Origin of the sequence: Pantoea sp. RIT-PI-b (genome assembly GCF_001187905.1) — a bacterium.
Lineage (GTDB): Bacteria > Pseudomonadota > Gammaproteobacteria > Enterobacterales > Enterobacteriaceae > Pantoea > Pantoea nemavictus.
Genome location: NZ_LGIS01000033.1, coordinates 230,687 through 288,357, shown reverse-complemented (window position 1 = coordinate 288,357; position 57,671 = coordinate 230,687). Strand labels below are relative to the sequence as shown.

Genomic DNA, 57,671 nt, shown 5'->3' with positions numbered 1-57,671 from the left:
CAGATGTCCGGCAAACTCTCTCACGCCTGTACCTGCGCGGCGGCCAGAAACGCTTCCATGGTCAGCGAACAGCCTTTCGCATCGGCGCCGGTCACACGCCCTAATAAATGGAATCCGCCCGGCACCATCCTGCCGGCATCTTCCGTCAATAGGGCTGAAACCGAGTTGAAATGTGCCAGATCGTGATGCACTAGCACGCCAATTTCACCTGCAGGCAGATCCTCGCCGGTCAGCGGATTGACCACGCGCGTGCGCACCCAGTGCGGCCCGGATTTGACCGGCTGACAGTTTTCATTGCCCTCGTCATAGAACTGCGTGCTGATTTCCGTCATGCCGTACATGTTGATGCAGTGCGAGCGCGGGATTCCGAAGGCGGCGGAGATCGCAGCGTAAAATTCTGCGGGTTCCATTTCGCGCGACTGACCTTTAAAGCCGCCGGTATCGAGAATGCGGCTGCCTGCAGGCAGCGAGAAACAGCGCTGCTGGCGCTGCATCTCATCCAGCAGGTGGACAAAACTGTAGCTGGCGCCCAGCAGCGCATAAGGCTCGCCGCTGGCTTCAGCCTGCTGCAGGGCGGTGAAAATGCGCGCCACGTCGAGCCCGTGCTCATCCACCATCACTTCACTGTCGGGCGTGCCAAACTCCTGCTGCGCCAGGTCAAGATAGGTCGCCAGCGATGAGTTTGGCATCACCACGTTATTCGGGAACAAAATGCCCATGCGAATACGATCCATGCCCGCCATGAAGCGGCGGCGGAAGTTCAGCCGCATCGAGCTCTTCCACACGTCGAGCGTGGGATGATAACTGCGTCCTTTTACCGTGCCGGTGGTGCCGCTGGTCATAAAGATCGCTTCGATATCGTCCGTTGGACGACAGCTGAGCGTCAGATCTTTAAAGGCGGAGATGGGAATAGCGGGAATGTTGCGCCAGTGCTTTACGGTGAACGGCGTATGTCCGCGCTGAGTCGCGAAGCGGCGATAAGGCTGATTATGCTGGAATTGATAAGCGAAGATTTCGAGCGCCAGCTGGTTGAAATCATCGTCTGATGCATCCTCACGCTGAAGGAATGTGAGCAGCGCCTGGATAATTGCCGATTCGGTCATGTTCGTAGCCACCTTTGCGATTGTGCAAAATCTCCCAGGCAAGGCCTGAAGAGTGCGAACTGTCCGCTACAAAGCACAAAGATGGAATCAGGGCGTGCAAGCCCTGTGGTTCCGCATCCCTACGCCGGTATTAGCCGGATCAGGTTCGGAGGGTCACTACGTTCCAGCGCATCAACGCCAGCCGGTAGAATCTCAGCCCGCTAACCGGGCACCCCTTGGAACAAGCCGCAGTCTAGGATGGCGGTGGATGATGTGTCAACTGTGTTAAAAGTGCGGCTGATTTAAGCAGTCACGCCTGCCGGCCCGGCATAAATCCTGGCTTGCCTTATACTTTTGTTAAGTATTTTTACCGGAGGTGACGTATGGCGGGCGGCTGGTCTGAAGATGGTGCGGTGCACAAACAAATTGATGCCACGGTGGATGATGCGGTGGCCCGTGCACGCCAGAATATCGGTCACGGTGAAAGCGCCGAGTTTTGTGATGAGTGCGGCGAGCCTATTCCGGAAGCGCGTCGCGCTGCGTTAGCGGGCGTACGTTACTGCGTGAATTGTCAGAGCAAGATCGATAAAAAACAGGCGGCAATTAGCGGTTATAACCGCCGCGGAAGTAAGGATAGTCAGCTGAGATAGTTATTTAAATTAATCATTCAGATTAACGGCCATTTTTAAATATCATCTACATTCATTACCTATTATTAGAAAAACCGTTAATCTGAAGTAAGACCATTCGCATATAACCAGGCATTTCAACAATAAATACTGCTGCAATATTACTGGAAGCGAAAGTAGCGCCTGAATTAATAATTTTGATGGGTTAACTTTTACCTTGCGCAACTTGAGTTTAGCCAGTAATGCTGATAACTTAGCCCCACAACTCAACCCTGTACGCAGCGATTCAGTTCACTGGCCGTTAGGGTGAAAAAACCGGCTCAAGCCGGTTTTTTCGTATCTAAAGGATGGATAAGAGTGCGTACAGCAGTATTTATCGACGGATACAATGTATTTTATGGACTGCTTGCAGGCACGCCCTATAAATAATGGCTCAACTTGTCATTACTGCTTTCACATATATGTCGGGTACAAGATCCGTCCGTAATAATTGAACGAGTAAACTATTATACCTCCTCGGTTATTCCCCATCTCGCCACACGCGGCATTGAATCACGACACGCTCAGGATACTTATATTCGCGCGCTGAAAACGACCGGAATAAATATATTTACAGGACGTCATCGACTTGAGCACGCTCGGGCTCCGCGTTTCATCAGTAAAAGCGTGCCGGCAACACGTCTGGATAAGGTGGATATCTGGGAACTTGAAGAAAAAGAAACCGACGTGAATATTGCCATCAGCATGTACCGTTTAGTTGCAAAACAGCAGTGGTTACCAACCGAAGAGAGGATTGCCCAGCTGGTGTTAGTTTCGGCTGATACCGACATGACACCAGCACTCAAGGCTATTCGCGAAGATTTTCCTGCAGTTCGTATCGGGATAATTTTGCCGCACCGCCAGGGTAACGTACGTGGTGTTCCAGGTTCACTGCAGAATCATAGCCACTGGATACGCAGAACAATCACCAATGAAGAGCTGGATGCATGTCAGTTTCCTGTTCGGGTAGCGACGCATAAAAAACCTGCGGTTAAGCCCGAATATTGGTGAGCATCAAATCTCATTGGCTTAGCGAGGTGGAGAACTACATCATTCAGATCTTGCTACTTGAGCAGGAATAATCAGCTCATCTGCCCCTGGTTTCTGGCTGTTTTGGGAAAATGTTCTAAGCTATTTAGGTAGTTAAAACTTATTCCACTGAAAGGAACTCATCACGATGAAAAAAACAGTATTGGCAACCGCATTTCTTGGCACCTTTATGGCAATGACGTTAACAGCCTGCTCATCAAACCAGGCGATTAAGACTACCGACGGACGCACTATTGTCACGTCGGGCAAGCCACAAATCGACAGTGACACCGGCCTTGTTTCTTACAAAGATGCGCAAACCGGTAAAACTGAGCAGATCAATCGCGACAAGATTACCAACATGAGCGAACTGGATAATTAATATCCTTTTACTAGCCTGGAGAGACTACTAATGAAAAAAACAATTTTGCTTTCTATTTCTGCAGTGATTGCCCTGTCCGCCCTGACCGGCTGTACTCGTACGTCTTACGCGATTCATACCAATGATGGCCGTACCATTGTGACCGATGGCAAACCGCAGGATGCAGAAACTGGCCTGCTGGGTTACGTTGATGCCAATGGCGTGAAGCAGCAAATGAATAAGAGTGATGTGAAAGAAATCTCTGAGATTCCTAAGAAATAAGTCGCTCGCTCAATTCCGCCCGCTAGTACAAGTTATCTTGCCTGGCGGGCGGATTTTTTTTGGCTTAACCCGCCACATCCTCGATAAATTTTTTACTCTCACTTAGTACCTGAACAATGCGTTCCAGCGCGACCGGCGCGGCGCTGCGTTGCGGCGTGCTGTCCGCCAGCCGATGCATACGCAGCGGGATTTCCAGCGTGCAGGGAATGTCACGCTTAACCAGCTCCTTTAGCAGCGGTTTATAATCCAGCAGCCCCTGGCCAATGGCCGGGAAATGAAACTCACTGCCCTGCTTCACCACATCCTTGATATGACAATGACGCATCTGTGGTAACAGCTGCATCATCTGCTGTATCGCATCCGCCTGCGGTCGCAGCGACACCATATTGCCGGCGTCACCGTTAAACGCCAGCGCCGTACTGCCTACCTCGCGTAACAGCTGTTCTCCCTCTGCCGCCAGGGCAAGCGCATCGTAATTGGCATCACCGCCATTTTCGATCAGCAAACAGCAGCCAGCCTGTTCCAGCTGCGGCGCAATCTGACGCAGATTATTCACCAGCGCAGCGTAATCCTCGCGCTTTGCCGTACAGGCGTTAAGCAGTTTGACGCCGATTGCCTCGGCGAAGCCAATACGCGTTTGCAGGTAGCCAACCGCCTCCGGTCGTGCCAGGTTAAAGGTGCAGCCTAGCGCCAGCGTTTTCAGCTGATGTTTGTCCAGCAGCGAGCGTATGCGTTGCGCATTCTGCTGGCTAAATAGGCTGTCATCCAGATCGCCGACATATCCCTGGTTATAGGCCAACTCAACGTAGTCATAACCAAGCTCACGGATGATGCCGAAAGCGAGGTCCATATCGTGCCCATCGAATATTGAGGTGTTAACGCCAAGTTTAAGCGGATGGGACATAGCGAAGGTTCTCCTTGAGTGGGGTTGCGATCCTCGACAGCGCCGGGCGAGAATCGCGCAGCGCGTTGTCGCAGAACAGCCGCCTTAAGCGGCGCTGGATGCCATACGCACCAGCAGGCGGAAAGCGTTCTCAAACGCCGATGGCGTGGCCAGATTTTGCCCATAAAGGTTGTAGGCGGTGCCGTGGTTGGCGGTGGCAATGGGGATCGGCAGTCCGCCCTGCACGGTAATGCCGCGCTCGAAGCCCAGCATTTTTAGCGCCGTGGCAAACTGGTCGTGGTACATCGAGACCACCGCATCCAGCTGCTGTGTCTCCACCGCTTTGTAGGTGGTATCTGCCGGATAAGGGCCATAAACATCAATGCCTTGCTGTTTAGCTTTAGCCATCGCCGGTTTAATGAGGGTTTGCTCTTCATCACCAAACAGGCCGTTCTCCCCGCCGTGGGGATTAAGCGCCTGTACCGCGATTTTTGGCTGAGCGATGCCCGCCTGGCGCAGCGTGCGATCCATAAGCGCAATGGTATCGACGATGCCCTCAACGCTGAGGTTCGGCACAATGTCGCGGAACGGAATGTGCGAGGTTGCGCGACCGGCCCAGAGGTTATCCACTACGTTCACCTCACAGCAGAAATGGTCCCATTTCAGCAGTTCAGCGAACCAGTGCAACTCGTCACGATGCTGCAGTCCACCCATGTGCATTGCTTGCTTATTGAGCGGCGCAAAACAGACGCCCTGGGTGATGCCCTGCTGGGTTAATTCCACCGCGCGCGCCAGCGTTTCCAGAATATACACGCCGCTCTGTTCGCTGGCATTGCCGTAGGCAAAAGGCGTGCGCTTTGACCAGTCATGATTGAGCAGTAACGGTTTGCCCGGCGTGAAGTGAATGTCTGCGCTAGCGGTGATCTCCTCATAGTCAAAACGTTGTCCGGCAATGGTCATGCCTTTTTCCAGCTCGTGACGATCGGCAATGATGATGACGTTAGCCAGTTCACGCAGCGCCGGTTGTGCCAGCACTTTGGCGACCAACTCCGGACCAATACCTGCTGGATCGCCCAGCACCAGTGCAACAGAAGGTTTTTTCATCAGGATTTCCTCAGTGATAAGCATTGTTTGCGGGCTGAACTTCACCGCGAGCAGGTGCATCTTCGGACAACGGAATGTCCGGACGCATAAAGAAGGTGAGCACGATGCCGACCATCAGCAGCACCACCGAGCCATAAAACGGCAGGCTCCAGTTGCCGGTTCTATCAATGATGATGCCAAACAGAATCGGTGAAATGATGCCCGCTACCGCTGAACCGGCGTTAACCAAACCGCTGGCCACGCCGACGTACTTAGGCGTGATCTCCATTGGCACCGCCCAGATGGGCCCAATGGTCAGTTCGAGGCAGAAGAAAGCCAGGCCAAGGCAGGCGGTGATCAGCGTCATGTTGGTAGAACTGATCACCGGAATCAGCAGTAAACCGGCGCTCAGGAAGCTAAAGATGATGACGTTACGGCGCGCGGCGACCACATTGCCGGTACGTTTCAGGATTTTGTCACTCACAATCCCACCTACCGTGTTGCCCACTACGCCGGAGAGAAACACCGCCGAGGTGAACAGTGCGGACGATTTCAGATCCATGCCGCGACCATTCATGAAGAACGTCGGCAGCCAGGTGAAGAACAGCCAGCCCGTCCAGCCGTAGCAGAAATAGACGCCCATGGTCGGCCCAATTCGCTTGAGCAGCGCTTTCCACGGCGTTGGCGTTTTCACTTTGTCCGTCATATAGGCGTCGAGTTTGGGCAGGATTTTGCGCTCCTCATCACTCATCTCCGCGATGTGGTGCGGGTTGTCGCGGAAGCCGGCGATCCAGAAACCCAGCCAAACTGCGGTGATGACACCTAATGCAATGAAGGAGAAGCGCCAGGAGTGCATCAGCACCAACAGCGCCACCAGCGATGGCGTGACGGCATTACCGAAGCGGGAGAATGAGTGGGTGATGCCCTGCACGAAGCCGCGTTTTTCACTGGAGAACCAGAAGGTCATCGCGCGCGCCTGCGAAGGTAAGGCCGCACCTTCGCCCACACCGAGCAGCATACGTGACAAGAACAGTGAGGCGAAACCGCCGGCAAAACCGGTGCAAATGGTCGCCACCACCCAGATGCTGCCGCAAATGATGATGGTTTTGCGGGCACCGAAGCGGTCCACAAACCAGCCGCCGATAATCTGGAACACTAAATAGGTGTAAGCAAAGGCGGAGAAAATCAGTCCCAGGTCGGTGTTGTTGAGGCCCAGATCCTGTTTGATCAGCCCTGCCGCCGTCGAAAGGTTGACGCGATCGACGTACATCAGAAATGACAGGGTGCAGAAAAGCGCCAGCACTTTTGTGCTGTATCGGTTTTTCATGGAGGAACCTTTTAGCGTGAGGTCAGAGGTTATGTTGGCCTTGCTCAAATGAACGCATGTTGTTCATTTGTTATATTTTATCGCTTATTTTTCGCCTGCTCATTGTGAGCGTCATCACAATAAGCCTGCTAAGTAGTTTTCGTCGCTCAAGGTGTGATCGTGCTCTCAGCATGGGTTGTGAATGATGAACATATGCACAATCAATCACTAAGGCATAAACAAAAGCTCATTGGATGCGGATTGAGATCTGTTCCTGTGGCGTACATATGCGCAGTGATGGAAACTCATTGCAGGTTGAAAGCGTTCAGAGAGATTAATTAACTAAGCTGATTTATTGGCTGGAGCACGCAGGAAAGCGACGCGATTTATTATGCAATCATTGGTACCGCTACCCTGCGTGTCGGTTTTCTTCTTTACGCTGTCTTAAGCGATGTAGATAAGATAGATAACCAGATGCACCACGGCGCATAGGCTAATAACCATCAGCAATGTCAGTACACCTTTGTCAGGATTCATCGCGCAGAGTTCCTAAAAAGCGTACGTCACCGCAACGGTGCCGATTAGCTGGTTATGGCTGAACACGATTGGGCTGTCTGCCGCGCGATGGTCTAGCCACGTATAGCCTGCGCTAAGCGCGCCGCCCCAGTGCTGAGTAAACTGATGACTCCATGTCAGATCGGTTTCTACCCCATAAAATCCCGCTGATGGTGCATAAGTGGCGTAGCCACTGTTTGCGCTTTGACGCGTATTGACGCCATACCAGGTTTGCAGATAGCGCGCGTCGCCGAACAGAGCGGAGGTTTGCAATGACAGGCTATCCGCGCGGGTTTGAACCGGAATCAAGGTGAATGAGGTGCGATAACTGACGCCCTGACTGTCTGTCAGCGGCAGCACAGCTTTCGCTTCGAGAATCAGCCACGGGGAGATCGCCCAACCCACCGCAATGCCGGTATTCAGCGTGGCATCGATAGTGCCCATGCCACGAAGTTTGTCAGAGCCATCGCGCCAGCCTGAATCTTTGTCCGCCCTGCCCAAGCCATATCCCAACGTATGCTCCAGATACAGGCCGCTGTCGCTCTGCAGATCGTAGCCGAGGCCCTTTTGCGAATCGAAGAAGAGTGCGCCCTTTCTGGCCTGCAGCATCGGCACCGCTTGCCAGCGCTGTTTATCCGCGCCGCTGTATTCCGGCGTGGTCTGCGCGCCCACTCCTATCATCACACCATCCTGCGATGCGTTGTCATCATCGGCGCGCGTGCTGGCACTGAAACTGGCCAGTAGCAAACAGCCACTGTACAGCGCCTTTTTTCTCGTTATCATCGTGTCACCTCAGTTACCCATCTGTTTTTAGCCCCTTGCCCGGGCGTTGCGTCACGGATCGGAGTATCCCGAAGCATTGTCAATAAAGTGCCAGGGATTTATGAAGAAACTGTCAAGGTGAGCCATGAACAACAGACGAGTATTGGTTATTGAGGATGATGCAGACGCGGCAGACGTGCTGGAAGCCTATCTGCTGCGTGAAGGCTATACCGTTGAGATTGCTGGCAATGGCCTTCACGGGCTTGAGCGCGTTGAGATGTGGAAGCCCGATCTTATTCTGCTCGACATCATGTTACCCGGCATGAACGGCACAGAGGTGCTGGAAGCGGTCAGACGCCGCAGCGATACACCGGTAATCATGATTACCGCGATGGCGGACACGCCCGATAGAATCGGCGCACTGCGCCACGGCGCGGATGACTATGTGGTTAAACCTTATCATCCGGGTGAAGTGGTTGCGCGCGTGCAGGCCGTGCTGCGTCGCAGCCACGCGCCAATGGCTGAGGATGAGGTGCTGCGCTGGCAGGCACTTGAGGTCAATACGGCGGCAATGACCGCAATGGTCACGCACCCAGGCAAGCGGCCCACCCACGTTGAGCTGACTCCGACAGAATTTTCCCTGCTGGTTACCCTGATGCGGGCACCGGTGCGTGCACTTAGCCGTCAGTATCTGATTGAAACCTGCATGCCCGATAGTGAAGCGCTGGAAAGGGTGATTGATACCCACGTTTATAATCTGCGCAAGAAGCTCGAAAACGTGGGTTTGTCCGAGATATTGCTCAACGTGCGCGGCGTGGGTTACCGGTTCAGACAACCATGAAAAAGTCACCTCCTCAAACGCTTTGGCGTTGGATTTGCGTGCGGATTTTGACGCTGGCGATCGTCACGGTGATTGCCGTCGCCGGGATTATGTTCCTGCGCTTCGCACTGCAAAATCTGTGGATCATCCACCATATGCCGCCGGAAATGCGCCAGGAATTTCTGACGCTGCGTGCGCATCCGCAAAGCAATCTGCCGCGCTTCCACCAGATTGTTGATGAACGCTGGGGCGTGCGCTACTCCGATCCTTCGGTCGGTGCCGCAGACTGGCTGATGGTGATCATCCTGATGTTTATCATTACGCCGTTTGTCGCCTTTATGGTTCTGCGCTATGCGCGTCCACTGGCGCTGCAGTTCAGCCAACTGAAGAAAACCGCTGATCGGGTATCCGAAGGGCAATTTGGCTCATCCGCCACCTTGGTAAAAAGCGCCCCGGCGGAGCTGCTGCACTTTGCGCACGACTTCAATCGCATGAGCCAGCAACTGGCGCTGTACGATCGCGAACTCCGCGCCTCGCATGTGGCGTTGGCACACGAGTTACGATCGCCGCTGACGGCCGCCATTGGGCGATTACAAGGTCTGCTGGATGGCGTGTTTCAGCCCGAACCGCAGCAGCTGGAGATGATCATGAAACAGCTGCGCCATATGAGCCAACTTATCGATGAGCTTCACCTGCTGTCGCTGGCCGATGCCGGGCAACTCAAGCTGGATCTGCACGTCATTAATCCCGCTGAATTGGCGCGGGAGCGTGTAACCTGGGCGCGCCCGCAAGCCGAGGCAAGTGGCGCCCTCATCAGCGTTGCAGCAGAAAGTACGCTCATCTGCCGCGCCGATCCGTTCAGGTTGGGCCAGGTTTTTAGCGTGTTGATTGAAAACGCGCTGCGCTATGGCAAACCGGCGGGCCAGTTACAGATTACCGCCCGCGCGGTGCCGGGTGGATGCAGTATTGAATTCACAGATGATGGCCCCGGCGTGGCGCCTGAGTTTCTGCCGGAGATGTTTGAGCGGTTCACGCGCGGCGAATCCTCACGCGCACGCCACCTGGGCGGCAGCGGACTGGGCCTGTCGATCGCCCGCGCCATCTGTGTGGCGCACGGCGGCAGCATCAGCGCCACACTGCCTGAAGAGGGCGGTCTCAGCCTGGTGGTTTTTCTGCCGCACGTCAGTCTGGAACCTTTTGACCGCTCTTGACACTATCTTGACTCGCCGTACAAAGAATCTCGACAGTCAGCCGGTTTAATGGCGCGACATCCTTTTCCGGAGTGGCGCCATGACAGACTCTTTCACCGGCCTGGTCAAACAGGCCGCCGAACATATTATTGATGCTCAACGCCTGATCGCGTTGCTGCCGTTGTTGCCCTGCATGATGGCTATCGCCTTATCACTGACGGCCTGCGGGCCACGCGAACCCTCATCCCCCGCGCCTCCCCGTCCGGTAAAATTCATCACCGTTAAGCCCGCCACGCAGGATCGGCAGGTGCAGATGACCGGCGATATTCATGCCCATGACGAAACATCGCTGAGTTTCAGGCTTGATGGCCGAATGTTAACGCGACCGGCCGACGTGGGTGACCGCGTGGAGGCGGGTAAGGTTCTGGCAACGCTGGAGAGCACTACCACCGCCAACGCATTACGCAGCGCAATGGCCGACATGGAGAGTGCGCGGGCGTCTCAACGTGTAGCGGCGTTGAATCTGCATCGCATGAAGCAGTTGATGCCTTCCGGTGCGATTGCGCGGGCGCAGCTGGACAGCGCGCAATCCGACTGGGAAACCGCCGCAGCGCGCCTGCAAAGTAGCGAAGCCGCACTTAATAGTGCACAAGAAAATCTCAGCTGGACGCAGCTCACGGCCCCTTTTAGCGGCGTGATTACCGCCGTCAGCGCGTCGGCCGGACAAGTGGTCAGCGCCGGTCAAACGGTGATTTCCCTGGCAAGCGGTGCGCGACGGGATGTGGTGCTGGACGTGCCTTCTCCGGCAGAGTTCTCGTCGCTCTCCGGCGGCAAGTTCTGCATTTCCCTTCTCTCTTCACCTGCGATCACCGCGCAGGCGCATCTGCGCGATATCAGCCCGCAGGCCGATGCGCTAACGCGTACCTGGCGAATTCGATTAACGCTAGACGATCCTCCTGCAGCGATGCTGTTGGGCGCCAGCGTCAGCGTTGCGCTGCCGGAGAGCGATGAAGGAAGCTTCATCCTGCCAGCATCCGTGCTGACCCGTCTGGCCGGCAAGCCGGCGGTGTTTGTGCTGGATGCTAAGCGCGGCAAGGTACAGCGCCGTACGGTGGTGATTTCCCGCTTTACCGCGAACGACGTTTATATCGCCAGTGGGCTCACTGCGGGTGAAAACGTGGTTACGGCAGGCGTCAGCACATTACGTGATGGCGAAGCTGTAGCGGTCGGAGATGAGCAGCCATGAGTGAACATCCAAGCCGCCATCCATTCAATCTCTCCGCCTGGGCGCTGGCCCACCAACAGCTGATGGCCTTTTTGATGCTAATGATCCTTGGCGCTGGTGTGCTCAGCTATCAGGCGCTGCCGCGTAATGAAGATCCCGCCTTTACCATCAAAACCGCAGTGGTCTCCGCGCAGTGGCCCGGCGCCGATCTCAACGATACGGTGCAGTTGCTGACTGAACCGCTGGAAAAAAAGCTGCAGGAAGTGCCGTATCTGGATTATGTGCAGAGTGAGACGCATCCCGGTAAAACTGAAATTTTTGTCAATCTGCGCGATAGCACGCCACCTGCCAGGGTGCAGGAGATCTGGTATCAGGTGCGAAAGAAGATGCAGGATGTCACCAGCACGCTGCCTGCGGGCGTTACGGCACCCGCCGTTAATGACGACTTTGACGATACCTTTGGCACAATTTACGGTTTTACCGCTGAAGGTTTTAGTGCGCGTGAGCTGCGCGATCGGGTTGAGTCGATACGCGACCGGCTGATGAGCGTGCCGGACGTCGGCAAAATTGCGCTGCTCGGTGTGCAGGAGGAGCAGATTGTGGCGAGCTTTGCTCCCCGCACGCTCGCGGGCATGGGTCTGAGCCTGCAACAGGTCACCGACGCCCTGCAGGCGCAGAATGCCTTGTCACCCGCTGGCATCATCCGCACCGACGGCGATAACATCTCGCTGCGTGTCAGCGGCGCGTTCAGCTCCGAGCAGAGCCTGCGTGCCGTGACGCTGCATATCAACGATCGCTATATTCCACTGTCCGATATCGTCACGCTTTCACGTCTTCCGGCCGAACCGCCCACGCCGCTTTATCGCGTCAACGGCAAGCCGGCGATTGGACTGGCGATCTCGATGGCGCCGACCGGCAATATGCTGGATTTTGGCAATGCACTCACTGCAAAGATGTCGCTGATAGCCAGCCAACTGCCCCACGGCATTGAGGTGACGAAAGTGGCCGATCAATCGCGGGTTGTCAGCGAGGCCGTCAGTGGATTTGTGCATGTTCTTGGCGAGGCCATCATTATCGTGCTGGCGGTCTCTTTCGTGTCGCTCGGCCTGCGCGCCGGTTTAGTGGTGGCAGCGGCAATTCCTCTGGTGCTGGCAATGACCTTTAGCGGCATGTTGCTGGCGGGCATTGGACTGCAACGCATCTCCCTTGGCGCACTGATCATCGCGCTGGGGTTACTGGTTGATGACGCCATGATCGCGGTTGAGACCATGGTCGCCCGAATTGAGGCCGGTGATTCACGCTGGCGCGCAGCCACGGTGGCCTTCGAAACCACCGCATTTCCGATGCTTACCGGTACGCTGGTGATGATTGCTGGCTTTATTCCCGTCGGCTTCGCGGCTTCCGGCGCGGGGGAATATTGCTATTCGCTATTCGTGGTGGTGCTGATCTCGCTGCTTAGCTCTTGGGTCGTCGCGGTGCTGTTCTCTCCGCTGACCGGCAGCTGGATTCTGTCGTCTCGTCGTGGCAAGACGCATGCCGAACCCGGTATCTCGCTGCGCCTCTATCGCCGTCTGATTGCACAGGTTTTGCGCCATCGAGGATTTACCCTCGGACTGGCCGGCACATCGCTGGTCGTTGCCATTTGGGGCATGGGCCACATGCAGGGCGAATTTTTCCCCGCCTCCGATCGCCCAGAGCTGCTCGTGAGCCTCACGCTGCCCGCGAACGCATCCCAGGCGCGCACGTTACGGGTGGTGGAACAGCTCGAAGCGAAACTCAGCGGCAACCAGAACATTAACCATTTCTCCTCCTACAGCGGAGGCGGTGCCGTGCGTTTTTATCTGCCAATGGACGTGCTGAACGACGATGAAAACATCGCCCAACTGGTGGTGGTGGCTAAAAACCTGGCGGCAAGAGATCGCTTGAAAGCCGAGCTTGACCGCCTGCTGGCACGCGATTTCGGCGAGGTAGTTACGCGTGTATCACCGCTGGAACTGGGTCCGCCGGTTGGCTGGCCGATACGCTATCGCGTTAGCGGTCCTAATTACGATCAGGTCAAACAGTATGCGGAGAAATTGGCCAGCATCCTTGGGCAATCTCGCGCGACCCGCAGCGTAAACCAGACGGCAGGCGAGCCTGAACGCGTGATCACCTTCGCGGTGAACCAGACGGCAGCCAGAGCAGCGGGCGTCTCTTCCGAAGATATCGCACAGACGTTACATACGCTTTGGTCGGGCAACATCGCCACTACCGTCAGAGATCATAATCGACTGATTGATGTTGTGTTGCGCGCTGACGATGCCGATCGGCTGGATCTCAGCAGCCTCGCAACGCTCAAATTGACCACAACTGCGGGCGCAAAAATCGCCATCGGTCAGGTTGCGACACTGCAGTGGGGATTGCAGGACCCGGTGATGTGGCGTCGTCAGGGTTTTCCTTACATTGTTGTGCAAACAGATGTGGCTGCAGGCATGCCGGCGGAGGCCACCTCCGCACAACTCAGTGCAGGTATCCAGCAGCTGCGTGCGGGTTTAGCGGCAGGATATTCTATTGATGAAGAGGGCACGGTGACTGAATCGGATAAAGGTAACGGCTCGGTGTTTGCCGTCTTGCCGGTAACCTTGTTTACCATGCTGATTCTGCTGATGGTGCAACTGCAACGCGTTTCGCGCATGTTACTGGCGCTAGCGATGGCACCTTTCGGACTTCCGGGTATTGTTCTGGCAATGCTGCCCAGCGGCACGCCAATGGGATTTGTCGCCCTGCTGGGTATGATTGCGCTAGCCGGCATGATTATCCGCAACGCGGTCATCCTGATCATGGAAGCCGATAGCAATCTACGAGCGGGCATGACGCATGACGAAGCGGTAAGCAAAGCGGCAGAGCATCGTTCCCGCCCCATTCTCCTGACCGCATGCGCCGCGATACTTGGCATGATTCCGATTTCTCAACAGGTGTTTTGGGGGCCGATGGCCTACGCCATCATAGGAGGTTTGCTGGCAGGAACGCTGATGACGCTGACGGTCCTACCCGCTGCACTCAGTCTGGTGATGCAGCGTGAAGAACCCGCTTGCGCGAGATAAAAAAAAGTGTTGGCTGGCATGCCGCCAGCCAACATCTATCAACGCGCTACGCGCCAGCCGCGCGTCAGCTGTTTTTCTATCTCCACCAGCACGAAGATCCCAGCACTGACCGCCAGCGAAATCAGCCAGTACTTCAGCGGCAGCGGTGCGGTGCCGAACAGGGTGTTCATTAGCGGAATATAGATAATCATCGCCTGCAGCGCTATCAGCACCACGGTTACCAGCCAGATGCCGCGATTTTTCAGCAAGCCGGCATCGAGTGAGAATCCATCGCTGTTGCGGCAGTTCAACATGTAAGCCCACTGCGCAGTCACCAGCATCTGCAGCAGCACGGTGCGGATGAATTCCGGTGAGTAACCGCGCGGCTGGAGCCAGGCTTCCAGCACAAAGGCGCTAATCGAGATCAGCAGGCCGACGAAAATCACGCGCCAGATCGCATACCCATCCATCACGTGGCTGCGAGCATTGCGCGGTGGTCGACGCATGATGTTGCGCTCTGCCGGTTCGAATGCCAGACCAAACGACAGCGTTGCCGAGGTCGCCATATTCATCCACAAAATCTGTACCGGCGTCAGCGGCAGCAGGTTGCCCATCAAAATTGCTATGATGATCAACAACCCCTGAGCGAGGTTGGTCGGCATGATAAACAGAATGGTTTTCTTCAGGTTATCGTAGACGCGACGCCCCTCTTTCACCGCTGCGGCGATGGTAGCGAAGTTGTCATCGGCGAGGATCATATCCGCCGCCTCTTTGGTCACTTCGGTGCCTTTGATGCCCATGGCGATACCGACGTTCGCTTGCTTCAGCGCAGGCGCATCATTGACGCCATCACCGGTCATGCCGACGATCTCACCGCTGCTCGCCAGCGCTTTCACCAGGCGCAACTTATGCTCGGGACTGGTACGCGCAAAGATGTCATATTCACGCGCCGCCACGCCCAGTGCGGCATCGTCCATGTGCTCCAGCTGATAACCGGTGATGGCGGCATCGCTGTTGCCAATGCCCAGCATCTGCCCAATCGCCATCGCCGTTTCCGGGTGATCGCCGGTGATCATCTTCACGCGGATGCCCGCCTGCTGGCAATCACGCACGGCGCTAATCGCTTCCGGACGTGGCGGATCCATCATGCACGCCAGGCCAAGCATCTTCATGCCGTTACGTAAATCATCGTGATCGATATGATGCTGCGCTTCCGGTAGCCAGCGCCATGCGGCGGCGACGGTGCGCAATCCTTCGCTGGCGTAGGTGGTAATTGCCGCTTCCCAATAGCGGCGATCAATGACTTCCGCATCTTCAGCGCCCTGCTGCTGCTGACACAGCGACAGCAACACATCGGGCGCGCCGGTCATCAGCAGGCAAGGTTTGCCGTCAATCAGGCAGCTCACCGCCATGTATTTATAGGCTGAGTCAAACGGCAGCTTGCTGAGGATCTGTACCTTGTCACTGTGGATGCCCGCCTTAGCGGCCAGCACTTTCAGCGCCCCTTCGGTTGGCCCGCCGACAATGCCCCAGTTGCCATTGGCATCCTGCCGCAGCTGACTTTCATTACAGATATCCACCACCTGCAAAAAGCCCTGCATTAACGCATCATTGTGCTCGCCGGCTTCAAGCGTAAACTCGCCTGTGGGTTCATAGCTGTTACCGCTGATGCGCCACTGGCTATTCGCCAGCACCACCGCTTTCACCGTCATCTCGTTCATGGTCAGCGTGCCGGTTTTATCCGAGCAAATCACCGTCATCGCCCCGAGTGTTTCTACGGTTGGCAGCTTACGAATGATGGCGTGATTACGCGCCATGGATTGCACGCCAAGCGACAGAATAATCGAAATGATCGCCGGTAAACCTTCCGGAACGGCCGCAACCGCCAGGCTAATCACCGACAGCAGCAACTCGGCGATGGCGATGTCGCGCAGCAGATAACCAAACACGAACAGCGCCACCATCATCAACATGATGATGGCGAAGATGGCTTTACCGAGCTTATCAATCTGCACCAGCAGCGGTGTTTTCGCCTCTTCGATGGAGGAGATCATCGCATTGATGTGGCCCAGCTCGGTATCGCCGCCGGTGGCGATAACCACACCCAGCGCGGTTCCCGAGCTGACCGTGGTACCGGAATAGGCCAGGTTCAGGCGATCGCCAAGCCCCTTTTCGCCTTCAAGTGCCAGCGTGTTCTTCGACACCACCGTTGACTCGCCGGTCAGAATCGCTTCTTCGACGCGCAGATTGTGCACCTCAAACAGGCGTAAATCGGCCGGGATTTTGTCTCCAGGACGCAGCATCACCACATCGCCCACCACCAGATCCTGCGTGGCGAGCGTCATCTGCTGGCCGTCACGCAACACCATGGCATCGCTCGACATCATGTTCTGGATGCTTTTTAACGACTTCTCAGCATTATTTTCCTGGATGAAACCGATCATGGCATTGATAACGGCAACGCCAAGAATGACAAAGGTATCGACCCAGTGGCCCATCACGGCGGTGACCACCGCCGCCGCCAGCAGGATGTAGATCAATACATCTTTGAAATGCGCGACAAAACGCATAAACAGCGATTTTTCGGCTTTTTGCGGCAGCACGTTAGGCCCGTTGGTCGCTAACCTGTGCTGCGCATCACTGCTGCTCAACCCCGCGGGAGAGCTATTTATTGCTTTAAATACGGCGGCGTTATCCTGCTGATAATAGGGACGCGCGGATGCCTCCGGACGTTTTGGCTGAATAGGAATAACGGTCATAATTAACCCCGTGCGATTGAGTTGAATATTAAAAAGCGTGCAAAAATAAAACGCATACTTTAATTATAATTTTCAGCAGCGTAATGACCGGGGTCATGTTTTTATCTATTTTGAAGTGCAATGCTAATAGCGATAGCACTGGTTACATGGTGTTATTATTTGGAGCGACAATAAAAACTTATCGAAATTTTAATCTCAGGAAATCAAGAAAATAGTCTATTATCAAAATGGAGAATTATTTTGAATAAAAAAGATAAACTGACAATTCCAATTATTATCTCCTTTATTTTCATTACTCTAGCATCAGCTACTATTGTCGGTTTTTTTACTTACATTATTGCTTCACACATGGCAGGATAATTAAACTGGCCTTCACAGCCTAATTAAACAGACATTAAACGCCGTTAATTTTATTCAATTAATGACCCTTATTTTGCGGAGGGTCATTATTTCATCGTCGACATCATGGCATATTCCTGCCCCTTCTTACTTATTGAGGCAGGGGCATGAATAATTGGCCAGTGCTGGGCGCACTTCTAATTTGTTTGATTTTAATTGGCTGTGACAATAAAAGCGGTGAAGAAACGGTCACACCTCGGGTAATTAAAGCCCTTACGCTGAGTGAAAATACCACTGAGCAATTAAGGGTATTTCCAGCGCGCATCACTGCCGGTGATTATACCGAACTGGCGTTCAAACGTGCCGGTCGGCTGGCGCATCTGCAGGTGCGTGAAGGTAGCCATGTCAAAGCGGGCGATGTCATTGGCATGTTGATTGATACTGATGCGCAGCTGCGGGTCAACGATCAGCAGAACAAACTCCAGCTGGCAGAACGCCAGTATCAGCGCTTCCGCGCCTTATCAACGCGCAGTGCTGTGTCTCAAGCGGATATGGATCTGCAAAAGGCGAATCGTGATACTGCCGCCGTGGCGCTCAACATCGCCAAAGAGGAGCTGGATTACCATACCTTGCGCGCGCCTTTTGACGGCATCGTCTCCCGCGTCGTGTCACAAAATCATCAGGTGGTTGCCGCCGGACAAACGGTGGCGGTGATCAACCGTAACGATCTGCTGGATGTCATTTTCAGCGTGCCAGAAAACCTGTTCACCTCTCTTGAGGTGGAGAACGCCAGCTACCAGCCAGAGATCAGCCTGAACGCGCTGCCGGGACGCTCCTTTCGCGCAGCATATAAAGAGCATCGCGCAGAAGCTGATGCCGCCACGCTAACCTGGCAAGTGGTGCTGACTATGCCGCGCCCGGCGGATTTACCGCAGGTGAGCGGACTCAGCGGTACGGTGAAAGTGCAGATGCACAACCTGCCAACCGCCAGCGCAACGCCGCTGCTGCGCGTGCCGGCCAACGCGGTGTTCAATCCCGATCGTAGCCTGCCGAATCAGCCTTATGTGTGGTTGATTAGCGGTGAAGGCGATGTGCTTAACGTCCAGCTGCAACCCGTGGTGTTGGGCAATCTGAGTGCGCAGGGCATCGAAATCATCTCCGGGCTGAAAGTGGGCGATCGCATTGTGGTCGCGGGGGTGAGCGATCTGCGTGATGGTCAGGCGGTGCGCCTGTGGACCCGTGAGCGAGGTCTGTAATGCGCCTGCTGGAACAATTTATTAAATATCCGATTCGCAGCTGGCTGGTGATCCTGCTGCTGGGCGTGGGCGGCATTTTTGCACTGCTTAATATTGGCCGCCTGGAAGACCCGCTGTTCACCATCAAATCCGCGGTGATCGTCACGCATTATCCCGGTGCCTCGGCGCAACAGGTGGAAGAGGAAGTGACGCTACCGCTGGAAAATGCCTTGCAGCGACTGCCCGCGCTCGACAGCGTTAGCTCAATCTCCAGCAACGGCTTGTCGCAGATTACCGTGTCGATTCACAGCCACTATCGGGCCGCCGAATTGCCCCAGGTGTGGGATGAGCTGCGTCGGCGCGTCGGCGATGCCACGCGCCAGTTCCCGCCTGGCGTCAGCGCCCCGCTGGTGAATGACGATTTTGGTGATGTTTACGGTTACTTCTTCACGATTTCCGGCGAAAACTTCACCAATAGCGAGCTGCGTACCTACGCCGATCAGCTGCGGCGCGAGCTGAATCTGGTGCCCGGTGTGGCGAAAGTGGCGATTGCCGGCATCGAGCAGGAGCAAGTCAACATCACGCTCTCCAGCCAGAAAATGGCGGCGTTGAGCATTACGCCACAGCGCGTGGCCGCCCTGCTCAGCAGCGTCAATGCCGTTTCTGATGCCGGGCAGATTCGTATCGGTAATGAAGCGATCCGCTTCCATCCCACCGGTGAATTCCAATCGTTGGATGAAATCAGCGCGCTGCCCATTTCGGTGCCCGGTAGCCGCCAGCAGGTGTTGTTGCGTGATATCGCCACCGTCAGCTATGGCGTTACCGAGCAGCCGGGTAATCTCTATCACGCCAATGGACACGCCGCGCTGGCGATGGGCGTCTCCTTCGCGCCCGGCGTAAACGTGATTGACGTCGGCGATGCGCTGAGCGCCAAAATACAGCAGCACCAGCAGGCCAAACCGCTTGGCCTCTCTCTGCAGGTGTTTTATAACCAGGCGCAGGAAGTGAAGCAGTCGGTTGATGGCTTCATCAATAACTTCCTGATGGCGCTGGCGATTGTGGTGGGAACGCTGCTGCTATTTATGGGCGTGCGCAGCGGCATGGTTATCGCCGCCTCGCTGGCGCTCAACGTGCTTGGCACGCTGTTGATCATGTATCTGTTTAAGCTGGAGTTGCAGCGGGTATCGCTGGGTGCGCTGATCATCTCGCTCAGCATGCTGGTGGATAACGCCATCGTGGTGGTGGAAGGCATCAAGGTCGATCGCCAGCGCGGCAAGCCGTTGCAACAAGCGATGATGCAGATGGTGAAACGCAGCGCACTGCCGCTGCTTGGCGCCACGGTGATTGCCATCATCGCCTTTGCGCCCATTGGTTTATCGCAGGATTCCACCGGCGAGTACTGTAAATCACTGTTCCAGGTGTTGCTGATTTCACTGCTGCTGAGCTGGCTCACCGCGCTAACGCTGACGCCGATATTCGTACAGTGGATCGACGGTCATCAGGCGATCGGCAAAGAAACCGCACAGCCCTATCAGGGCATGCTGTTCCGCCTGTATCGCCGCGTGCTCACCACGCTGCTGCGTTTTCACCTCACCACGTTGGTGCTGATGGCCGCTTGCCTGGCGATGTCGGTTTATTGTTTTGGCTACGTAAAGCAGAACTTTTTCCCCGCCTCCAATACGCCGATTTTCTTTACCGACCTATGGCTGCCGTATGGCACTGACATCAACTACACGGCGCAGACGGCGCGTGAGATCGAAGGTTGGATCAATCAGCAGCCGGGCGTTGTCAGCACCGTGACCACCATCGGCCAGGGCGCGATGCGTTTTACCCTGACCTACGACGCCACACGTCAGTACAGCAATTACGGGCAGATTATGGTGCGCGTTCAGGATGCTAAGCAGTTGGCAGTGCTGGCGCAGCACACTGAACAGCACATCAGGCAGCACTTCCCGCAGGTAACCGAGCGCATCAAACGCATTAATTTTGGTAGCGCCAGCGATAGCGCGATTGCGCTGCGCGTAACCGGCCCCGATCCGATTACTCTGCGCCAGATTGCCAGCCAGATTGATGATATTTTCCTTGCTGAAGGCAGCGCCTTTGCGCCGCGTAACGACTGGCAGGCGCGCAGCAAAGTGATTCGTCCACAGTACTCACCGCTACGTGGTCAGGAGTTGGGCGTGGATAAGCGCGATATTGATCAGGCGCTGCGCATCAACTTCAGCGGCGATAGCGTTGGCCTGCTGCGCGAAGGATCGCGGCTGATGCCGATCATGCTGCAAACGGCGGCGCAAGAGCGGCAGAATATCGATCATCTCGGCAATATTCAGGTATGGAGTCAGACCCAGCAGCGTTATGTGCCGCTGGCTAACCTGGTGAGTGATTTCCGCCTCGAGTGGGAAGACCCGCTGATTATGCGCCGTGACCGTATGCGGGTGTTGACGGTGCAGACCGATCCCGATCCAACCAGTGGACGTACCGCGGCAGAGATTGTGGCACGCGTACAGCCCGCTATTGAGCAGCTTAAGCTGCCGGCGGGCTATCATCTGGAATGGGGCGGTGAGCTGGAGAGTTCACGCGATGCCCAAAGCGGGCTGCTGGGTGCGCTGCCGCTGGGCTTCCTCGTGATGTTTGTGATTACGGTGCTGATGTTCAACTCGCTGCGCGATGCGCTGGCGATCTGGATCACCGTGCCGCTGGCGTTGATTGGTGTCACCTGCGGTTTCCTGCTAACCGGCATTCCGTTTGGTTTTATGGCGCTGATTGGTTTGCTGAGTTTATCTGGCATGCTGATTCGCAATGGCATCGTGCTGGTTGAGGAGACCCGCCAGCTGGCGCAGCGTCAGCCGTTGCAGCAAGCCATCCTCGACGCTGCCACCTCGCGTCTGCGCCCGATTTTGCTCACCGCATTCACCACCGTGCTCGGCCTGCTGCCGCTGCTGCGTGATGTGTTTTTCCAGAGCATGGCGGTGGTGATCATTTTCGGTCTGGGATTCGCCACCATCCTGACGCTGCTGGTGTTACCGGTGCTGTATCAGAGTTTTCATCCAGCGAAAAAGATTTGATGCTAGCGTGTCTGGAGGTCGCCATGAATGGCGACCCTACAGGCGTTTTAGCGATGACGAGTCAGTAAGACGCATTGATGCTGCAGCGAGGGGGTTGAGGCGACATCCCAGCCCGCTGAGCGAGTGAGGGATTCCAGGGCGAGCCGCAGGGATGCGGCGAGAGGCGGCGCTGAGCAGGAGCGAATCGCCGCCGGTCCGTCAGGAATCCTGAGGGAGCGAAGGCACCGCGAAGCGGCGGGATGGGCTGGCGCAGGGCCCGGGAGTGCAGAGGGCGCGGCCAGGCGTCCTCTGCTCGGTCGCCGCACGACATAGCTGAAACTGCCTCAGCCGATGGCGAACGAAAGTCGCTCAGCGCTTAACTGATCGGCATTACGCCATTTATGGCGACCCCTGGCTCTGCTGCTACTCAACATCCTGATGTTGAGCACTGGCCAACAGTATCTTTTTCAACATAAAGGTCAGTGGAATCGCCAGGATCGCGCCAATAATACCGAGCAGCGCCTGCCAGATTAGAAATGCCAGCAGTTGTGTGGTCAGCGCCATATTCAGCCGCTTGCCTAATAACAACGGTTCAATCACTGAGCTTAGAATCAAATTCAACGCCACAAAGAACAGCGCAACCACTAATGCTGTTTGCATATCAAATAACATATAACTCTGCAGAACCGGCGGGATGGCCGCCATAAACGATCCCAGCACCGGAATATAGTTGAATACAAACATCAATACGCCCCAGAAAAAGGCGAATTTAAGCCCAAGCAAATGCGCACCGCCCCAGACAATAATGCCACCGAGGATACTGGTTAGGGTTTTTACCTGAGCATAAACGATCACACTTTGAATACCTTCTTCAAGCGCCACATAATAGACCTGGTATTTTCCCTCAGCCTGTTTACGCAAGAGTACTTTCAGGTTGCTCATTTCATACAACATGAAAAATAGCATCAGAAATACCATCAGCCACCAGGAAAGAATGCTGGGTATTTGCGTGAGAAATCCGGTAACGAAACGCACGACTGCGCCAGCATCAATAAAGGTCAGCATGTCATTCGGCGTTAAAACAATCCCCAAATGCGCAAAAGTTTGCGTCACCGGCTCAAAGCGTTCGGCCAGTAACTGCGGTGCCTGGCGGCTGAGCTGGATTAAATCGGGGGTTAAAACGGTGAGTTTAATGATGGTGAAGACAATCACTAATAACAACATCACGATCACCAGCAGTGACGACAGCAGACGTGGAATGCGTTTCCTTTCCAGCCGCACGATCAGCGGATCGAGCATAATTGCCAGGAACAGAGAGAGCATCACCTGATTAATTAACGGCGATGCCAGATAGATGCCGGTAAGAATTATGGTCAAGGTGGCGAGAATTAACAGTACACGCAGCAGCCTTGGCCATAAAGGAAACCCATTCAGTCCCATCATAAAGATCCTTCATCCTATACAAAATGTATTATAGAGAAAAACCTATCCGCTGGGACTTGTTTGAGGTCAAACCGTCTATTATTGCCCGATAAATTCAGGCCGGTAGTAAACCGGCCTGAATGTCACGCGCGATTATTTGGTTCTGAATCTTCGGGTTAATGGCTTTTCGATCTCGACAATTAAGAACATCACGAAGCCAATAATCAGGGTGATAATCCAGTAGCGTAACGGCAGCGCTGTGGTACCAAACAGCAGTTGCATAAAGGGCGCATAGATAATCAGCAATTGCAGCACCAGCAGAACTGCGCTAACAATCCAGATACCTTTATTAAGCAGCAACCCTTTGCTTAATGAGAAACCGTCTGAAACACGGCAGTTCAGCATATAGAACCACTGCGCCGTCACCAGCGTTTGCAACAATACGGTACGAATAAATTCCGGTGAATAGCCGCGCGGTTGTAACCAGGCTTCCAGAACGAAGGCGCTGATGGCGATCATCGAGCCGACAAAGATGACGCGCCAGATGGCAAAACCATCCATCACGTGCAGTTTGGGATCGCGCGGTGGACGACGCATAATATTTTGCTCACCCGCCTCAAACGCCAAACCGAAGGAGAGCGTGGCAGACGTCGCCATGTTCATCCACAGAATTAACACCGGCGTCAGCGGAATGAGGTTCCCCGCCAGCAATGCAATGATGATCAATAAACCCTGCGCAAGGTTGGTCGGCATGATAAACAGAATGGTCTTTTTCAGGTTGTCATAAACCCGACGCCCTTCCCTGACCGCGCTGGCAATGGTGGCGAAGTTATCGTCCGTTAGCACCATATCCGCCGCTTCTTTGGTAACTTCGGTGCCTTTTATCCCCATGGCGATACCGACATCCGCCTGCTTCAGCGCGGGCGCATCGTTAACGCCGTCGCCCGTCATCCCCACTACCTCTTTTTTGCTCTGCAGCGCCTGCACCAGGCGGAACTTATCTTCCGGGCTGGTACGGGCAAAGATGTCGTAAGCCTGCGCGGCCTCACTCAGCTGCTGGTCATCCATTACTTCCAGTTCGCGCCCGGTAATGGCGCTACCGGCATTGCCGATACCCAACATCTGACCGATGCTCATGGCGGTTTGCGGATGGTCGCCGGTAATCATTTTGACGCGAATGCCGGCCTGCAGGCAGTCACCAATCGCGGTGATCGCTTCGGGTCGCGGCGGATCCATCATGCCGGCGATGCCGAGCAGAATCATGCCGTGGCTCAAATCCTGATGGGTTAATTCAGTCTGGCCCGGCGTAGCGGGTTTCCACGCCGCTGCCACCATGCGTAATCCCTCACGCGCATACTCTTCAATTTTGGCTTCCCACCAGGCGAGGTCGATGGGCTGCAATCCGCTTTCCGTTTGCTGCTGTTGGCAGTGCCGGAACAGTACGTCCGGCGCACCGGTGAGCAGCACGCACTCCTCTTCGCCAATGCGATAGTGCGTCGACATGTACTTATATTGTGAATCAAACGGAATTTTACTGCGCAGTTCGGTGGTTACCGTCGGTAAATGCCCTTTGGCCGCCAGTACCTTCAGCGCCCCTTCGGTCGGGCCACCGGTGATTTTCCACAGGCCGTTCTCATCTTTAATCAGCTGGCTGTCATTACAGAGATCGATGGTGCGCAGATAGCGCTCCAGTATCGAACCGGGCGCGACAGTTATCGGCGACGCATCATCGGCTTTATGAATCGCGCCGACCGGCTCATAGCTGACGCCATCAACGCGATAAATTTGATCGGCGGTGATAATGGCTTTCACCGTCATTTCGTTCATGGTCAGGGTGCCGGTTTTATCCGAACAGATCACCGTCATCGCCCCCAGCGTTTCCACGGTCGGCAGCTTGCGGATTATCGCCTGCTGCTTCGCCATGGTTTGCACGCCAAGCGAAAGAATGATCGAGATGATCGCCGGTAATCCTTCGGGAACCGATGCCACGGCGAGGCTGATCAGAGACAGCATCAGCTCTGAAACCGGCATATCGCGGAACAGCAGGCTAAAGACAAACAGCGCAGCCATCATCGCCAGAATGATCAGGAAAATGGCTTTACCGAGTTTATCCATTTGCACCAGTAACGGCGTACGGTGCTTTTCAATATCGGACATCATCTGGTTGATGTGCCCCAACTCGGTCGCGCCACCGGTGGCCACCACCAGCCCTTTACCGCCGCCGGAGCTGACGGTAGTGCCGGAGAACAGCAGATTGGTGCGGTCGCCCAGCGGCAGATCGCCGGACAGCGCATCGGTGCCCTTCTCGACGACGGTCGATTCCCCAGTGAGAATCGCTTCTTCAACCCGCAAGTTGTGCGCTTCGATCACGCGCAGATCCGCCGGAATACGATCGCCTGCGCGAATCACGACCACATCGCCTGGCACCAATGCCGTAGTGGGCAGCGTTTCATGATTCCCGCCGCGAATCACCACGGTTTCACTGGAGAGCATATTACGAATACTCTGCAGGGATTTTTCCGCGTTGCTCTCCTGAATATGGCCAATTAACGCATTCACCACCGCCACGCCGAGGATCACCAGCGTATCGACCCAATGTCCCATTACGGCGGTCAGCACCGCGGCGGCCAGCAAAACGTAGATTAAAACATCATTGAAGTGGGCAAGAAAACGCAGCCAGGCCGGTTTACCGGGTTTCTGCGGCAAGGCATTTTCCCCGTACTGTTTTAGGCGTGTCGCCGCTTCAGCACTGCTTATTCCCTCGGTCGAACTTTGGGTACTGGCCAGCGTTTCATCGACAGAAAGTTGATAATAAGTACTTTCCGGTTTAGCAGTATTCATCGCTTTCTCCTCAAATCCTGTTTCGGAAATCAAGGCGGTGATATCCCATGATTAACAAATCGCCATTGAACGAAAAAATGTGACCTGACTTCCTCGGACTGAGAAGAGGTCCGCTTAGGATTGAATTCTATGTCATCTATGGCTACTCAGCTGGAGCCGGGCAGCCGAATTATCTATACGGAAAACTTTAAGATTTTGAAAAATGAACGCTATAAACGTAGCACAGGGAAATTCAACGCATTCATTTCGCAATAAAAGTTTTGGGCTTGCGCATCCAACTGTGAGCGCCGACTCGCTGTTTAAATGATTAATTTATAAATAAAGATAAAATTCATAAGGATGCCTGAATCAGCCCCCAAATAATGATTATTTGATGACAGAGCTTTATTCTAACTAAGTGGAACACAAACCCAATACAATCAATTTTCATGGAGTTAAATGCCATCAATATCAACAAAAATATTACAATCTATCTGCCTTTACTTTTTTTGACTTATGCGTCTATGCTCATCTTTAACAAAATCACGCTGTTAACACCTCTCACCTTTTATAGCGATGGCACAGTTTCCTTACGGTCATGGTTAATGGAGGCATCGATGCATGGTTATAGCCTGCTGCGTTTAAGTCTTTATGTTGTCTTTGCAATTGTCACTTGCTCTGCTGTCGGACTATTCACCTATGCTGTGGTTTCTATGCTTGGCAGATAAATAAGCCACGAATAAAACGTCAACAATTCACTCGTTGTTGCTGAGGATAAAACAGTGACTCGTTATTTTACGCTGATGGCGATTGTTATATTTATAACAACCGCTTGCGATCAAAAAAAACAGGACGTCGCCGCACCGCCACGCATGGTTAAAGTGATTGACGTTGTGGCTTCCGGCGAATCTCAACAACGCATTTTCCCGGCACGTATTGAATCCGGCGACTCTACCGATTTGTCATTCAAGCGCGGCGGACAAATTGAATCGCTGGATATTCGTCAGGGCACGCGCGTCGAGCAGGGACAGCAGATTGCCCGGCTGACGGCGCGTGAAGCGCAGCAGCGCGTCAACGAACGCCAAACCGCAGCCACGCTGGCACAACGGCAATTTGCTCGCTTCCAAACGCTCTCCGGGCGCCAGGCTATTTCGCAGGCGGATATGGATGTGCAGCGCGCCAATCGCGATGCGGCGAATGCTGCCCTGCAAATCGCACGTGAAGAGCTAAGCCAAATGACGCTCACCGCACCGTTTAGCGGCACTGCCGCTAACGTCAATGTGCGCAACCATCAGGTGGTTGCCGCCGGCCAAACCATTGCGACGCTAACCCGCACCGATCTGCTCGACGTGGTGTTTAGCGTGCCTGAAAATTTGTTTACCGCGTTGGATATGCGCAACATGACCTACCGTCCGGTGGTGCGCATCAACACCCTGCCCGATCGGGAGTTCCAGGCCGAGTACAAAGAACATACCGGCAGCAGCAGTAGCAACACCTTGACCTGGCAAGTGATTTTAACCATGCCCCGCCCAGTGGATTTCCCGGCCGTGGGCGGCGTCAGTGGCACGGTGACGATTAATCTGGCGAATCTGCCCGCCAATGTGCATCGCGAATCGCTGGTGGTACCGGTGGAAGCGGTATTCAATCCCGATAACAGCCAGCGTAATCAGCCGCACGTCTGGGTGGTGCAAGGCAGCGGCGATCAACTGCACCTTGAGGATCGTAAAGTCAGCGTCGGGGAAGTGACCGATCGCGGCGTGGTGATTACCGCCGGCCTACAAGCAGGTGAACGCGTGGTCGCTGCTGGCGTCAATGAGCTGCATGCCCAACAGCCAGTGCGCATCTGGACGCGTGAGCGGGGGCTGTAATGGATATCTCCCGGCAGTTTATCGATAATCCGGTTCGCGTCTGGCTGGCCATTCTGTTACTGGGCGTCGGCGGCATTTTTGCCCTGCTCAACATTGGTCGTCTCGAAGATCCCGCCTTTACCATCAAAACCGCCGTGGTGGTGACGCACTATCCCGGCGCCTCCGCTCAGCAGGTAGAAGAAGAAGTGACGTTGCCGCTGGAGAATGCGCTGCAGCAGTTGCCGTATCTGGACAACGTCAGTTCGATCTCGTCCAACGGTTTGTCACAGATTACCGTCAATATTGCCTCGCGCTACCACTCCAACCAACTGCCGCAAATCTGGGACGAACTGCGGCGCAGAGTCGGTGATGCCGCACGGTCCTTTCCGCCCGGCGTCGCTGCGCCGTTTGTGAATGACGATTTCGGCGATGTGTTTGGTTTTTTCTTCGCCATCTCCGGCGACAACTTCAGTAACCCGGAGTTGGTGCAGTACGCCGAGCAATTGCGCCGTGAACTGGTGCTGGTACCGGGGGTGGGAAAAGTCGCGCTCGGCGGGGTAATCCCCCAGCAAATTAATGTTGATGTGTCGCTGACGATGATGGCGGCACGCGGCATTACTCTGCCGCAACTCTCCAGCGTGCTGAGCCGCCTTAACGTGGTTTCAAGCGCCGGAGAGATCAAAGCCGGAACGGAATCCATCCGCCTGCATCCGACCGGTGAATTTCAAAACATCGAGGAGTTGAGTGATTTGCTGGTCAGCCCGCCGGGCGATCACGCCACTACCCGCCTGCGCGACATCGCTACGCTGTCACGTGGGCTGAGCGAATCGCCCTCCAGCATTTACCATGCCAGCGGACGCCCGGCGGTCACCATGGGGATCTCCTTCATTCCTGGGGTGAACGTGATTGACGTGGGACGCGCGCTGGAAGCGAAACTGCAGCAGATGTCAGCGGAAAAACCGGCCGGTATTCAGATCAACGTGTTCTACGATCAGGCGGCGGAAGTGGCGCACTCCGTCAATGGCTTTATCGCTAATTTCCTGATGGCGCTGGCGATTGTGGTCGGCGTGCTGCTGATCTTTATGGGCGTGCGCAGCGGCATTATCATTGCGCTGTCGCTGGCGCTGAATGTACTGGGCACGCTGTTGATCATGTATCTGTGCGGCATTGAACTGCAGCGTATTTCGCTGGGCGCGCTGATTATCGCGCTCAGTATGCTGGTGGATAATGCCATTGTGATTGTTGAAGGGGTGCTGATTGCGCGCCAGCAAAACTCGCCGCTCGTCACCACCATCAATTTCGTTATTCGCCGCACCGCCTTTCCGCTGCTCGGCGCGACTATCATCGCCATTCTGGCTTTTGCCCCCATCGGCTGGTCGCAGGATTCCACCGGCGAATACTGTAAATCGCTGTTCCAGGTGTTGTTGATTTCACTGCTGCTGAGCTGGTTCTCGGCACTCACTATTACGCCGGTACTGATTAAATGGTGGCTGTTTAAAGCGCAGGCGGCAGCCCCTGCTAAGGCCGCCGCCTCACCTTATGATGGCGGCTTTTATCGCAGCTATCAGCGGATATTACAGGTATTGCTCAGGCAGAAAACCCTGACGCTTTCGCTGATGGCGGTCCTGCTGGCGCTGGCTATCTGGGGCTTCGGTTCGGTTCGTCAAAACTTCTTCCCTTCGGCAAATACGCCGATTTTCTTCGTCGATCTGTGGCTGCCGTATGGCACCGATATTAAGTCCACCGAGCAGATGGCCAGTGACATTGAAAAATCGATCACCGGCCAGCAAGGCGTGCTCTCTACCGTGACCACCATTGGTCAGGGCAGCATGCGCTTTATCCTCACCTATAACGGACAGCGCCAGTACAGCAACTATGCGCAAATCATGGTGCGCATGGACGATCAGCGCAATATCGCAGCGCTTACCCGGCGGATTGATAGCGACATTGCGCGCCAATATCCGCAGGTAAACGCCAGCACTAAACGCGTGATGTTTGGCCCTTCCGGCGGCAGCGCGATTGAAGTGCGCATTAAAGGTCCCGATCCCGATCGAATGCGCCTGATTGCCAGCGAAGTGGGCGAGATTCTCACCCGCGACCCGGCCACCGACAGCGTGCGCAATGACTGGCAAAACCGCAGCAAAGTGATTCGCCCACAATATAATCTGGCGCTGGGGCGGGAGTTAGGCGTGGATAAACAGGATGTTGATAACGCGCTGGAGATGAATTTCTCGGGCAGTCGCGTGGGGCTTTACCGTGAAGGCGCCGATCTGCTGCCGGTGATGGTGCGGCCACCGGCCAGCGAGCGGCAGGACGCCAATCATCTTAATAATGTGCTGGTGTGGAGTCAGAGCCAGCAGCAATATATTCCGCTCAGCAACGTGGTGAATGGTTTCTCTCTGCAATGGGAAGATCCGCTGATTCTGCGTCGCGATCGCAGCCGGGTGCTGACGGTTCAAACCGATCCCAATCCGCTGAGCAGCGATACCTCAGGCGATATTCTGGCGCGCGTGAGGCCGCAAATTGAACAAATTCCACTGCCGCACGGCTATAGCATTGAGTGGGGCGGCGATGCTGAAAGCTCCAGCGAAGCGCAGCAAGGGGTGTTTACGTCGCTGCCGCTCGGCTATCTGGTGATGTTCGTGATTACCGTGCTGATGTTCAGCTCGCTGAAGAATGCCGTCGCCATCTGGCTGACGGTACCGCTGGCGCTGATTGGCGTGACGCCGGGCTTTTTGATTACCGGCATTCCGTTTGGCTTTATGGCGCTTATCGGCCTGCTGAGCCTGAGCGGCATGTTGATCCGCAATGGGATTGTGCTGGTCGAGGAGATTGAGCAGCAGAAACAGCTGATGCCGCAGAGCGACGCCATTCTCTACGCCGCAACTTCCCGTCTGCGTCCCATCCTGCTGACGGCGTTCACCACCGTGCTGGGGCTGGCGCCGCTGCTGCGCGATGTGTTCTTCCAGAGCATGGCGGTGGTGATTATGTTTGGTCTGGGCTTTGCCACGGTGCTGACGCTGCTGGTGCTGCCGGTGATTTATGCCTGCTTCCATCGTCAACCGGACGCGACCGCGCCATGAATGTCACCGGCCTCAATGTTATCAAAACGCTGGGATGTATGGCGGCGGTGACGTTTTTCACCGTCTACAACACCTGGGATCGCTACGATTATGACTATCACTGGATTCTGGCGTTTCTGACCTTTATCTCCACTATTGCTACGCCGCTGTTTTTTGTCGTCGCCGGGATTATGGATGCCCGTTCCGAGCAGGATCTCAGCTGGCAGATGAGTAAGATTCGCAATGTGGTGATCGTGTTTCTTTTCTGGATGACGGTCTACTATCTGTGGGAACCCTATCAGCGCGGCTATCTGATTCAACCGTGGTTCGTCTTCTCGTTCATTATCATCTACAGCTTTCATCCGTTAATGACATGGCTCAGTCAGCATCGGCGAGCATTCTGCGCAATGGTTTTCGTGCTGCTGGTGTTCTCTTACGGTTACGATTTGCTGGCGGTGCTGCACCCGGACGAGGCGCTGTTCCGGCTGGAGCCGCAATATCGGCTTTGGACCTGGCTGCTGTTTTACTTAACCGGCCAGCTGCTGTGCGATCCGCTGATTGCCGACTGGATGGAGCGCAAAAAGGTGGCGCGCGGCGCGGCGATCGCCCTGCCCTTTATCTACCTGTTTACCTGGTTTTATGAGCAGCATTTCTTCTTTGCGTTATTCAAAGCCGATCGCAATGCCTTCATCCTGACCGGATCGCAAATCTATCTGCTGGTGGTAGTGCTGGTGATCGCCGCCAGCCGGGTACGTTTTCGCCATAATGCGAAAGTGAAAGAAGCCATCCTGGCGACCATCAGCAAAACCATGACCGGAGTCTACATTCTGCACTACTCGGTTTTCCACCTCGTCACGGCACTGATTCCCATCACCTCTTTGGCCACCAAACTGACGCTGATTGTGGTCACTTTTGCCGCCTCGGTGCTGTTGTCGCGGCTGATTCTTGCCAGCGGCTGGCTGAAAAAAGTCATAACCCTTTAAGGCATGGCGCAACATCCGCCTGGCTGCTGCAGTCGATGCGACCCTTTATTTGCAGCATCATAAAATCGTAAAACGGATTGGATGTATTGCGCATTAAGGTATCCAGACCGACGATCAGGCTCGCGGTTTCTCCACGCAGCGAAATGGTGCCAAAGCTGATGCCATAACGATTCTTTTCTGTCGGCTGGCGGCCATACAGCGAGTCGCTAAGCGGAAACGGCACGGCAATATGCGATAAAGAGTAGGTATCCTGTGGCCACGCGGCGTGCAGCGAACGCACCCTCTCCTGAGTTTCGTCGGCTGGCGTTATGCGCGCCACGGTTTCATAAGTGCTGGCTGACGCGTTGGTGATCACCGTTGAGGCATAGCGGCGCGGTGCCGGTGGTAACAAATTGCTGACTGCCGAATAGAGTGCGGGCCTGAAGAGTGCGCGTAAGTTTGCCGCCTGGTTAACGTCAAATATCACCAGCTCGCTGCCGTTATCCGGTAAATAGCGATAAAAAGCGTTCACCACCGCGCGGGTGCTGACGGTGGAGTCCAGCACCGACTGGAAGGTTAGCACCGGCGGGAACGCCTGCAGGGTTCCACTGCGGATGACGTGCAGCATCTGATCCTGCATCGCCTGGGTTAACAGCCACGATTGGCGCGCCGCGCGTACCGGAAAGGAGTTGTATTTAAACGGATTATATTCCGGAACGATATTCAGCCAGGCCGCCTTAGCGAAGCCTGGAATAATCGCTGGCCAGCCCGCTAATCCGGCAAAGCGCGCATAGGCGGTGACGCCAATCATCGGCGACAGCAACACCAGCTGTTGCGGCTGGCGCAGCGCGTTATTTTGCAGGCTATCGAGGCTGTACTTCACGGCTAACGCGCCGCCGTTGGAGTAGCCGACCAGATGCAAAGGCACGTTGTTTCCTGCCAGACGCGTGGCTTCCCGCACCGCTAAGCGCGTGACCGCCATCCACATTTGCCAGTCGACTTTGGTCAGCGAACCTGGCGCCGTGCCGTGCCCCGGCAGACGCGGCACCACCGCGACAAAACCCTTTTGCTGATACGCCTGCGCCAGATAACGCACGCTGTAGGGCGAATCGGTTAAGCCATGCAGCAGCACCACGGCCCCTTTCACCTCGCCCTCTGGTTCGAGGATAAACGAGCGATTCCAGTTGGTGTCAAATCGCGCCGGATATACCGGGCTTTGTGGGTTAAAGCGGTTGAGTGCTGTTTTATCCTCGTCGCTGAGTTGATCGGTCACGTTGGCTTGCATGTCGTGGAAGATGTCATCTTCGCGTGCCAGATAATCGGCGAAGCTGGCACCATCAATCTCATCCGTCGACATTTCATGTGCCGACCAGGTATGCCAGCGATGCAACGGCGGCCCCTGCTCAGATTGATAGCCACGAATCAGCAGGAACATGACCAGTAGCGCCAGCAAAGCCAGCGCAATTCGCTTCAGGAACTTGCTGATTTTAGTGTTGTGCAACGCGTTGGCTAAATCAGAAGGCATAGCGCACCCAGGCGAACAGCACGTTGCCGTTATTATGTGTGCCAGGAATATAGGTGAACTGCACATTCAGACGCTTGTAACCGGCAGAGAATAGCGGCAGCACAATCGGCAGCGGCACATAGTTGGCGAAATCGTCGCGCGCGGTAATACCGGCGGTTAGCCCGAGACCGAGACGAAAATCGCGCTGTTGATCCAGATACCAGCCCTTCTCCCAGCCATAACCGATGATCGGCTGCCATTCGTTATGCGAATCTTTAAACGCCATGGCATAGAGTGCGCTCCAGTTACCGTCTTCATTAATACGCGACACGCCTAACCCACCGCCCCACGGCGTTTCATTGTAGTTATCCGTCTTGTCTTTATCGTAGGCGAAGCGCGCATGCCAGCTGATGAAGGGCAAATAGAGATCGTAATACTGCGGCTCCTGCCAGGTTTGAGAAACATCCTGCTTAAGCCAGTCCCAACCATCACTGAGCGAGTTGGCCGCCGTGGCGGGGAAGACAAACAGAATCAGGATGAGAAACCAGGTCGTCTGAAGAGCTCGCATAGTTTTATGCCTCTGAAATGCACCGCCAGAAAAAGGGTGTGGAAAAGCTGACGTGCTCAGGAAGCAGATCAAGCCACTTAACCGGTTAGATTATAGTTGCTTGTTATTGCTATAGGAAATCTCTGACAGACCGAAACATGCTGTGGCTATATGTCGACAAAATCCACTTTTATAAACATATGGCGTCAACTTGTTTACGCCATCGACACGTTAAGCCTATATGTCGATAAAATACGTTTTTATAAACATGACATCGTGACATGTCGATGCCATCGACATATTATGGCGATATGTCGATAAAATTGGCTTTTTTAAACATATGAACTGGAAACCGGAAACGCCTTTCAACGATCTTCCCTTACTTCCGCCTAATCTCGAGCGCATTGAAACGCGAAAGGTACTTAAGGCGTGCATTACTGCACGTGCAGCGATAGCAGAGCTGAAAACTGCCGGCGAGTTGATCCCGGATCAAGGTTTACTGATAAACATACTTCCGCTAATGGAAGCAAAAGACTCTTCACGCATTGAAAACATCGTGACAACCAGTGATCAACTTTTCCAGTATGCCGATCGCGAAGAAAACGCCAATCCTGCCACTAAGGAAGCACTCCGCTATCGCACTGCGCTTTACAATGGTTATACCCATCTGGAAACACATCCCTTATGCACTGACACAGCTATAGCGATTTGCACGAAGTTGCGCGCCGTGCAGACAGATATTCGGAAAACTCCTGGAACAGTACTGCGCGACCAGAACAACGATGTAGTCTACACGCCACCTGTTGGTGAAACTGCGATTCGCGACTTAATGGCAAACTGGGAACGTTTTATACATGGTGACGATGATATTGATCCGCTGGTTAAAATGGCGATTTCACATTATCAATTTGAATGCATTCATCCATTTCCAGATGGTAACGGCCGTACTGGCCGTATCCTGAATATTCTTTATCTTATCCAGACGGAGTTACTGTCACTGCCTATTCTCTATCTTTCCCGTTTCATTCTGGAAAGGCGTGATGATTATTACTCCCTTCTTCGTGGAGTAACAGTCGAAAAAGATTGGGAATCCTGGATATTATTTATGCTTGAAGCTGTCGAGAATACTGCCCGTTGGACAACGAAAAAAATAGCTCAGATTCGCGCACTTATGGCTGAAATTACCGAGTATGTACGTGAAAAGTTGCCCAAAGTTTATACCCACGAATTACTACAGGTGCTATTTGCGCAACCTTACTGTCGAATTGAAAACTTGGTAGAGCGAGGAGTAGCAAAACGTCAGACGGCATCAATCTATCTTAAGCAATTGGTTGAGATCGGCGTGCTTGAGGAACTCAGTTACGGCCGCGAGAGGCTATATATGAACACGCGCTTGTTACAGGAGTTGAACCAGTAAATCAAATCAATTAGCTGGGTTTAATATTGAGTATGCGAAGTGACCAGGAAGCCCCTTCGAGCTTCCTGGTTTAATATCAGAACGGTCCCCAGTTGATCGCCACACCAATCAGCAGCATCACCACGCAGATAACAAACCACACGGCAATGACCGGCGCGACAAAGCGCAGCCATTTACCAAACGACACGTTGGCCGTGGCCAGCACCGCCATCAGCACGCCTGAGGTTGGGCTCATGCAGTTGACGATTCCTTCACCCAGCAATACCGTTTGCACCATTACCTGACGCGTCAAACCAAGGTTATCGCCGAGCGGGGAGAAAATTGGAATCAACAACGCCGATTCGCCGGAACCGGATGAGATACCAAAATGCATCAACGCCGCGCTGATAAACATGCCAATCGCTGCCGCCGTGGGCGGAATCGGTGCCAGCAGATCGGACAGGAAACCGACAATGGGATCCAGCACGTTGCCCTGTTGCAGCACCAGCGAAATAGAGGCCGCCATGCCAACGATAAACGCGCCCTTCACCAGCTTGGAACAGCCGCCGAGGAACGTATTGGCGATGTCCGAACCGCTCATGCGTCCCATCAATCCCACCGCGATGGAGAGCATAATAAACATCGCCGACATTTCACTGGTGCCCCAGTGAAACTTCACCGCGCCGCTGATGAACAGGATCAGCGACAGCGCGACGGTACTCAAAATCAGCTTATGACGACCGGTAACCAGCGCCGTTTGCCCGGCACCTTGCGCCTGTTGTGGACGCAGATGTCCATCCTGACGTGCGCGACGAATTGACCAGATCAGATAAGCCACGGCGCTGACCACAAACAGCAAACAGGTGATGCCGCGCAACAGCATGCCGGAGAACAGCGGCAGCTGCGCCAGATGCTGCGTCAGGCCGGTGGTCGCCGGGTTGAGGATTGCCACGTTAAAGCCCGCTGCACAGGTAAGATAAACCAGCGAGGCACCGAGAATCGGCGGCAATCCCATCGATCGCGCCACCAGCAGACCAATCGGCACAAACGCCACCACCGCATTCACCACCACGCCGGTGGTGCCGAGCAGGGCGAAGATAGTGCCGAAAATTAACACCATGCGCGTATCACTCAGGCGCGTACTGCGCGATAGCGAATTTAATGCCGTAGCGATCGCCCCCGTCTCCTCCACCACCGCCAGTACGCCGCCGGTGAACAGGATCAGAAAGATAATCGGCGCAGATTTCACCATCCCTTTGGCAATGGCGGTAAAAATTTCCAGCGGATAAACCCCGCTTTGCGGCACCGCATGCAGGCTATCTTTCACCGCAAACTTGATGCCGTCGCGCGTTACAAAATCGAATACGCCGGCTGGAATAAGCCAGGTGGCAACCGTCGCCAGCACCAGAATAATGAACAGCAGCATATACGGGCTTTGCCCGCTCTCCTGCACCGGTGCCGCGCTGCTGGCCTGCTGAATATTTAGCTGCGACATGGCGCTTCCTCCCCATCGTTTGCGAGGATCAGGCCCGCCACCAGCGCCGCGCGTGGGACGATATCAGCAATAATGATGTGTTCGTGGCGCGCGTGAATGCCTGCGCCGGTCGCGCCCAGGCCATCCAGCGTCGGTAAACCCAGCGCTGCGGTGAAGTTGCCGTCGCTACCGCCACCGACCGATTTGCCCTCCAGCGTAAAGCCTAATGACTGCGCCACCTGCTGTGCGTGTTGAAACAGCAGCAATGAAGCCGGCGTCTGGCGCATCGGCGGTCGTTTCTGTCCGCCGCTGACGTTAATACCAATACCTGCGCTAAAGGGGGTTAGCTGGCTGATGGCTGCATCGATGCGCTCAGCTTCCTCTTCGCAGGCAACGCGCGTATCAATGCCCAACTCCGCTTTATCAGCGACCACATTGATGCGACCGCCGCCGTTGGCGATACCGACATTGACCGTGGTGCCGCGCTCTGGCGCATTCAACGCATGTAGCCGCAGAATTTGTTGCGCCATCTCTTGGATCGCGCTCACGCCCTCTTCCGGATTGTTACCGGCGTGCGCCGCCTGACCGGTGATGGTGATGTCATAACGCCCGGTGCCTTTACGCGCGACCTTCAGCGCACCGCTGCCCGCCACCGCCGGTTCAACCACTAAAACCTGATCGGCGCCTGGCGCATGTTGCGCCAGCCAGTCGCTGGAGCTTGGACTGCCCAACTCTTCATCGCTGTTGCACAGGAAAACGATGCGCTTACCCGCCAGCTGGTCCAGCGCCTGAAGCGCTCGCACCGCCCAAATCGCCTGCACCAAACCGGCTTTCATATCCAGCACGCCTGGCCCGAACAACTTGCCATCCTCTTCGCGCAGCGCCAGTTCGCCGTGATCCCAGACGGTATCGAAATGGCCAATGATGGTGGTTTGTGGCCCGTTTTCGCCGAGCGTGAACTTGAGGTGATTACCGTACTCAGGCTGCGGCGACACGCTGGCGCTGATGCCTAAACGCTGCTGGAACAGGCTTTGCAACACGTCTCCACAGCGATCAACCGCTGCTTTGTCGAGCGAAGGCGATTCCGCCGCCACCAGACGTTTGATGTCTCCCAGAATCTCAGCGGCATGTTGTTGCAAATAATCTTTTATATTTTTCATGTTATTACCCATCTGTCTTAGTGTCCGAGCCAGTATGCGCAGAAACATTGCCGTTAAAAAATGAGGAGTAAATGTTAATATTGTTGCCCTGAGAGCAACAGATTGGCAAAAAATATGACGCTGTCCACTTATCCCGAGAAAGCCATAAGTTATTTGTATGAAGTTGGCGTACATGGCGGCATTCGACGCGCGGCAGATGCGCTCGGCATCAATCCCTCAGTGATCAGTCGGCAGCTGTCGTCACTGGAACGCAGCCTGCAACTGCCGCTGCTGGAACGACGGGGCCGTAACGTGGTGCTGACCGAAGCGGGCAGGATGCTGGCGGAGGATTTTGCGCAGACCAGCCAGCGCCGCAAGATGCTGGAGCGTCAGCTGCAGGATTTGCGTCATATGCGTGGTGGCTCGATCAACATTCGCATCGGGCAAGGCATGGTGGACGATGTGGTCAGGCATGTGGTGCAGGCGTTTTCCCGTGCCTATCCGGGCGTATTTGTGAACATCATGTCGGGCGATATGCAAACCACGGTAATGCTGATTGCTAAAGGCGAAGTGGATATGGCGGTTAGCTTCGGTCCGGCTGGACCACCGGGCGTGAAGTGCCTGAGTTTTCAGCGCGGGCCAATCTGCGCCATTGTGCCGCCGGATCATCCGCTGGCTGGCCTTTCCGCCGTCAGCGCCAGCGCATTAACCCAGCATCGCTTAATCGCCATGAATGAGAATTTTGGCTTGCAGCGCTACATCAACGCGATCTTCAAAAGTGAAGGCCTTATCTTTACCCCGTCTTACTGCTGCAACCTGTTTTCCAGCGCCATTGCCCTGACGCAGGCGGGTTTAGGCATCTCATTTATGACCGCGCAATCAGTGAAAGCCACGCTGCAACGCGGCGAGCTGTTAGCGATTCCGATCGATCATCGCATCGCACGTGAAAGTCAGTGTCATCTGCTGCGCAGCGCCGATCACCGTTTGACGCCCGCCGCGCACTATCTGTGGCAGCTGCTGAGTCAGTTTTTTACTGCTTCATTAGAGGAGGAGGTATCAGGGATATTCTGAATATCCAGGCGTGATTCTACTTTTTAATATCGGCGTGTATCTGGTCATTTAAAATTCATTAATGGATAACCTGATGAAAGATAAACTGGGATAAATGTAGAATAAGATAAATTACCCTACAGTCAGTTCCATTCAGCGCGTAATTAATCTGTCATGATGAAGTTTACCGCTGTTGATTAGCATTACTCTACTATTTACATTGTCCGGTATATTCCTTACGTGGATAACGCCGAATGAATTTTCGCACCGACATTAATGGGCTGCGCGCCTATGCCGTAATGTTAGTTATTCTCTATCACTTCGGTTTTACACGGGTGAGCGGTGGGTTTCTCGGTGTTGACGTGTTCTTTGTCATCTCCGGCTATCTGATGACGAGTATTATCCTGTCTCGCCTAAGAAATAACCGTTTCTCTTTACTGGCATTTTATGCCGCGCGCTGCCGGAGAATTATACCGCCCCTGATGGTGCTGTGCGTGATATTGATGCTGATGGGTTATTTTCTGATGCCGCCGGATGAATATAATAAAATGGCGGAGCACGCTGTATCCAGCCTCAGTTTTATCTCCAATGTGGTCTATTTCAAACAGGGTGGCTATTTTGATAGCGGTTCGATATATAAATGGTTACTGCACACCTGGTCATTAAGCGTCGAGTGGCAATTCTATTTGCTATTACCTCTGGCACTGATGTTCACGGCGCGTTTCCTGCACCAGCAGTTTTCCTGGGCAATGGCAATCGCCGCACTACTTTCATTCGGCCTGGTGCTGGTGATGGTGGCTACCCATTTTCATCTCACGGCAACTTATTATCTGTTACCAACGCGCGCATGGGAGATGCTGGCAGGCGGACTGCTGTATCTGACACCGAAAACGGCCTTGAGCGGCCAACGCTGGATCCCACCCGTCGCTATTTCAGGGCTCATAATCTGTGCGTTGTGTTTTGATGAAAGCATGGCCTGGCCCGGCATCATGACGCTCATTCCTGTGTTGCTGACGGCACTGATCATCCATGCCGGCGTGCAAAACAGCCGGTGGCTGAACAACCGTATTGTGCAGCACATCGGTAAAACCTCTTATTCGGTTTATTTATGGCACTGGCCGCTGTGGGTATTCTGGCATCTGGTCAATTGGCCTATCACGCTGGTTAGCCAGGCGCTGCTGATCCTGCTATCACTGGCTGCGGGTTGGGCTTCCTGGCTGCTGGTAGAAAACAAGCAGGGTTGGCTGAGTGGCAAAACCTACGTCACACTGGGACAAACTGCGCTGGTACTGTTAGTGGGCGTGTTCATTGTGGCAAACGCCGGGCTGCCTTCACGCGCTCCGCAGGTGATCGCCAGCATCAAACACTATTCACAGGAGCGTTTTGTCAGCGGCGAAAAGTGTTTTGTCTTTAGTGGTACAACCTCGCCGCAATGCGTATTTGGTCAGGCTCGCCAGGTAAACCTGGTGGTATTGGGTGACAGCCATGCGGCGGCAATGTTGTCTTCAATTGTGGCAAGTGCCAGACCCGATGATGCGGTAGTGTTTATTGCGCAGTCGGGATGCCCGTCAATGCCGGATATTCATCGCAGCGCCAGCCCCGACTGCGGCGGTTTTGTGAAGAATGCGCTAATCGATATCGAACGGAAATATCCCCACGCTTCGGTGCTCATTATCAACCGTTTATCCTTCTACCTGCATGGCAGTTTTGGCAGCGGAAGCACGACGCCCGACTATAGCTTCCTGAATGAGAAGAGCTCGATTACTGCCTATCAACAGCATTTTGGCGCAGTAGTAAAACAGCTCGCCTCTCATCGCCGGGTATTTATCATGACGCCCGTGCCCGAGTTTGGTTACGACGTTATTTACCGCATGTCGCGCGATGCCATGCGCGGCAACGCATTGGCCATTCAGCAAACGCGAGCAGAATATCAATCACATAATCAGGAGACGCTGGCGATGTTAAATACCATCGCCGCACAATCCCCCAATGTCGCACTGCTCGATGCCACTCAGGCACTTTGTGATAGCAACTTCTGCTACGGTGCAAAAGACGACGTGCCGCTGTACCGCGATGATAACCACCTTTCAGAGGTGGGAAACAAGAGTCTGAGTGGCGTGTTTGCTGGTATGTGGCGGATGATTGATAGTATTTAGCGCGTTCTCATTAGGGATTAAACACTCTTTGGCCGCTTAAAAATTAGCGGCCGTTCAGCCATCCAGGTATTTAAACGGTTAAAATAAATAAACATATACGTTGCTAAATTATTATCGCTATGTCTTAATGCGTCATCGGTTTGGAACACAGACCTTATGAAAGCAGTTTTAGTAAAGCAGTCCTCAGTTCAAGTGTTATCCCTAGATATCCTTCTTCGAGAGCCTCCTCCTAAGTGCCCAATAAGTAAATCTTTCACTTCAGGCCATTATCGCCGCGTTGAGTGGCTCATCAATTAAGGAAGTATCTATGTCTAACAAAATGACTGGTTTAGTAAAATGGTTTAACTCTGATAAAGGTTTTGGCTTTATCACGCCTAACGATGGCAGCAAGGATGTATTCGTCCATTTCTCTGCTATCCAGAGCGACAACTACAAAACTCTTGATGAAGGTCAGCAAGTGTCCTTCACCATTGAAAACGGCGCTAAAGGCCCTGCAGCTGGCAACGTAACGCCGCTGTAAGCCCCGCCCATTATCAGTGACGCTTACAATAGCGATGAAGGCAACAGCCTGAGCAGATAAGTTCTGCTGATAATAAATCAACCCGCTTCGTGCGGGTTTTTTATTGTCTAAAATTTGCGTAACACATTATGGCAGGGCATTGCGGCCATCGACGTGCAGGCCTGGCTTTGCGGGCATCCTGTTAGCTAACAGCAAAAATGAGTTTTTACGCTAATTTTCAATAACCTGCGCTATCCCCCACCATCAAGTCACTCTCTCAATTCCTTTTTTTAACGGCCAGGGACGTCAGTTGGCTAAATTTTTCATAAACTTAAGGTGCGTTAACCATGTAATCCGCAGATAACCGGGAAGACAACGGTTACTGAATTTTTGTGACTTACCTGACAACCAAAGGTTGTTGGCTGGATATAAGGGAAAACAATGCCATTACTATTTGGTGAGTTATCTGGTGCTCCGGTATGGGTGCCTGCTGTATTGCTCGTCACGCTTTCACTCATACTGGGTTTCCTGGCTCGATTTATACTTCTCAGATTCATTCGCTACTGGCAGAGCCGTGACAGAAAGCTCTTCAAATCGCTTGAAAAGCATCTTAGTGGGTCGATGTTTCTTTTTATTCCCTTGCTGCTGATAAATGTGGGGGTTAACTATATAAGCATTCATCCGGATTCACTTGCCTTTATAACCACCACCACCAACGTATTTATTATCTTATCACTTTGCTCGATTTTAATTCGCTTGACGAATGTCGCTCAGGATATGTTGTTTATCCGTTATGACATTAATCTTTCAAATAATTTACGCGCCCGAAAAATACGCACTCAGATAATCTACGTTAAAAAGGTCGCGATCGTACTGCTCGTGTCATTCTGCCTTTCTCTGATTCTGTTGAGCTTCCCGGGTGTGCGAAAATTCGGCACGACAATCCTCGCCGGTGCTGGGGTTGCCGGGATAATCATTGGTTTTGCCCTGCAGAAATCGTTGGTGAACCTGTTCGCCGGTATTCAAATCGCCTTTACGCAACCGATAAAGATTGATGATGCGGTGGTGGTTGAAAATGAATGGGGCTGGATTGAGGAGATAAATCTGACCTACGTAGTGGTGCGCATCTGGGACTTACGCCGGTTGGTGCTGCCAATTACCTACTTCACCGAAAATGCCTTCCAGAACTGGACGCGGAATAATGCGCAAATATTAGGCTCGGTTTTTCTTTACCTTGATTACTCCATGCCCTTAGATCCTCTGCGTAAACATTTTGAAAAAGTATTGAGTGAAACCAAACTCTGGGATCAACAAACGCAGGTGCTCCAGGTTACCGATACTAATGATAAAACCATGACGATCAGATTATTAATGACGGCACAGAACTCTCCTACAGCCTGGGATTTACGCTGCTACGTGCGGGAAAAAATGATTGAGTTTATTCAGCAAAATTATCCGCAGAGCCTGCCTCACGTGAGGGCAACACTGACTGAAGCCGCGACTAAAGAGTTGGCTTAGATCGTCGTGGATGACAATAAAATCAGGAAGATGATTGAACAGTCACCTCAACACGGCCATGCAATTATCTCCTCAGAACAATGATTGCTGGTGATACCATTAAACCCTGAAGCTCAGGGTTTTTTATTACCTTGGATTTGATGATGCGATGCTGGAATAATTGGGGTATCAAACTTTTTCGACGTCAATCAGTTATGTAAAATGACTGCCTTATAAATAAGGATTTTTATGTTGCGCAAACCTCAGCTGGTCGGCTTACCCATTTTAATCACATCGCTATTTCTACTCACCGGCTGCCCGCCGCCAGCCGATTTCACCCAATGGCAGCGCCCTTCAACCACCGAAGATGACGTTAGGGCAGCGATGGCAGAGTGTGGCGAACCTACGGCAGGTTCATTAAGCCGCTTGCCCGCTAACGAACAGGCGTTGCAGTTCCAGTGTATGCAGCGGCTTGGTTTTACCCGGAAAAGTGGATTCGATTTCTGTGAAGTCAGGAAAGCGCTTCCGGCCTGCGTTGAGGCAAAACAGGGGCATCCCCTTAGCGTGTCCCAACTTGAAGCGTTGCCTTTTGAAGCTGATGAGGGCTTCTACCCGATAAAGCCAGATTCGGGACGATCTGAAGATATGCAGGTTAGCTGGCGTAAAGTGGGAGCATCACAACACTATTCAGTTGAGGTTGCCAACAATCAGCAAGCGCTGCCGATGATGTACGCCTGCGGTTATCCGAAACCTCTCGGCTCGAATCTGAAGGTCGCCAGCATTGGACGCACAGCCAAAGCGCAACGCTGTATGATCGACCATGGCTTTGAACCGAAGAACAAAATGATGCTGGTTTGCCGACCTTATCCGCAGGTGACGGGTTGTGAAGGTAACGGCGAAAGAAGCTGATATCTCGTCATGTTCGCTCTGGCTGATGTCGATTGGCAGAACCAAAAATAAGTCATCTTCGGGGAAATCCATAGGTTGCCCCGGAAATAAGCTATAGAGGTGAAAGAGACGCAACCTCATGCTGAAAAACATAGGGATCAGAGATCAGTTCAAAGACTTCATCACCCGGATACGTCACAGCCACATGATAGTGTTCTCCGGCAAATGCGCGTACTGAAGCCAAATCCTGCCAGTACGTCGCCAGGAAGAAATGCTCCCAATCACCCTGAGTTTGCCTCAGCACAAATGCGCCCTTGTTTCCTTGTACACTGGCTGAGTGCTCCACGCCTGTTTCGTCCAGGTGTTTAGCGAAGCTCTCCGCATGTCTTAGCGGAACGCAACCGTGCCATGTCCTTACAATCATTCGCTTTTCCTCTTTTATTTAGGGACGATAACCATAGCATTACAAGAGCGGATGTTCATGCTGGTTGAGATGCCCTGTAAGGTTAAAATATCCAACAATAAAGAATCTCTTTTGCATAAGCCAAAGCTGTGTCTGACTCTCCCCAATGACGTGTCCTGCACCGCTTGCCTCAGGATATATTTTTAAATACAGCCTTCACGTATTAACAGGACTAATAATAATCCCGTTCTCTATTTTCCAACCTGGCTGCAACACCCTACTAAATAATGGACGCAATATCTGGAAAAAATTGTCATTTATCTGATTAATTTAAAAAACCCTTCACTAATTTTATATCAGCAGCCAAACTATCGAGCAAATAAAATCTGAGAACAAAATAATGGTAGCAGTTAAGCGGCTTCTCGATTACGTGCCTGCCCCTTAACGACATATAGCACCCATGGTTGCGGAAGAAAGAATTATTATGAGAGATGCATCACAAATAAAAACATTATCAAAACCACATATATGTGAGACGTGAAATGTACTCTAACTCAATATGGATCATGTTAGAAAAGTCAGTCAACATTATTGGCTTGATATATATCAATGCCCTTATGGCAAAATACATTGGCCCTGAATATTATGGAAAGATAAACATCTCAACCTCTCTTTTTATATTCGTGCAAACGCTATCCTGGTTTGGTGGTCAAAATATTATATTTAAACGGATGAGTGAAAAAACAGATTCCGGAATTGCATTGGCGATGCATACCCAAAATCAACGGCGTATATTCTTCCTCCTATCCTCTGCCGCAGTTTTAATCTATCTCTATTTATTCACTGATTTGATTGTATTCTTATTCGGCATTGCCAACTGCATCGCTACATATTATATTGTGATGGACTTCTTTTCCATCTACAACAACACTCAATTGAAATCTAAAATAAACACGATAACAAATGTAGTGGGTTTGTCTGTCGCGTTATTAATCAGGTTCTACATTTCATATTTTAAGCTGCCCATTTACTACTTCACAATACCTATTATCGTTATCCCACTCATCCCTTACATCATGCGTATCATCTATTTTAAGCAAACCACCAGCTTAAAAGAAAAGAGCAAGGGTGCCGGAATGTATAACCGGCATATGTTGTACACTGGGGGAGCTTTAATTTTATCAGGTTTATCAGCAGATATTTACACTCAGATATCGAGCATATTTTTGGCTAATATCCTTTCGTACTCTAACTTAGGCGTGTATAGCGTAGCGCTGACCATAGGAGGTGCATGGTCATTTGTAGTTCTGGCCTTGATAACAAGTTTCTTCTCAAAAATATACAGTGAAAAGAACCAAATAACCATTGATATGCTACTCATGAAAATCAATCGGCTTGTCATCCTGTTTTCGCTTATTGCTTTGGGTGGCTTCTATATTTTCGGCGATCTCTTCATACATTTACTCTATGGCGATAAATATATGGGTTCAGTCAATATTATCCCCATTATCATTATTGGCACAATGTTCTCTTCACTAGGAACAATTTGCTATCGCTATATGATTAAAGAGTCTGGATACACTTACCTGGCTAAAAAAATGGTTTTATGCTGCATCTTAACTATACCATTTTCCTGGCTAATGATTAATGCTTTCGGGATTAATGGTGCTGCATACTGTTTCTTGATTGTCGAAATTTTATCTTGCACGTTACTTAATTATTTTTTCAGAAATAAAACAATCTTCAAAATGCACCTTAACATTTTCAAACCGAGATAACCTTAATGAAAATGATAAAAAACACAGTGAGATCTGCATTAAAAATAAGCGCTTATATGTACCCTGAGTTTTGTGCTAAAACCCACTATTTTATTAAGTTCAAGAAAAAACTAAACTTAACCAACCCGACAAATTTCAATGAAAAAATTCAGTGGTTAAAATTTAATGAGTACAACGGTGACATCTATACTATATGCGCTGATAAATATAAGGTCAGGGAGTATATCTCTTCCAAAGGATGCGATGAGATTCTTAATGTCCTATACGGTGTGTATGATGATCCGCAGGATATAGACTACAATGCACTACCCAATAAGTTTGCCCTTAAGTGCAACCATGGCGCGGGCTATAACATAATCTGCAATAACAAATCATCACTTGACTTTGAAAAGACCAACAAACAGCTCAGTAAATGGTTAAAAGAGGATTTCTCAGCCAATTTTATTGAGCCGCAGTACAAGAAGATAGAAAGAAAAATATTATGTGAAAAATACATTGAAAATGAACAAGGTGATTTCCCTGATGATTATAAATTCTACTGCTTTAATGGAAAACCCTACGCAGTAATGGTTTGCAAAGAACGAAAAAATGGAAATCCCAAATTCTATTATTTTGATATGAACTGGAATCCACTTCCTTTTGAGGATACAGTTGAGTTGATAAATAAAAATGATTACCCAGAGATTCCAGATGGCTTTCATAAAATGAAAGATTATGCGATTAAACTAGCATCAGATTTTAAATTTGTCCGTGCTGATTTTTATCTTCTCAATGGTTACGTTATTTTTGGCGAGTTAACATTTACCCCTTCTGCGGGACTCGATGTTACATTGCGCGAAGCCGATGCTATTTTAGGAAACCAACTAAAGTTGTAATTTATACGTGATCTTTTTACTCACTAATGGAGCAGAGAACCAGATTATTTAATCCGGCTGCTCCGCATCATTTTTTAATAAAATGCCATAGTTTAGGATCTTTGTGCCAAAGGCGGGTATTGAATACCACCGCATCATGACAGTTTACAAATCGCATCAATAAGCAGATTTAAATTTTAAACTGCGGCTCCTGACGCCCCTTTACCCAGGTTAGCAAAACTGCTGTAAGCAGTATTAGACCATTATCAGGGTTTGAAAATACGCCAGGTTCCATGTCGTCAGTGCCAATTAATGCGTTCTGAATCGTCTTATGTTACTTGTGGCAGCACCATTATCTGTTTGCTTTCAATATTACGTACGTTAATCACCGGCTGCTTTCAATGAGCACCCATTTATCACAATTACCGATTCGCTGGCGTGCAGAGAGGATATCGACCCGCGCCTCGTATCAAACTGGATTCAAGTGGTGGATTTATTCACATCCAACCAAGTGATCCCCTAATTGAAATGTCACTCAAGGAAATTACTTGCATTGCTATTTATGTGCAAATATTTCTTGTCGTAATGTAATTGTAAAATTTATAATGTTAATCCGATAATTAACATTAAATATTGTAAGGAATACAATGAGAAAGTTGTTAATAGGCAGCATGATCTTGATGTCAACCGGTTGCGCTGATTTTCAGAAAAGTGTTAATGAAAATATTAAAGCTGTGAATGCTGCACTAACGCCCAAAAATTCAAGTTCAGGTCAAGCCACGGCTCAGGTAAGAGAGACCGGCACTATCACCAATGAACAATGTAAAAGCAGTGTGGGAAAAACAAAGTCTTATTTTGAAAAGCTTGTGGGCTTTAAGCTGAACGAAACCAACTCCTCTGGTTATACCTCGTTTTCCGAAAGCTACAATTTAAGAATATCGGACCGAAAAGATCGTCTGGGCGGCAACTTTGCCATCTGTATCATCTCTATCGATCCGCAATCGAGTAAAGTCACTGCGTATTCGATGCCAACATAACGTTGCGCATGTTTAGAAAATGAAACGGGCCATAACATGGCCCTTGTGCTCTGAACTTACGTTTGGTTCCGTTTAAGCATTAGTTTCTGCCCCCTGCCCGATACTGCAAGTGGCCTAAGTGACTGAACCTCAACGTCGACCTCATGACCTGCTGATCCGCACGCGGGCGGCTTGGGAAACCGTGCATAATCAAAGGCGCCATCATGCATATCTCCGCTGCCTAAGCGCATAGACCAGCACAACAACAAAGCACAGCAGCGGCAAACCGTAAGCGACGGCCGTACTGACTTTGTCAGAGATCAGCCCCATGAAATAGGGCATTATCGCACCGCCGACAATTGCCATGATCATAAACGAGCTGGCCTGTTTGGTAGACTGACCGAGATTTTTCACTCCCATGGCAAAGATGGTTGGGAACATGGTGGACATAAAGAAGAAGATGGCGATAAGCGCGATGACGGAGACATCACCAGCGCCCAGCATCACAATGCCACACAGCACGATGTTGATCAGCGCATAGGCCGCCAGCATCGCTGCCGGTTTCACTCGGCCCATCAGCCAGGTCGAAAAGAAGCGTCCCACCATAAAACAGATCATCGCAACCGAAAGCATATAAGCCGCGCTTTGGTTAGTGACGCCGTGCCAGTGCTCAGTGGCGTAGTTAATAAAGAAGGCGCCAACCCCAACCTGGGCGGCGACATAGAAGAACTGCGCAATCACCCCGCCGACAAAGTGTTTTTGCTGCCATAACGTGGCGCCGGGCTGCTGCACATGTTCGCTCGCGGACTCACGAATGTCCGGCAAGGCGGTACGTTTAAATAACAGCGCAATAGCGAGCACCACACACGCAATCACGACATAGGTCATTTTGACGCTGTCCTGCGCGGCTTCCTGACTGGCATGAGTAAAGAACAGCGAGCCACCAATCATTGGCCCAACAAACTGCCCCAAGCCATTAAAGGATTGCGCCAGATTAAGACGACGCTCCGCGCCGTTGGCATCGCCCAGCACCGTGGCATACGGGTTAGCCGCGGTTTCCAGGCAGCCAAGCCCGCAAGCCAGCACAAACAGCGCCAGCAGAAATACCGAGAAATCATTGACCATCGCCGCGGGTACAAACAGCAGCGCACCAATGGCGTACAGCGATAATCCCGCCAAAATGCCGGCCTTGTAGCCGTGACGACGCATAAAATAGCCGGCCGGCAGCGCGACAATAAAATAGGCACCGAAATAGGCCGCCTGTAATAGTCCCGATTGCGCTTTGGTGACGTTTAACGTTTCCTGAAAGTGTTTATTCAGCACATCCAGCAGGCCGTATGACACGCCCCACATGAAAAACAGGGTGGTAATTAGCATGAACGCCCAGCGCAGGCTAATAGTTCCCCCGACGCCCATATTTTCTGGCGTCTCGACGCGTTGTGTAGACATGGTTATATCCTCGTAGGGTACAGTCGGTAAGTGTTGTTATTGGTCCTGCAAAGAGAATATTCGCGCCATCGCCACCCATTTTTCCCCTGCGGGCGTCCACGGCGTTGGCTGCTGAAACTGCCACATCAGCGCTTCCCAGCGCTGAATATGCGGATTCTGTTCAGCGGCCTGAGCAAAATCCTGCGCGTTAAACCGATCGTTCACCTCCATCACCATAAAAAGTCGGGTGCCAAGCCGGTAGATCTCCATATTGACGAGGCCATGCTGGCGTAGATGCTGTGCCACTTCCGGCCAGATGCGTTGATGCAGGCGCTGGTATTCAGCGATCTTGTCGGCCTCATCCACCAGATCCAGCGCCAGACAATAGCGTTCGGTTACGCCACTCATAACAGCGCCCGATCGAGATGCAGATAGCCGCCATCAACGCTCAGCCACTCGCCCGTGGTGTGGGAAGCGCGCGACGACAGCAAAAACACGACGGTGTTAGCGATCTCTTCCGGTGTGGTCATGCGTTGGCCGAGTGGAATACGCTGGGTGATTTTCGCCAGTTCGCCCTGCGGATCGGCAAAGGTGCCGATCCAGCGCTCATACAGCGGCGTCATCACTTCGGCGGGCACCACGGCGTTAACCCGCACACCGCTGCTACGCAGTGACACCGCCCACTCCCGCGTCAGTGCCAGAATTGCCCCTTTTGCCGCGCAGTAACCGCTGGTGCCGCCCTGCCCGCTCAACGCGGTTTTTGAGGCAATATTGACGATGGCTCCTCTGCTGTTTTCCAGCGCGCGCTGGCAGAAATGCGTCATCTGGTAATAGTGGATGAGATTCTTTTCCAGCGAGCTGACAAAGGCGCTGCGCCCCGCTTCCAGTCCGACGCCATCGTTGACGCCCGCATTGTTCACCAGTCCGTCGATGCGGCCAAACTGTTGCTGCACGGCTTCAACCGCACGCTGGCAGTTCTGCTCATCGCACAGATCGGCCAGCAGCACTTCCGTTTGCGGTTGCAGCTCGCGCAAGCTGGCCAGCCACATCTCATCGGGCTGCGCGTTGCTGACGATCACCGGAATGGCGCCCTCTTCCGCCAGCAAACGTGAGATGGCCGCACCGATGCCCGATCCGCCGCCGGTGACGATAATCACTTTATCCTGCAAAAACAGATTCATGCTTCTCTCCTGTCAGGCTATATACCTGCGCCGCCGTGTTGCCCCAAATGGCGGCCTGTTCGTCGGCTGCAAGCTCAGCCGTCGCGTCCTCAATCAGCTGCGCCACCGCGTGGTACTCCGCTGCCAGCAGGCAGACGGGCCAGTCTGAGCCAAACATCAGGCGCTGCGGACCGAAACGCGCCAGCGCCTCATCGATAAAAGGCCGCAGCTGCGCACTGTGCCATTGACCCTGCGGCGCCTCGGTCACCAGACCCGATAATTTGCAGACCACGTGCGGCATTGCGGCCAGTTCCGCCACCTGTTCGCCCCACGCCTGCGCGCCGCGCGCAATATCCGGTTTGCCGAGGTGATCAAGCACCAGCCAGTGGCGATCGTGCTGCGCGGCAAATTGAGTGGCGTCTGCCAGATGCCGCCAGGTCACCAGCATTTCCCATACGTAATCACGCTGCTGCAGCTGACGGATGCCGCTCGCCACGCGCGGTTGTCGTAGCCATGCGGCGGGATCGCGCTCATCCTGCACCTGATGGCGGAACCCCCGCAGCAGCGGATGCTGCAAGGCTTCCAACTGCGGCGTCAGGTCCATCGCGCTGACGTCAATCCAGCCAACCACCTGTGTTGCCGCTTGCTGCTGCGCCCACTGCAACAGTTGCTGCGTCTCCGCTACACACTGCCGCGCCTGAACCGCAATTGAGCCCTGCAGCTGACGTTGCGCCAGCAGCGGTGCGAGATCGTCCGGTAAATAATCCAGTTGCAGGCGCGTCATGGATTCCGCGATCCACGCATAATCCTCCGCGTCGTAGCGCCAGAAATGCTGATGAGCGTCGATTCGCACCTCAGCCTCCCTGCGCGCGATAACGGTATTGCTCGCGCGAAGCGGGATACATCTCGATCGAGAAGCCGGGCGCGGTGGGCGGCATATAGGCGGCGCCGCGCACTTCGCACGGATGTAAAAAGTGTTCATGCAGATGATCGACATACTCAATGACCCGGCCTTCATGGCTACCGGCAATGCAAACGAAGTCGATCATCGACAGGTGCTGGACGTATTCGCACAATCCAACGCCGCCGGCATGCGGACACACCGGCAACTGGTATTTCGCTGCCATTAGCATCACCGCCAGCACTTCATTTACGCCGCCGAGGCGACAAGCGTCGATCTGCACCACGTCAATCGCTTCGCGCATAATCAGCTGCTTGAAGATGATGCGGTTCTGGCACATTTCACCGGTTGCCACCTTCACCGGCGCGACGCCCTGACGAATTTTGCGATGCCCTTCAATATCATCCGGGCTGGTGGGTTCCTCAATAAACCACGGTCGCGCGAAGGCCAGCTGCTGTACCCAATCAATCGCGTCATTCACTTCCCACACCTGGTTGGCATCGATCATTAACTGGCGATCCGGTCCCAGCACTTCACGCGCAATGCGCACGCGGCGAATATCATCTGCGAGGTCACGTCCGACTTTCAGCTTGATGTGTGAGAACCCGGCATCCACCGCCTGCTGGCACAGGCGACGCAGTTTATCGTCGTCGTAACCGAGCCAGCCCGCCGAGGTGGTGTAGCAGGGATAACCGTGCTGCTCCAGCTCACGGATGCGCTGCGCTTTGCCAGCCTGCTGCGCCGTCAACAGTGCCAGCGCTTCGTCCGGCGTGATGCAGTCAGTGAGGTAGCGGAAATCGATGCAGCGCACCAGCTCCTGCGGCGACATATCGGCCACCAGCCGCCACAGCGGCTTCTCTTCCGATTTCGCCCACAGATCCCATACTGCGTTGACCACCGCGCCAGTCGCCAGGTGAATCGCGCCTTTATCCGGGCCGATCCAGCGCAGCTGGCTGTCGCTGGTGATGTCGCGCCAGAACTGCCCCATATCGGCGGTGATCGACTCCAGCTGACGGCCGACAATCAGGTGTTCCAGGGCGCGTATCGCCGCGCAGCAAATCTCATTGCCGCGCCCAATGGTAAAGGTCAGTCCGTGACCACTCATCGCCGCGTTATCCGTCTCGATGATGACGTAAGCAGCCGAGTAATCAGGATCCGGATTCATCGCATCCGAACCGTCGAGCTGTTCGGAGGTGGGAAAACGGATATCTTCCACCCGCAGTGCGGTAAGTCTGGTCATTGTTCGCTGCCCTCGGTGATTTGACGCTGCTCGCCCAACCCGGCGATACCTAACCTGATGACTTGCCCTGCTCGCAGATAGACCGGCGGTTTTTGCCCCATGCCGACGCCCGGCGGTGTGCCGGTTGAGATGATGTCGCCCGGCTGCAAGCTCATAAACCGACTGAGATAGCTGATGATGTGCGCGACCGTGAAGATCATGGTGCGGGTGTTGCCGTTCTGATAGCGCTTGCCGTCCACTTCCAGCCACAGATCGAGCTGCTGCGGATCGGCGATTTCATCGGCGGTCACCAGCCACGGACCAATCGGACCAAAGGTGTCGCAGCCTTTGCCTTTGTCCCAGGTGCCGCCGCGCTCAATTTGATATTCACGTTCCGAGACGTCGTTGACCACGCAGTAACCCGCCACATGTGACAGCGCATCCGCTTCTGCGATGTAGCTGCCGCCTTTGCCAATCACCACGCCCAGCTCTACTTCCCAGTCGGTTTTCACCGAACCGCGAGGAATGCGCACCGCATCGTTTGGCCCCACCACGGCGCTGGTCCATTTGCTAAACACCACCGGCTCTTGCGGGATGTCGGCACCGGTTTCGGCGGCGTGATCGGCATAGTTCAGGCCGATACAGATAAATTTGCCGATATGCCCAACGCAGGCACCAATGCGCGGTTGGCCGCTGATTTTGGGCAGTTCACTGAGCGGCAGCTGACGCAGCCTTTCCAGTTCTGCAGGCAGCAGCGCATCGCCGGCGATGTCATCGATAAAGTGCGACAAATCACGCAGTTCACCCTGTTGATCCAGCATTGCCGGACGCTCTTTTCCCGGCTCGCCCACTCGTAATAATTTCATGACTGCACTCCTGTTAGTTGCTCCAGCCGCCATCAATAATCTGTGCGGTGCCGGTGATATAAGCGCTGGCATCGGAAGCCAGATAGGCCGCCAGATAAGCGATCTCCTCTGTGGTACCGATACGGCCAATGGGCTGACGCGCGACAAAGGCGTCATACACTTCCGCCTCCGTGCGGCCTTCCGCCTCGGCCTGCGCGGCGATGCGCTGGCGTAGCGAAGGCGAATCAACCGTGCCGGGGCAGATGGCGTTGCAGCGGATGCCTTCACCGATGTAATCCGCCGCCACTGAGCGCGTCAGGCCAATCACCGCCGCTTTGGTCGCACTGTAGGCAAAGCGATTGACCACGCCTTTCACGCTGGATGCCACCGATGACATGTTAATGATCGAGCCCTGCTGCTGTTGCAGCATCCCCGGCAGAAATGCCTGAATCATGTGAAACATCGCCGTGACGTTGAGGTCGAGCGCGAACTGCCACTCCTTTTCGCTGCACGCCAGCAGGCTGCCGCTGTGGACCACGCCGGCACAGTTAAACAGCACATCGAGCGTGCCGAGCTCCTGCGCCGCCGCGCTAATTGCCTGACGATCGGTGACATCCAGCTGATAAGCGCGGATACCTTGCAGATTGTGTAGCGCGGCAAGGTTGATATCGCTGGCAATAACCTCTGCGCCCTGTTGCGCAAAGTAACGCGCGCTGGCCAAGCCGATGCCTTGCCCGGCGGCGGTGATTAACACGCGTTTTCCGGATAAATTCATTGCATTTCCTCTGGTCCAAAGATCTAATGGTCAGGCCATTAAAAGTGAGTTTTACCCTTGTGAAAGGGCAAATAACGCTGGCAACTTTTTTGCTGACGCATTACGTTTTATTGACAATTGCGTAACATTGACAAGTGTACTGATGATTATTTGTGCATCCGATCACTTAATTTATTTAGACAGGTAGCAGTGCGATGCCGATAAAAAAGATGGAAAACCCCAGGCTTTACAGACAGATAGCCGACCAGTTAATCAAGCTTATCGACAACAACGAATTTCCTCCCGGCAGTCGCCTGCCAGCGGAACGCGAGTTGGCCGAGCAGCTGCAGGTGAGTCGCGCTTCGGTACGTGAAGCGCTGATTGCGCTGGAAGTGATTGGGTTGGTGGATGTCAAAGTCGGCAATGGCGTGATTGTGAAAGCGCGGTCGAGTACGCAGGAGCCGGTGATGATGCAGGCCGGGCGCAACCAGTGGATTGAGCCGGACGATGAGCTGGGGATCAATCTGGATTTCTCCACCGAGCTGCCGCCGTTCTCGCTGCTGCAAGCGCGACGCCTGATTGAGCCGGAGGCCGCTGCGCTGGCCGCTGTGCATGCCAGCGATCAGGAATTGGCGCTGATCCGCGCGGCCTATCTGCAAAACTGCGAAGATAATCGCGCGCAATCGCGCACCCATCCCGGCGACCGTTTATTCCATATTCGCATCGCCCAGGCGAGCGGCAATCCGGCGTATGGTTTTATCATTGGCCACCTGCTCGGCCATCGCTATGGCAGCATGTTCCGCATGTTGCAGGCGCACTATACGCCCAGCGATATGCCGCTGGTTTCGGAAACCGAACATATGGACATTCTCTCGGCGCTTGAAAAACGTGATGCGAAGGCAGCCCGAGCCGCGATGAAGAAGCATATCGACCGGGTGATTGCGACCTTTGAGCGGGTGCAGGAGTGAACGCGCCCGCTGTGGGCTGCTTTTCCCAGGTTGGCAATGGCTGTCAAACTCACTGCGAAAATAGCCGAACCGTACACCAGACCCGCCAGGTGTCCGGAACCGCTATTTTAAGCTGATTATCAGATTTTCATTGGGCAACCGAAGAAACTGCAGATGACGGCGCAGCGGGTATCCTGATACGGAACCAGATGGCGTACATCGCCGGTAAAAACACCAACGTCATGATAGTGCCGCCAAACGTACCGCCGATCAGCGTGTATGCCAACGTGCCCCAGAAAACCGAATGCGTTAGCGGAATAAACGCCAGAATGGCCGCCAGTGCGGTCAATAATACCGGCCTGGCACGCTGCACTGTCGCCTCGACAATCGCATTAAACGGATCGAAACCTTCCCGCTCATTCTGATGGATTTGACCTATCAAAATCAGCGTATTGCGCATCAGAATACCTGACAGTGCGATCAGTCCGACCAGCGCATTAATGCCGAATGGCTGCTGGAACAGCAGCAGCATCGGAACCACGCCGATCAGCCCTAGCGGCGCCGTCAAAAACACCATAATCATTGCCGAAATTGAACGGACCTGCAGAATGATGATCAGCAGCGTTAGGGCGATCATAATCGGGAACAGTGGAAGCATCGCTTTTGTCGCCTTAGCCGATTCCTCAATCGAGCCAGCCTGCTCGATGCGATATCCCGGCGGCAGCGATGCCATTAGTGGCTGAAGCTCCTGAAGGAGTGCCGATGACACATCCGGGGGCTGCAGTCCGTCGGCGATATCTCCACGCACCGTGATCGTCGGCGTTCTGTCACGCCGGCGCAGCAGCGGCTCTTCCATGCGTATCTCGGTTTCACCAAGCTGCGAGAGGGGAATGCGCTGACCATCGGCGCCAGCGAGCGTCAGTGCATCGATGCGTGCAGGATCGAGGCGCACGTCTCCTGCTGCGCGCCCCGTCACTTCCACAGAGCGGATATCCTCGCGGATTGCCGTGATAGGCGCACCGCTCAGCAGGAATTGCAGCTGCCGAGCTGCCGTGGCAGGCGTCAGCCCCATCGACTGCAACCGATCCTGATCCAACCTGAAGTGCATCACCGGCACGCGTGAGCCCCAATCGGTGTTGACGGTGCGCATCATTGGGCTGGCCTGCATCAACGCTTTTACCTGCGCCGCCAGCTCACGCAGCTTGTCAGGATCCGGGCCCATCACCCGGTAAGCCACCGGATAAGGCGAGTAAGGGCCGAAAACCAGCTGGGTCACGCGCACCTGCGCCTCCGGCGCCAGCCCATCTGCCGCCGCTTTACGCAGCCGCAGCTTCAGCGCTTCGCGTTCCTGCTCCCCATTGGTCAGCACCACTATTTTCGCAAAAGAGGGATCCGGTAGCTCCGGGGCCATCGCCAGGTAGAAGCGCGGCGCACCTTGCCCGATATACGCGGTTACCGTACTGGTTTCAGGTTGCTTGCGCAGCCACTGCTCAATCCGCGCGGTGGTCAGGCTGGTCTGCTGAATAGCGGTGCCGTAGGGCATCTGCACTTCAACCAGCACCTCAGGACGATCGGAGGTGGGGAAAAACTGCTTTTTCACCACTCCCATGCTGAGGATAGCGACGGCAAAACAGCCCACCACCGCGCCAGCCACCCACCACTTATGCGTGATGACCGTTGCCAGTAAGCGTCTGAAGCGATTGTAGTGGCGGGTGTTGTAGATTGCCGCGTGGCCACCGGCTACCGGCTTGATATCAGGCAACATTTTTACGCCGAGATAAGGGGTAAATACCACCGCCACCACCCATGAGGCAATCAGGGCAATCCCCACGATCCAGAACATGTTGCTGGTATATTCCCCCGCCGTTGACTGCGCGAAGCCGTTGGGCATGAAGCCAATCGCCGTGACCAGCGTACCTGCCAGCATGGGTGCCGCCGTATGGCTCCAGGCATAGGCCGACGCCTTAACGCGGTCGTAGCCCTCTTCCATTTTTACCACCATCATCTCTATCGCGATGATGGCGTCATCAACCAGTAAGCCCAGCGCGAGAATAAGTGAACCCAGCGTGATGCGGTCAAAGTTTTTCCCGGTAGCGGCCATGACCACGAACACCACGGCAAGCGTCAGCGGCACTGCGGCAGCGACCACAATACCCACGCGCCAGCCCATGCTGATAAAGCACACCACCATCACCACCAGCAAAGCTACGAAAAACTTAATCATGAACTCATCGACAGCCGAACTGATGTTTACCGCCTGATCGGAAACCCGGCTGAGCGTCATGCCCAGCGGCATGCCGTCATTGATGTTACCAACCTCTTTTTCCAGTGCCTTACCCAGCTCAAGGCCGTTCCACCCTTCCCTCATTACGACGCTCAACATCAACGCCGGCTCGCCATCATTACGGATAAGGAAAT

General features: G+C 53.6%; 45 protein-coding genes and 1 riboswitch (2 of these 46 running past the window's edge). Of the genes, 23 read left to right on the top strand and 22 right to left on the bottom strand.

The genetic code is table 11. The annotated features are described in order from the left end of the window. A protein-coding gene (locus AC790_RS22290; RefSeq protein ID WP_049853246.1) for an acyl-CoA reductase crosses the window boundary here: on the bottom strand, window positions 1-24 show its start. The gene continues 1,425 nt to the left of window position 1, outside the view; only the first 24 of its 1,449 coding nucleotides appear in the window; the start codon lies at window positions 22-24; its stop codon lies beyond the left edge, outside the window. Next, window positions 21-1,103 carry a long-chain-fatty-acid--CoA ligase gene (locus AC790_RS22285; RefSeq protein ID WP_049853245.1) on the bottom strand — a complete coding sequence of 361 codons (1,083 nt, stop codon included), beginning with the start codon at window positions 1,101-1,103 and terminating at the stop codon, window positions 21-23. Before AC790_RS22285 ends, AC790_RS22290 begins: the two co-directional genes overlap by 4 nt. 99 nt (window positions 1,104-1,202) lie before the next feature. Further along, window positions 1,203-1,329, bottom strand: a riboswitch (TPP riboswitch). A gap of 136 nt (window positions 1,330-1,465) precedes the next feature. Between AC790_RS22285 and AC790_RS22280 the strand changes: the two genes are divergently transcribed. The 4 genes from AC790_RS22280 to AC790_RS22265 all read left to right on the top strand — a co-directional run bounded on the left by AC790_RS22280 (window position 1,466) and on the right by AC790_RS22265 (window position 3,422). Next, window positions 1,466-1,732, top strand: a complete 267-nt coding sequence (locus AC790_RS22280) for a DksA/TraR family C4-type zinc finger protein (RefSeq protein ID WP_007885936.1) — start codon at window positions 1,466-1,468, stop codon at window positions 1,730-1,732. Window positions 1,733-2,149: 417 nt separating this feature from the next. Continuing rightward, on the top strand, window positions 2,150-2,761 hold the full coding sequence (locus tag AC790_RS22275; protein ID WP_235440764.1) for an NYN domain-containing protein: 612 nt from the start codon (window positions 2,150-2,152) through the stop codon (window positions 2,759-2,761). Window positions 2,762-2,927: 166 nt separating this feature from the next. Beyond that, the gene (locus AC790_RS22270) at window positions 2,928-3,161 is read left to right on the top strand and encodes a YgdI/YgdR family lipoprotein (RefSeq protein WP_007885913.1); all 234 of its coding nucleotides are present in this window, start codon (window positions 2,928-2,930) and stop codon (window positions 3,159-3,161) included. A gap of 30 nt (window positions 3,162-3,191) precedes the next feature. After that, complete coding sequence (locus AC790_RS22265) at window positions 3,192-3,422, top strand: YgdI/YgdR family lipoprotein (protein ID WP_007885911.1); 231 nt, start codon at window positions 3,192-3,194, stop codon at window positions 3,420-3,422. Window positions 3,423-3,486: 64 nt separating this feature from the next. On the opposite strand, the gene AC790_RS22260 is transcribed toward AC790_RS22265, so the two are convergent. From AC790_RS22260 to AC790_RS22245, 4 genes are all read right to left on the bottom strand, one after another. Further along, on the bottom strand, window positions 3,487-4,326 hold the full coding sequence (locus AC790_RS22260; RefSeq protein WP_049853244.1) for a sugar phosphate isomerase/epimerase: 840 nt from the start codon (window positions 4,324-4,326) through the stop codon (window positions 3,487-3,489). An 84-nt stretch (window positions 4,327-4,410) separates the two neighbouring features. Further along, window positions 4,411-5,409: a 4-hydroxythreonine-4-phosphate dehydrogenase PdxA gene (locus tag AC790_RS22255; RefSeq protein ID WP_049853243.1), complete on the bottom strand. Its 999-nt coding sequence runs from the start codon at window positions 5,407-5,409 to the stop codon at window positions 4,411-4,413. A 10-nt stretch (window positions 5,410-5,419) separates the two neighbouring features. Beyond that, the gene (locus AC790_RS22250; RefSeq protein WP_049853242.1) at window positions 5,420-6,715 is read right to left on the bottom strand and encodes an MFS transporter; all 1,296 of its coding nucleotides are present in this window, start codon (window positions 6,713-6,715) and stop codon (window positions 5,420-5,422) included. Window positions 6,716-7,243: 528 nt separating this feature from the next. Next, window positions 7,244-8,032: a MipA/OmpV family protein gene (locus tag AC790_RS22245; protein ID WP_049853241.1), complete on the bottom strand. Its 789-nt coding sequence runs from the start codon at window positions 8,030-8,032 to the stop codon at window positions 7,244-7,246. Between the two features lie 124 nt (window positions 8,033-8,156). On the opposite strand from AC790_RS22245, the gene AC790_RS22240 reads away from it, so the two are divergent. From AC790_RS22240 to AC790_RS22225, 4 genes are all read left to right on the top strand, one after another. Next, window positions 8,157-8,852: a response regulator transcription factor gene (locus AC790_RS22240; protein ID WP_049853240.1), complete on the top strand. Its 696-nt coding sequence runs from the start codon at window positions 8,157-8,159 to the stop codon at window positions 8,850-8,852. Next, complete coding sequence (locus AC790_RS22235; protein ID WP_049853239.1) at window positions 8,849-10,042, top strand: cell wall metabolism sensor histidine kinase WalK; 1,194 nt, start codon at window positions 8,849-8,851, stop codon at window positions 10,040-10,042. The genes AC790_RS22240 and AC790_RS22235 overlap by 4 nt, the downstream gene beginning before the upstream one ends. 79 nt (window positions 10,043-10,121) lie before the next feature. After that, the gene (locus AC790_RS22230; protein WP_049853238.1) at window positions 10,122-11,267 is read left to right on the top strand and encodes an efflux RND transporter periplasmic adaptor subunit; all 1,146 of its coding nucleotides are present in this window, start codon (window positions 10,122-10,124) and stop codon (window positions 11,265-11,267) included. Continuing rightward, window positions 11,264-14,329, top strand: a complete 3,066-nt coding sequence (locus AC790_RS22225; protein ID WP_049853237.1) for an efflux RND transporter permease subunit — start codon at window positions 11,264-11,266, stop codon at window positions 14,327-14,329. Before AC790_RS22230 ends, AC790_RS22225 begins: the two co-directional genes overlap by 4 nt. 38 nt (window positions 14,330-14,367) lie before the next feature. Here AC790_RS22225 and AC790_RS22220 read toward each other — a convergent pair whose 3' ends face one another. Continuing rightward, complete coding sequence (locus tag AC790_RS22220) at window positions 14,368-17,067, bottom strand: cation-transporting P-type ATPase (protein WP_049853236.1); 2,700 nt, start codon at window positions 17,065-17,067, stop codon at window positions 14,368-14,370. A 506-nt stretch (window positions 17,068-17,573) separates the two neighbouring features. Here AC790_RS22220 and AC790_RS22215 point away from each other — a divergent pair. Next, the gene (locus tag AC790_RS22215; RefSeq protein WP_049853235.1) at window positions 17,574-18,662 is read left to right on the top strand and encodes an efflux RND transporter periplasmic adaptor subunit; all 1,089 of its coding nucleotides are present in this window, start codon (window positions 17,574-17,576) and stop codon (window positions 18,660-18,662) included. Beyond that, on the top strand, window positions 18,662-21,706 hold the full coding sequence (locus AC790_RS22210) for an efflux RND transporter permease subunit (protein WP_049853234.1): 3,045 nt from the start codon (window positions 18,662-18,664) through the stop codon (window positions 21,704-21,706). The genes AC790_RS22215 and AC790_RS22210 overlap by 1 nt, the downstream gene beginning before the upstream one ends. A 402-nt stretch (window positions 21,707-22,108) precedes the next feature. Here AC790_RS22210 and AC790_RS22205 read toward each other — a convergent pair whose 3' ends face one another. Together AC790_RS22205 and AC790_RS22200 are read right to left on the bottom strand one after the other, a co-directional pair. After that, entirely contained in the window at window positions 22,109-23,125 is a 1,017-nt protein-coding gene (locus AC790_RS22205; protein WP_049853233.1) for an AI-2E family transporter, read from the bottom strand. 135 nt (window positions 23,126-23,260) lie between these two features. Further along, the gene (locus AC790_RS22200; protein WP_007885894.1) at window positions 23,261-25,948 is read right to left on the bottom strand and encodes a cation-transporting P-type ATPase; all 2,688 of its coding nucleotides are present in this window, start codon (window positions 25,946-25,948) and stop codon (window positions 23,261-23,263) included. A 761-nt stretch (window positions 25,949-26,709) separates the two neighbouring features. Between AC790_RS22200 and AC790_RS22195 the strand changes: the two genes are divergently transcribed. Genes AC790_RS22195 through AC790_RS22185 form a run of 3 tightly spaced genes read left to right on the top strand, consistent with a single transcriptional unit; the run spans window position 26,710 to window position 31,819 of the window. Further along, complete coding sequence (locus tag AC790_RS22195; protein ID WP_007885888.1) at window positions 26,710-27,795, top strand: efflux RND transporter periplasmic adaptor subunit; 1,086 nt, start codon at window positions 26,710-26,712, stop codon at window positions 27,793-27,795. Further along, a complete protein-coding gene (locus tag AC790_RS22190) occupies window positions 27,795-30,857 on the top strand; it encodes an efflux RND transporter permease subunit (RefSeq protein ID WP_049853232.1) in 3,063 nt (1,020 codons plus the stop codon). The genes AC790_RS22195 and AC790_RS22190 overlap by 1 nt, the downstream gene beginning before the upstream one ends. After that, window positions 30,854-31,819, top strand: coding sequence for an acyltransferase (locus AC790_RS22185; protein WP_049853231.1), 966 nt, complete (start codon window positions 30,854-30,856; stop codon window positions 31,817-31,819). The genes AC790_RS22190 and AC790_RS22185 overlap by 4 nt, the downstream gene beginning before the upstream one ends. Here AC790_RS22185 and AC790_RS22180 read toward each other — a convergent pair. Next, a complete protein-coding gene (locus AC790_RS22180; RefSeq protein ID WP_007885881.1) occupies window positions 31,806-33,323 on the bottom strand; it encodes a carboxylesterase in 1,518 nt (505 codons plus the stop codon). The genes AC790_RS22185 and AC790_RS22180 overlap by 14 nt on opposite strands. Beyond that, the gene (gene pagP / locus AC790_RS22175; protein ID WP_072093471.1) at window positions 33,313-33,870 is read right to left on the bottom strand and encodes a lipid IV(A) palmitoyltransferase PagP; all 558 of its coding nucleotides are present in this window, start codon (window positions 33,868-33,870) and stop codon (window positions 33,313-33,315) included. The genes AC790_RS22180 and pagP overlap by 11 nt, the downstream gene beginning before the upstream one ends. A gap of 319 nt (window positions 33,871-34,189) precedes the next feature. Between pagP and fic the strand changes: the two genes are divergently transcribed. Beyond that, window positions 34,190-35,266, top strand: a complete 1,077-nt coding sequence (gene fic, locus AC790_RS22170; RefSeq protein WP_049853230.1) for a protein adenylyltransferase Fic — start codon at window positions 34,190-34,192, stop codon at window positions 35,264-35,266. Window positions 35,267-35,342: 76 nt separating this feature from the next. Here the strand turns inward: fic and AC790_RS22165 are convergent, their stop codons facing one another. Both AC790_RS22165 and AC790_RS22160 read right to left on the bottom strand, forming a co-directional pair. Continuing rightward, a complete protein-coding gene (locus AC790_RS22165) occupies window positions 35,343-36,740 on the bottom strand; it encodes a YfcC family protein (RefSeq protein ID WP_049853229.1) in 1,398 nt (465 codons plus the stop codon). Further along, window positions 36,728-37,879 (bottom strand): M20 family metallopeptidase, encoded by a 1,152-nt coding sequence (locus AC790_RS22160; protein WP_049853228.1) that lies wholly within the window; start codon window positions 37,877-37,879, stop codon window positions 36,728-36,730. Before AC790_RS22160 ends, AC790_RS22165 begins: the two co-directional genes overlap by 13 nt. A gap of 114 nt (window positions 37,880-37,993) precedes the next feature. On the opposite strand from AC790_RS22160, the gene AC790_RS22155 reads away from it, so the two are divergent. The 5 genes from AC790_RS22155 to AC790_RS22135 all read left to right on the top strand — a co-directional run bounded on the left by AC790_RS22155 (window position 37,994) and on the right by AC790_RS22135 (window position 43,969). Then, window positions 37,994-38,929, top strand: coding sequence for a LysR family transcriptional regulator (locus AC790_RS22155; RefSeq protein ID WP_049853462.1), 936 nt, complete (start codon window positions 37,994-37,996; stop codon window positions 38,927-38,929). Between the two features lie 233 nt (window positions 38,930-39,162). Beyond that, a complete protein-coding gene (locus AC790_RS22150; protein WP_049853227.1) occupies window positions 39,163-41,064 on the top strand; it encodes an acyltransferase family protein in 1,902 nt (633 codons plus the stop codon). Window positions 41,065-41,371: 307 nt separating this feature from the next. Beyond that, window positions 41,372-41,584: an RNA chaperone/antiterminator CspA gene (cspA, locus tag AC790_RS22145; RefSeq protein WP_007885867.1), complete on the top strand. Its 213-nt coding sequence runs from the start codon at window positions 41,372-41,374 to the stop codon at window positions 41,582-41,584. 420 nt (window positions 41,585-42,004) lie between these two features. After that, the gene (locus tag AC790_RS22140) at window positions 42,005-43,081 is read left to right on the top strand and encodes a mechanosensitive ion channel family protein (protein WP_007885865.1); all 1,077 of its coding nucleotides are present in this window, start codon (window positions 42,005-42,007) and stop codon (window positions 43,079-43,081) included. A gap of 228 nt (window positions 43,082-43,309) precedes the next feature. Then, window positions 43,310-43,969, top strand: coding sequence for a hypothetical protein (locus tag AC790_RS22135; protein WP_049853226.1), 660 nt, complete (start codon window positions 43,310-43,312; stop codon window positions 43,967-43,969). Window positions 43,970-44,060: 91 nt separating this feature from the next. Here the strand turns inward: AC790_RS22135 and AC790_RS22130 are convergent, their stop codons facing one another. Further along, on the bottom strand, window positions 44,061-44,372 hold the full coding sequence (locus AC790_RS22130; RefSeq protein ID WP_049853225.1) for a hypothetical protein: 312 nt from the start codon (window positions 44,370-44,372) through the stop codon (window positions 44,061-44,063). A gap of 545 nt (window positions 44,373-44,917) precedes the next feature. Between AC790_RS22130 and AC790_RS22125 the strand changes: the two genes are divergently transcribed. The 3 genes from AC790_RS22125 to AC790_RS22115 all read left to right on the top strand — a co-directional run bounded on the left by AC790_RS22125 (window position 44,918) and on the right by AC790_RS22115 (window position 48,020). Next, window positions 44,918-46,129, top strand: coding sequence for a polysaccharide biosynthesis C-terminal domain-containing protein (locus AC790_RS22125; protein WP_235440763.1), 1,212 nt, complete (start codon window positions 44,918-44,920; stop codon window positions 46,127-46,129). Window positions 46,130-46,134: 5 nt separating this feature from the next. Continuing rightward, window positions 46,135-47,004 (top strand): ATP-grasp fold amidoligase family protein, encoded by an 870-nt coding sequence (locus tag AC790_RS22120; protein WP_049853223.1) that lies wholly within the window; start codon window positions 46,135-46,137, stop codon window positions 47,002-47,004. A 626-nt stretch (window positions 47,005-47,630) separates the two neighbouring features. Next, window positions 47,631-48,020, top strand: a complete 390-nt coding sequence (locus AC790_RS22115; RefSeq protein WP_049853222.1) for a hypothetical protein — start codon at window positions 47,631-47,633, stop codon at window positions 48,018-48,020. Between the two features lie 201 nt (window positions 48,021-48,221). On the opposite strand, the gene fucP is transcribed toward AC790_RS22115, so the two are convergent. The 7 genes from fucP to AC790_RS22080 are packed head-to-tail and all read right to left on the bottom strand — an operon-like array spanning window position 48,222 to window position 54,327. Beyond that, window positions 48,222-49,448 (bottom strand): L-fucose:H+ symporter permease, encoded by a 1,227-nt coding sequence (gene fucP / locus AC790_RS22110; protein ID WP_007885859.1) that lies wholly within the window; start codon window positions 49,446-49,448, stop codon window positions 48,222-48,224. Between the two features lie 36 nt (window positions 49,449-49,484). Next, window positions 49,485-49,835: an L-rhamnose mutarotase gene (locus AC790_RS22105; RefSeq protein WP_007885858.1), complete on the bottom strand. Its 351-nt coding sequence runs from the start codon at window positions 49,833-49,835 to the stop codon at window positions 49,485-49,487. Then, complete coding sequence (locus AC790_RS22100) at window positions 49,832-50,608, bottom strand: SDR family oxidoreductase (protein WP_049853221.1); 777 nt, start codon at window positions 50,606-50,608, stop codon at window positions 49,832-49,834. Before AC790_RS22100 ends, AC790_RS22105 begins: the two co-directional genes overlap by 4 nt. Continuing rightward, the gene (locus AC790_RS22095) at window positions 50,586-51,440 is read right to left on the bottom strand and encodes an amidohydrolase (RefSeq protein WP_049853220.1); all 855 of its coding nucleotides are present in this window, start codon (window positions 51,438-51,440) and stop codon (window positions 50,586-50,588) included. The genes AC790_RS22100 and AC790_RS22095 overlap by 23 nt, the downstream gene beginning before the upstream one ends. A gap of 1 nt (window position 51,441) precedes the next feature. Beyond that, complete coding sequence (locus AC790_RS22090) at window positions 51,442-52,728, bottom strand: L-fuconate dehydratase (protein WP_049853219.1); 1,287 nt, start codon at window positions 52,726-52,728, stop codon at window positions 51,442-51,444. Next, window positions 52,725-53,573, bottom strand: a complete 849-nt coding sequence (locus tag AC790_RS22085; RefSeq protein WP_049853218.1) for a fumarylacetoacetate hydrolase family protein — start codon at window positions 53,571-53,573, stop codon at window positions 52,725-52,727. Before AC790_RS22085 ends, AC790_RS22090 begins: the two co-directional genes overlap by 4 nt. 13 nt (window positions 53,574-53,586) lie before the next feature. Beyond that, a complete protein-coding gene (locus tag AC790_RS22080) occupies window positions 53,587-54,327 on the bottom strand; it encodes an SDR family oxidoreductase (RefSeq protein WP_049853217.1) in 741 nt (246 codons plus the stop codon). 194 nt (window positions 54,328-54,521) lie between these two features. Between AC790_RS22080 and AC790_RS22075 the strand changes: the two genes are divergently transcribed. Further along, complete coding sequence (locus tag AC790_RS22075) at window positions 54,522-55,274, top strand: FadR/GntR family transcriptional regulator (protein ID WP_007885852.1); 753 nt, start codon at window positions 54,522-54,524, stop codon at window positions 55,272-55,274. A 127-nt stretch (window positions 55,275-55,401) separates the two neighbouring features. Here the strand turns inward: AC790_RS22075 and AC790_RS22070 are convergent, their stop codons facing one another. Continuing rightward, a protein-coding gene (locus AC790_RS22070; protein ID WP_049853216.1) for an efflux RND transporter permease subunit crosses the window boundary here: on the bottom strand, window positions 55,402-57,671 show its 3' portion. Its footprint extends 823 nt past the window's final position; only the last 2,270 of its 3,093 coding nucleotides appear in the window; the start codon falls outside the window, past its right edge — the gene reads right to left on this strand; it ends in the stop codon at window positions 55,402-55,404.

What these genes read in the sequence shown, in the direction of transcription:
- AC790_RS22285 (WP_049853245.1), bottom strand. Translation starts at nt 1,103, where the DNA reads ATGACCGAATCGGCAATTATCCAGGCGCTGCTCACATTCCTTCAGCGT.
- AC790_RS22280 (WP_007885936.1), top strand. Translation starts at nt 1,466, where the DNA reads ATGGCGGGCGGCTGGTCTGAAGATGGTGCGGTGCACAAACAAATTGAT.
- AC790_RS22270 (WP_007885913.1), top strand. Translation starts at nt 2,928, where the DNA reads ATGAAAAAAACAGTATTGGCAACCGCATTTCTTGGCACCTTTATGGCA.
- AC790_RS22265 (WP_007885911.1), top strand. Translation starts at nt 3,192, where the DNA reads ATGAAAAAAACAATTTTGCTTTCTATTTCTGCAGTGATTGCCCTGTCC.
- AC790_RS22260 (WP_049853244.1), bottom strand. Translation starts at nt 4,326, where the DNA reads ATGTCCCATCCGCTTAAACTTGGCGTTAACACCTCAATATTCGATGGG.
- AC790_RS22255 (WP_049853243.1), bottom strand. Translation starts at nt 5,409, where the DNA reads ATGAAAAAACCTTCTGTTGCACTGGTGCTGGGCGATCCAGCAGGTATT.
- AC790_RS22250 (WP_049853242.1), bottom strand. Translation starts at nt 6,715, where the DNA reads ATGAAAAACCGATACAGCACAAAAGTGCTGGCGCTTTTCTGCACCCTG.
- AC790_RS22245 (WP_049853241.1), bottom strand. Translation starts at nt 8,032, where the DNA reads ATGATAACGAGAAAAAAGGCGCTGTACAGTGGCTGTTTGCTACTGGCC.
- AC790_RS22240 (WP_049853240.1), top strand. Translation starts at nt 8,157, where the DNA reads ATGAACAACAGACGAGTATTGGTTATTGAGGATGATGCAGACGCGGCA.
- AC790_RS22235 (WP_049853239.1), top strand. Translation starts at nt 8,849, where the DNA reads ATGAAAAAGTCACCTCCTCAAACGCTTTGGCGTTGGATTTGCGTGCGG.
- AC790_RS22230 (WP_049853238.1), top strand. Translation starts at nt 10,122, where the DNA reads ATGACAGACTCTTTCACCGGCCTGGTCAAACAGGCCGCCGAACATATT.
- AC790_RS22225 (WP_049853237.1), top strand. Translation starts at nt 11,264, where the DNA reads ATGAGTGAACATCCAAGCCGCCATCCATTCAATCTCTCCGCCTGGGCG.
- AC790_RS22220 (WP_049853236.1), bottom strand. Translation starts at nt 17,067, where the DNA reads ATGACCGTTATTCCTATTCAGCCAAAACGTCCGGAGGCATCCGCGCGT.
- AC790_RS22215 (WP_049853235.1), top strand. Translation starts at nt 17,574, where the DNA reads ATGAATAATTGGCCAGTGCTGGGCGCACTTCTAATTTGTTTGATTTTA.
- AC790_RS22210 (WP_049853234.1), top strand. Translation starts at nt 18,662, where the DNA reads ATGCGCCTGCTGGAACAATTTATTAAATATCCGATTCGCAGCTGGCTG.
- AC790_RS22205 (WP_049853233.1), bottom strand. Translation starts at nt 23,125, where the DNA reads ATGGGACTGAATGGGTTTCCTTTATGGCCAAGGCTGCTGCGTGTACTG.
- AC790_RS22200 (WP_007885894.1), bottom strand. Translation starts at nt 25,948, where the DNA reads ATGAATACTGCTAAACCGGAAAGTACTTATTATCAACTTTCTGTCGAT.
- AC790_RS22190 (WP_049853232.1), top strand. Translation starts at nt 27,795, where the DNA reads ATGGATATCTCCCGGCAGTTTATCGATAATCCGGTTCGCGTCTGGCTG.
- AC790_RS22185 (WP_049853231.1), top strand. Translation starts at nt 30,854, where the DNA reads ATGAATGTCACCGGCCTCAATGTTATCAAAACGCTGGGATGTATGGCG.
- AC790_RS22180 (WP_007885881.1), bottom strand. Translation starts at nt 33,323, where the DNA reads ATGCCTTCTGATTTAGCCAACGCGTTGCACAACACTAAAATCAGCAAG.
- pagP (WP_072093471.1), bottom strand. Translation starts at nt 33,870, where the DNA reads ATGCGAGCTCTTCAGACGACCTGGTTTCTCATCCTGATTCTGTTTGTC.
- fic (WP_049853230.1), top strand. Translation starts at nt 34,190, where the DNA reads ATGAACTGGAAACCGGAAACGCCTTTCAACGATCTTCCCTTACTTCCG.
- AC790_RS22165 (WP_049853229.1), bottom strand. Translation starts at nt 36,740, where the DNA reads ATGTCGCAGCTAAATATTCAGCAGGCCAGCAGCGCGGCACCGGTGCAG.
- AC790_RS22160 (WP_049853228.1), bottom strand. Translation starts at nt 37,879, where the DNA reads ATGAAAAATATAAAAGATTATTTGCAACAACATGCCGCTGAGATTCTG.
- AC790_RS22155 (WP_049853462.1), top strand. Translation starts at nt 37,994, where the DNA reads ATGACGCTGTCCACTTATCCCGAGAAAGCCATAAGTTATTTGTATGAA.
- AC790_RS22150 (WP_049853227.1), top strand. Translation starts at nt 39,163, where the DNA reads ATGAATTTTCGCACCGACATTAATGGGCTGCGCGCCTATGCCGTAATG.
- cspA (WP_007885867.1), top strand. Translation starts at nt 41,372, where the DNA reads ATGTCTAACAAAATGACTGGTTTAGTAAAATGGTTTAACTCTGATAAA.
- AC790_RS22140 (WP_007885865.1), top strand. Translation starts at nt 42,005, where the DNA reads ATGCCATTACTATTTGGTGAGTTATCTGGTGCTCCGGTATGGGTGCCT.
- AC790_RS22135 (WP_049853226.1), top strand. Translation starts at nt 43,310, where the DNA reads ATGTTGCGCAAACCTCAGCTGGTCGGCTTACCCATTTTAATCACATCG.
- AC790_RS22130 (WP_049853225.1), bottom strand. Translation starts at nt 44,372, where the DNA reads ATGATTGTAAGGACATGGCACGGTTGCGTTCCGCTAAGACATGCGGAG.
- AC790_RS22125 (WP_235440763.1), top strand. Translation starts at nt 44,918, where the DNA reads ATGTTAGAAAAGTCAGTCAACATTATTGGCTTGATATATATCAATGCC.
- AC790_RS22120 (WP_049853223.1), top strand. Translation starts at nt 46,135, where the DNA reads ATGAAAATGATAAAAAACACAGTGAGATCTGCATTAAAAATAAGCGCT.
- AC790_RS22115 (WP_049853222.1), top strand. Translation starts at nt 47,631, where the DNA reads ATGAGAAAGTTGTTAATAGGCAGCATGATCTTGATGTCAACCGGTTGC.
- fucP (WP_007885859.1), bottom strand. Translation starts at nt 49,448, where the DNA reads ATGTCTACACAACGCGTCGAGACGCCAGAAAATATGGGCGTCGGGGGA.
- AC790_RS22105 (WP_007885858.1), bottom strand. Translation starts at nt 49,835, where the DNA reads ATGAGTGGCGTAACCGAACGCTATTGTCTGGCGCTGGATCTGGTGGAT.
- AC790_RS22100 (WP_049853221.1), bottom strand. Translation starts at nt 50,608, where the DNA reads ATGAATCTGTTTTTGCAGGATAAAGTGATTATCGTCACCGGCGGCGGA.
- AC790_RS22090 (WP_049853219.1), bottom strand. Translation starts at nt 52,728, where the DNA reads ATGACCAGACTTACCGCACTGCGGGTGGAAGATATCCGTTTTCCCACC.
- AC790_RS22085 (WP_049853218.1), bottom strand. Translation starts at nt 53,573, where the DNA reads ATGAAATTATTACGAGTGGGCGAGCCGGGAAAAGAGCGTCCGGCAATG.
- AC790_RS22080 (WP_049853217.1), bottom strand. Translation starts at nt 54,327, where the DNA reads ATGAATTTATCCGGAAAACGCGTGTTAATCACCGCCGCCGGGCAAGGC.
- AC790_RS22075 (WP_007885852.1), top strand. Translation starts at nt 54,522, where the DNA reads ATGCCGATAAAAAAGATGGAAAACCCCAGGCTTTACAGACAGATAGCC.